The organism is Streptomyces sp. NPDC004435 (assembly GCF_042873895.1).
Lineage (GTDB): Bacteria > Actinomycetota > Actinomycetes > Streptomycetales > Streptomycetaceae > Streptomyces.
The window spans coordinates 57672-115342 of sequence record NZ_JBIAMB010000016.1 but is presented as its reverse complement, the minus strand read 5'-3'; the positions used below and the strand labels follow the sequence as shown (position 1 = coordinate 115342).

Annotated in this window: 38 protein-coding genes and 1 pseudogene (2 of these 39 cut by a window edge); 27 read left to right on the top strand and 12 right to left on the bottom strand. The window is 66.7% G+C overall.

Annotated features, from left to right (window positions below):
• The 4 genes from rhaS (ACFYT9_RS26980) to ACFYT9_RS26965 all read right to left on the bottom strand — a co-directional run.
• Nucleotides 1-395, bottom strand: partial view of a rhamnose ABC transporter substrate-binding protein gene (gene rhaS / locus ACFYT9_RS26980; RefSeq protein WP_389168148.1) — the 5' portion only. It extends 694 nt beyond the left edge of the window; only the first 395 of its 1089 coding nucleotides appear in the window; its start codon is at nt 393-395; its stop codon lies off the left edge, out of view.
• A gap of 81 nt (nt 396-476) precedes the next feature.
• Complete coding sequence (locus ACFYT9_RS26975; RefSeq protein WP_389168146.1) at nt 477-1502, bottom strand: ABC transporter permease; 1026 nt, start codon at nt 1500-1502, stop codon at nt 477-479.
• Nucleotides 1495-2550 carry an ABC transporter permease gene (locus ACFYT9_RS26970; RefSeq protein ID WP_389168143.1) on the bottom strand — a complete coding sequence of 352 codons (1056 nt, stop codon included), beginning with the start codon at nt 2548-2550 and terminating at the stop codon, nt 1495-1497. Before ACFYT9_RS26970 ends, ACFYT9_RS26975 begins: the two co-directional genes overlap by 8 nt.
• The gene (locus tag ACFYT9_RS26965) at nt 2547-4076 is read right to left on the bottom strand and encodes a sugar ABC transporter ATP-binding protein (protein WP_389168141.1); all 1530 of its coding nucleotides are present in this window, start codon (nt 4074-4076) and stop codon (nt 2547-2549) included. Before ACFYT9_RS26965 ends, ACFYT9_RS26970 begins: the two co-directional genes overlap by 4 nt.
• Before the next feature lie 349 nt (nt 4077-4425).
• Between ACFYT9_RS26965 and rhaI the strand changes: the two genes are divergently transcribed.
• The 6 genes from rhaI to ACFYT9_RS26935 all read left to right on the top strand — a co-directional run bounded on the left by rhaI (nt 4426) and on the right by ACFYT9_RS26935 (nt 12179).
• A complete protein-coding gene (gene rhaI, locus ACFYT9_RS26960; protein WP_389168139.1) occupies nt 4426-5592 on the top strand; it encodes an L-rhamnose isomerase in 1167 nt (388 codons plus the stop codon).
• Nucleotides 5593-5652: 60 nt separating this feature from the next.
• On the top strand, nt 5653-7698 hold the full coding sequence (locus ACFYT9_RS26955) for a bifunctional aldolase/short-chain dehydrogenase (RefSeq protein WP_389168136.1): 2046 nt from the start codon (nt 5653-5655) through the stop codon (nt 7696-7698).
• 170 nt (nt 7699-7868) lie between these two features.
• Entirely contained in the window at nt 7869-9365 is a 1497-nt protein-coding gene (locus tag ACFYT9_RS26950; protein ID WP_389168133.1) for a rhamnulokinase family protein, read from the top strand.
• Nucleotides 9365-10120 (top strand): (Fe-S)-binding protein, encoded by a 756-nt coding sequence (locus tag ACFYT9_RS26945; RefSeq protein ID WP_389168130.1) that lies wholly within the window; start codon nt 9365-9367, stop codon nt 10118-10120. The genes ACFYT9_RS26950 and ACFYT9_RS26945 overlap by 1 nt, the downstream gene beginning before the upstream one ends.
• Nucleotides 10117-11538, top strand: a complete 1422-nt coding sequence (locus ACFYT9_RS26940) for a LutB/LldF family L-lactate oxidation iron-sulfur protein (protein ID WP_389168128.1) — start codon at nt 10117-10119, stop codon at nt 11536-11538. Before ACFYT9_RS26945 ends, ACFYT9_RS26940 begins: the two co-directional genes overlap by 4 nt.
• Nucleotides 11535-12179, top strand: coding sequence for a lactate utilization protein C (locus ACFYT9_RS26935; protein WP_389168126.1), 645 nt, complete (start codon nt 11535-11537; stop codon nt 12177-12179). Before ACFYT9_RS26940 ends, ACFYT9_RS26935 begins: the two co-directional genes overlap by 4 nt.
• Before the next feature lie 97 nt (nt 12180-12276).
• Here the strand turns inward: ACFYT9_RS26935 and rhaS (ACFYT9_RS26930) are convergent, their stop codons facing one another.
• Nucleotides 12277-13368, bottom strand: a complete 1092-nt coding sequence (rhaS, locus tag ACFYT9_RS26930) for a rhamnose ABC transporter substrate-binding protein (protein WP_389168123.1) — start codon at nt 13366-13368, stop codon at nt 12277-12279.
• Nucleotides 13369-14285: 917 nt separating this feature from the next.
• Here rhaS (ACFYT9_RS26930) and rhaS (ACFYT9_RS26925) point away from each other — a divergent pair.
• The 7 genes from rhaS (ACFYT9_RS26925) (at nt 14286) to ACFYT9_RS26895 (ending at nt 18985) form a co-directional block, all read left to right on the top strand.
• Complete coding sequence (gene rhaS, locus ACFYT9_RS26925) at nt 14286-15335, top strand: rhamnose ABC transporter substrate-binding protein (protein ID WP_389168121.1); 1050 nt, start codon at nt 14286-14288, stop codon at nt 15333-15335.
• Nucleotides 15336-16222: 887 nt separating this feature from the next.
• The gene (locus tag ACFYT9_RS26920; protein WP_389168118.1) at nt 16223-16612 is read left to right on the top strand and encodes a hypothetical protein; all 390 of its coding nucleotides are present in this window, start codon (nt 16223-16225) and stop codon (nt 16610-16612) included.
• A gap of 18 nt (nt 16613-16630) precedes the next feature.
• A complete protein-coding gene (locus ACFYT9_RS26915; RefSeq protein WP_389168116.1) occupies nt 16631-16966 on the top strand; it encodes a DUF6879 family protein in 336 nt (111 codons plus the stop codon).
• 30 nt (nt 16967-16996) lie between these two features.
• A complete protein-coding gene (locus ACFYT9_RS26910) occupies nt 16997-17848 on the top strand; it encodes a helix-turn-helix domain-containing protein (protein WP_389168113.1) in 852 nt (283 codons plus the stop codon).
• 92 nt (nt 17849-17940) lie between these two features.
• Nucleotides 17941-18123: a hypothetical protein gene (locus ACFYT9_RS26905; protein WP_389168112.1), complete on the top strand. Its 183-nt coding sequence runs from the start codon at nt 17941-17943 to the stop codon at nt 18121-18123.
• Nucleotides 18120-18518: a restriction endonuclease gene (locus ACFYT9_RS26900; RefSeq protein WP_389168109.1), complete on the top strand. Its 399-nt coding sequence runs from the start codon at nt 18120-18122 to the stop codon at nt 18516-18518. The genes ACFYT9_RS26905 and ACFYT9_RS26900 overlap by 4 nt, the downstream gene beginning before the upstream one ends.
• 95 nt (nt 18519-18613) lie before the next feature.
• Nucleotides 18614-18985 (top strand): hypothetical protein, encoded by a 372-nt coding sequence (locus tag ACFYT9_RS26895; RefSeq protein WP_389168107.1) that lies wholly within the window; start codon nt 18614-18616, stop codon nt 18983-18985.
• 551 nt (nt 18986-19536) lie between these two features.
• On the opposite strand, the gene ACFYT9_RS26890 is transcribed toward ACFYT9_RS26895, so the two are convergent.
• Complete coding sequence (locus ACFYT9_RS26890; protein WP_389168104.1) at nt 19537-23223, bottom strand: family 78 glycoside hydrolase catalytic domain; 3687 nt, start codon at nt 23221-23223, stop codon at nt 19537-19539.
• 1343 nt (nt 23224-24566) lie between these two features.
• Here ACFYT9_RS26890 and ACFYT9_RS26885 point away from each other — a divergent pair.
• The 5 genes and pseudogenes from ACFYT9_RS26885 to ACFYT9_RS26865 all read left to right on the top strand — a co-directional run.
• Nucleotides 24567-24896: pseudogene (locus ACFYT9_RS26885) on the top strand (ATP-binding protein); the annotation flags it as partial.
• Nucleotides 24897-25054: 158 nt separating this feature from the next.
• Nucleotides 25055-27892 carry an AAA family ATPase gene (locus tag ACFYT9_RS26880; RefSeq protein WP_389168101.1) on the top strand — a complete coding sequence of 946 codons (2838 nt, stop codon included), beginning with the start codon at nt 25055-25057 and terminating at the stop codon, nt 27890-27892.
• A 174-nt stretch (nt 27893-28066) separates the two neighbouring features.
• Nucleotides 28067-29017 (top strand): ABC transporter permease, encoded by a 951-nt coding sequence (locus tag ACFYT9_RS26875; RefSeq protein WP_389168098.1) that lies wholly within the window; start codon nt 28067-28069, stop codon nt 29015-29017.
• A gap of 46 nt (nt 29018-29063) precedes the next feature.
• Entirely contained in the window at nt 29064-32213 is a 3150-nt protein-coding gene (locus tag ACFYT9_RS26870) for a dipeptide ABC transporter ATP-binding protein (protein ID WP_389168096.1), read from the top strand.
• Between the two features lie 1017 nt (nt 32214-33230).
• Nucleotides 33231-36434 carry a discoidin domain-containing protein gene (locus ACFYT9_RS26865; RefSeq protein ID WP_389168093.1) on the top strand — a complete coding sequence of 1068 codons (3204 nt, stop codon included), beginning with the start codon at nt 33231-33233 and terminating at the stop codon, nt 36432-36434.
• 179 nt (nt 36435-36613) lie between these two features.
• Here ACFYT9_RS26865 and ACFYT9_RS26860 read toward each other — a convergent pair whose 3' ends face one another.
• A complete protein-coding gene (locus tag ACFYT9_RS26860) occupies nt 36614-39526 on the bottom strand; it encodes an ATP-binding protein (RefSeq protein WP_389168090.1) in 2913 nt (970 codons plus the stop codon).
• A gap of 130 nt (nt 39527-39656) precedes the next feature.
• Here ACFYT9_RS26860 and ACFYT9_RS26855 point away from each other — a divergent pair, with 130 nt between their 5' ends.
• Nucleotides 39657-41336, top strand: a complete 1680-nt coding sequence (locus ACFYT9_RS26855) for an ABC transporter family substrate-binding protein (protein ID WP_389168087.1) — start codon at nt 39657-39659, stop codon at nt 41334-41336.
• 202 nt (nt 41337-41538) lie between these two features.
• Here the strand turns inward: ACFYT9_RS26855 and ACFYT9_RS26850 are convergent, their stop codons facing one another.
• From ACFYT9_RS26850 to ACFYT9_RS26840, 3 genes are all read right to left on the bottom strand, one after another.
• Nucleotides 41539-42564 (bottom strand): ABC transporter permease, encoded by a 1026-nt coding sequence (locus ACFYT9_RS26850; protein WP_388882157.1) that lies wholly within the window; start codon nt 42562-42564, stop codon nt 41539-41541.
• Complete coding sequence (locus ACFYT9_RS26845; RefSeq protein ID WP_389168084.1) at nt 42548-44104, bottom strand: sugar ABC transporter ATP-binding protein; 1557 nt, start codon at nt 44102-44104, stop codon at nt 42548-42550. Before ACFYT9_RS26845 ends, ACFYT9_RS26850 begins: the two co-directional genes overlap by 17 nt.
• Before the next feature lie 78 nt (nt 44105-44182).
• Nucleotides 44183-45229, bottom strand: a complete 1047-nt coding sequence (locus ACFYT9_RS26840) for a sugar ABC transporter substrate-binding protein (RefSeq protein ID WP_389168083.1) — start codon at nt 45227-45229, stop codon at nt 44183-44185.
• Nucleotides 45230-45633: 404 nt separating this feature from the next.
• On the opposite strand from ACFYT9_RS26840, the gene ACFYT9_RS26835 reads away from it, so the two are divergent.
• From ACFYT9_RS26835 to ACFYT9_RS26800, 8 genes are all read left to right on the top strand, one after another.
• The gene (locus ACFYT9_RS26835) at nt 45634-46485 is read left to right on the top strand and encodes a fumarylacetoacetate hydrolase family protein (protein WP_389168080.1); all 852 of its coding nucleotides are present in this window, start codon (nt 45634-45636) and stop codon (nt 46483-46485) included.
• Nucleotides 46482-47837: an enolase C-terminal domain-like protein gene (locus tag ACFYT9_RS26830; RefSeq protein WP_389168077.1), complete on the top strand. Its 1356-nt coding sequence runs from the start codon at nt 46482-46484 to the stop codon at nt 47835-47837. The genes ACFYT9_RS26835 and ACFYT9_RS26830 overlap by 4 nt, the downstream gene beginning before the upstream one ends.
• Nucleotides 47834-48595, top strand: a complete 762-nt coding sequence (locus ACFYT9_RS26825) for an SDR family NAD(P)-dependent oxidoreductase (RefSeq protein ID WP_389168075.1) — start codon at nt 47834-47836, stop codon at nt 48593-48595. The genes ACFYT9_RS26830 and ACFYT9_RS26825 overlap by 4 nt, the downstream gene beginning before the upstream one ends.
• Complete coding sequence (locus tag ACFYT9_RS26820) at nt 48592-49587, top strand: aldo/keto reductase (RefSeq protein ID WP_389168072.1); 996 nt, start codon at nt 48592-48594, stop codon at nt 49585-49587. The genes ACFYT9_RS26825 and ACFYT9_RS26820 overlap by 4 nt, the downstream gene beginning before the upstream one ends.
• 106 nt (nt 49588-49693) lie before the next feature.
• A complete protein-coding gene (locus tag ACFYT9_RS26815; RefSeq protein ID WP_389168069.1) occupies nt 49694-50005 on the top strand; it encodes an L-rhamnose mutarotase in 312 nt (103 codons plus the stop codon).
• 8 nt (nt 50006-50013) lie between these two features.
• Complete coding sequence (locus ACFYT9_RS26810) at nt 50014-50862, top strand: amidohydrolase family protein (protein ID WP_389168066.1); 849 nt, start codon at nt 50014-50016, stop codon at nt 50860-50862.
• 395 nt (nt 50863-51257) lie between these two features.
• On the top strand, nt 51258-51953 hold the full coding sequence (locus tag ACFYT9_RS26805) for a FadR/GntR family transcriptional regulator (RefSeq protein WP_389168064.1): 696 nt from the start codon (nt 51258-51260) through the stop codon (nt 51951-51953).
• A 174-nt stretch (nt 51954-52127) separates the two neighbouring features.
• Nucleotides 52128-52760 (top strand): hypothetical protein, encoded by a 633-nt coding sequence (locus ACFYT9_RS26800; RefSeq protein ID WP_389168061.1) that lies wholly within the window; start codon nt 52128-52130, stop codon nt 52758-52760.
• Between the two features lie 72 nt (nt 52761-52832).
• On the opposite strand, the gene ACFYT9_RS26795 is transcribed toward ACFYT9_RS26800, so the two are convergent.
• Both ACFYT9_RS26795 and ACFYT9_RS26790 read right to left on the bottom strand, forming a co-directional pair.
• Nucleotides 52833-55862 (bottom strand): hypothetical protein, encoded by a 3030-nt coding sequence (locus ACFYT9_RS26795; protein ID WP_389168059.1) that lies wholly within the window; start codon nt 55860-55862, stop codon nt 52833-52835.
• Between the two features lie 665 nt (nt 55863-56527).
• Nucleotides 56528-57671, bottom strand: partial view of an arabinogalactan endo-beta-1,4-galactanase gene (locus ACFYT9_RS26790; RefSeq protein ID WP_389168056.1) — the 3' portion only. Its footprint extends 416 nt past the window's final position; 1144 of the gene's 1560 nt are visible here — the last part of the coding sequence; its start codon lies off the right edge, out of view — the gene reads right to left on this strand; its stop codon occupies nt 56528-56530.

Below are 57671 nucleotides of genomic sequence, written 5' to 3'. Positions count from 1 at the left end.
GTGCACAGGGCGCCGGGGTCCTGGGCGGAGACGGCGATGGCGTCGGCCTGCTGCTGGGTGAGGGTGTTGACGTAGGAGACCTGGCCGGCGGTGTCGGTGCCGCTGCTGGTGCCGACTTCCTTGTAGGTGGAGCCGAGGGTTTCGACGGCCTTCTTGCCGCCGTTGTCGGCGGTGGTGAAGTAGGGGTTGTTGACCTGCTTGGGCAGGAAGGCGACGGTGAGGTCCTTCTTGGTGGGGGCGTTGGGGTCGGCCTTGGTGACGGTCGTGGTGCCGTTGCCGGTGTTCCCGGTGGCGGAGTTCTTGGTCGTTCCCCCACAGGCCGTCGCCCCCAGGGCAACAACAGTGGCAACGACAAGAGCGCTGCTGAATCGGCGGGAGACGGGTGTGTTGAACATGGGTCTTCCTTACATAGTCAACGCGAGGACGGGCTTTGAGCCGACGCCGGACTGCCGGACGAAGGATGCGGTTCTAGGCGGCTATGGAGGCGTGGGCAGGGATGCGGCGGTCGTCTTCCTGCGCGCCCGTGCCTGCGAAACCTGGCGGCCCACTCTGGGAGCCAGCACCGAGATCACGAGAAGGACACCCGTGACGACGATCTGCGACTGAGCGGTCACATTCAGCAGGCTCATCACGTTCTGCAGCGTTCCGAGCAGGAATACACCGGCGATGGCGCCGCCCAGTGTTCCCTTGCCTCCGTCGAAGTCGATTCCGCCGAGCAGCACCGCGGCGATGACGGACAGTTCCAGCCCGGTGGCGTTGTCGAAGCGGGCGCTGGCGTAGTGCAGCGTCCAGAAGACACCGGTGAGGGCGGAAATCGCGCCGGTGGACACGAACATGGCGAGCTTGAGCCGCTTGACCCGGATACCGGAGAACCGGGCCGCCTCCTCGGACGATCCGATCGCGAACAGGGACCGGCCCACCGAGGTGGCGTGCAGGACGATGACCGCGACAGCCAGCAGGAGGAGGAAGGGCACGACGGCGTACGGCAGGAAGGTGTCCCCGAAGCGGCCCGCGCCGAAGTCCAGGTACTGGGCCGGGAAGTCGGTCACCGAGTTGGACCCGAGAACGATCTGGGCGATGCCGCGGTAGGCGGCGAGCGTACCGATGGTGACGGCGAGGGACGGCAGTCCGAGGCGGGTCACCAGCAGGCCGTTGACCAGACCGCACAGCAGGCCGAGGACCAGGCAGATCGGGATGATCGCTTCGATCGACATTCCCGCGTTCCACAGGGCGCCCATGATCGCGCTCGACAGGCCGGCGGTGGACGCCACGGACAGGTCCACCTCGCCCGAGACGACGAGCATGGCCATCGGCAGGGCGATCATGGCGATCGGCAGGGTGTTGCCGATCAGGAAGGACAGGTTGAGCGCGTTGCCGAAGTTGTCGACGAAGGAGAACGAGCAGATCAGCAGAACGAGCAGCAGGATGCCGACCGTGCTGTCCCAGCGGACCAGACCGCTGAAGCGGTTGCCGGCAGGGGACTTGTGGGAGGTGTTAGCCACGGCGGTCACTCCTTGTCTGTGCGGCCTTCTTGCGCAGTGCTGCGGCCACTCGCAGGGCCAGGATCCGGTCCACGGTGATCGCCAGCAGCAGGAGGAGACCGTTGATCGCGGTGACCCAGACCGAGCTGACTCCCAGGGCGGGCAGCACGCTGTTGATGGAGGTCAGCAGAACGGCACCCAGCGCAGCTCCGTACACGGAGCCCGAGCCGCCGGTGAAGGCGACACCGCCGACGACGACGGCGCTGACGACGATGAGCTCGTACCCGTTGCCGGTGTTGGAGTCGACGTTGCCGAAGCGGGAGAGGTACAGGGCACCGGCGAGCCCGGCGAGCGCGCCGCTGACCATGTAGGCCGTCATGATGCGCTTGCGGATCGGGATGCCGGCGAGCTGGGCGGCCTCCGGGCTGGAGCCCAGCGCATACATGTCGCGTCCGCTGCGGTAGCTGCGCAGGTAGTAGGCGACGACTGCGAGGATGGCCAGGGTCAGCAGGGCGAGGTACGGAACGACGGAGATGCCGTCGTGGCCGAAGTCGACGAAGCCGTCGGGAAGGTCGCTCGCGGTGATCTGGCGGGAGCCGACCCAGATGGAGTCGATGCCGCGGATGATGTAGAGCGTGCCGAGGGTCACCACGAGTGAGGGGACCTTGCCCAGGCTCACGAGGGCGCCGTTGAGCAGGCCGAAGAGGACGCCGAGCGCGGTGGCCAGGATGACGGCGACGAGCGGGTTTCCGCCGTCCTGGAGATAGACACCGGCGGCGAATGCCGCGATGCCCAGTACCGAGCCCACGGACAGGTCCACGTTGCGGGTGATCACAACCATGGCCTGGCCGACTGCGACCAGTACCAGGATGGTCGCGTTCAGCAGGAGGTCCTTGATGCCCTGCTGGGACAGGAACTCGGGATTGGCCAGCTGTGTGGCACCGAGCATCACCACGAGCACGGCGATGACGGCAAGTTCCCGGGCCTTGAACACCTTGTCGATGAGCCGTGTGGCGGCGGCCGACTCGGGGGCGACCTTCTGCTGCACTGGTTCGACGGTCATGGTCATGCCGCCTTCCTCTCTGCGCCGGCGCGGCCGGTGGCTGCCGCCATCACGGACTCCTCAGTCGCCTGGGATCTGGAGATCTCAGCCGTGAGCCGTCCCTCGTGCATGACCAGCACTCGGTCCGCCATGCCCAGAATCTCCGGCAGGTCGGACGAGATCATGAGGACCGCCACCCCCTGCGCGGCCAGAGAAGACAGCAGCCGGTGCACCTCGGCCTTGGTTCCGACGTCGATGCCTCGGGTGGGCTCGTCCACGATCAGTACCTGCGGCGCTGTGGCCAGCCATTTCGCAAGGACGACCTTCTGCTGGTTTCCACCGGACAGAGTGCCGACGACATCGGCCAGGCGGGCGTACTTCACCTGGAGCTTGGCCGCCCAGTCCACCGCGCGGTTGCGTTCGGCCCGGCGGTTCATCAGGCCGCCCCGCGACGTCGCCGCGAAACCGGTCAGACCGATGTTCCGCTCGATCGACATGTCCATCACCAGCCCCTGGGCCCGGCGGTCCTCAGGGACGAGCGCGATACCTGCCGCCATGGCCAGACTCGGGGCACCGGGACGCAGGCCCTGGCCGAGGACCTCGATCTTCCCGCCGTCGAACCGGTCGATCCCGAACACGGCACGTGCAACCTCGCTGCGGCCGGCACCGACCAGTCCTGCGAGACCGACGATCTCACCGCGCCGCACATCGAAGGAGACATCCGTGAACACACCCTCCCGGGTCAGCCGCTGCACACTCAGTGCAACCTCGCCGATCCGGGTCTTCTGCTTCGGGTAGAGCTCGTCCAGGTCGCGGCCGACCATGCGGCGGACCAGATCGTCCTCGCCCAGGCCCTCAAGGGGCTCGCTGGCGATCCACGCCCCGTCCCGCAGGGTGGTCACGCGCTGGCAGAGCTCGAAGATCTCCTCCAGGCGGTGCGAGATGAACAGGATCGCGGAGCCCTGTTCCCGGAGGGTCTTGACGACGCCGAAGAGCCGCGCGACCTCACTTCCGGTGAGTGCCGCAGTGGGCTCGTCCATGATCAGGACCCGGGCGTCGAAGGACAGGGCCTTGGCGATCTCGACGAGCTGCTGGTCGGCGATGGACAGACCGCGGGCCAGCTGATCGGGATCCAGGTCGACACCGAGGCGGGCGAAGAGGCTCGCGGTCGCCTCCCTGACCCTGCGGTGGTCGACACGGCCCAGAGAGCTGCGCGGCTGCCGTCCGATGAAGATGTTCTCCGCGACCGACAGGTCAGGAAAGAGCGTCGGCTCCTGATAGATCACGGCGATGCCGGCATCACGAGCGTCGGCCGGACCGCTGAAGTCGACCTCCTGCCCGTCGAGCAGCACAGTGCCCGTGTCCGGACGGTGCACGCCCGCGAGCGTCTTGATCAGAGTCGACTTGCCGGCGCCGTTCTCGCCCGCCAGCGCATGTGCCTCGCCGGCGTACAGATGCAGCGAGACGCCCCGCAGGGCTCGTACGGCACCGAACGACTTGGTCACCCCCTCCAGAGCGAGCACCGGAGTGGTCTCCGGTCCGGGATGTGTCATGGGTTCTCTCCAGTACGTGTGCCGGGGAAGTCCGTGAAATGTTTCAACCGGGTTGCCGGGAAGCTAGCCCCGCCTGGCCGGTACGTCAAGAGGTCTGGGATTAAGCAAGCCCCGACAGAAAACAGGAGCGGGGTCAGGGCCGGAGGAGAGACCTCCTGGCCTGCGTAGTAGCAGAATCGAAGCTACCGGCGACAGGCTCTCGCGAGGCCTGTCGGCCCGCTCGGGCCGACAGGGCCGGTTAGCTCTTGACGACCACCTTGCCAAGGGTTAGGTTCACCGGCAACTGAATCGATTCATTCGATCGTGTAACTCTTGCCCGGAGCGGGCTGCTTGTATCCAGAGGGTGGACATGCCTGACATTTCTGTCGTGAAGAACGTACTGGCGAGTCAGCAGGTCGAGACGCCGTCTTGGGGTTACGGAAACTCCGGCACGCGCTTCAAGGTCTTCTCCCAGCCCGGCGTCCCCAGGACACCGTTCGAGAAGCTCGAGGACGCCGCGAAGGTCCACGAGTTCACCGGCATCACTCCCAAGGTCTCCCTGCACATCCCCTGGGACAGGGTCGAGGACTACACAGCCCTCGCGAAGTTCGCAGCGGAACGGGAACTGAAGCTCGGCGCGATCAACGCCAACGTCTTCCAGGACGACGACTACAAGCTCGGCAGCGTCTGCCACCCGGACCCGGCGGTCCGCCGCAAGGCACTCGCTCACCTGCTCGAGTGCGTGGACATCATGGACGCCACGGGCTCCAGCGACCTGAAGCTGTGGTTCGCCGACGGAACCAACTACCCGGGCCAGGACGACATCCGCGGCCGGCAGGACCGCCTCGCCGAAGCCCTGAACGCCGTCTACGAGCGTCTCGGCGACGACCAGCGGATCCTGCTGGAGTACAAGTTCTTCGAGCCCGCCTTCTACACCACCGATGTCCCCGACTGGGGCACCGCCTACGCCCACTGCCTCAAGCTCGGAGACAAGGCGCAGGTGGTCGTCGACACCGGCCACCACGCGCCGGGAACCAACATCGAGTTCATCGTCGCCACGCTGCTGCGCGAAGGAAAGCTCGGCGGCTTCGACTTCAACTCCCGCTTCTACGCCGACGACGACCTGATGGTGGGATCAGCCGACCCGTTCCAGCTGTTCCGGATCATGCACGAGGTCGCGAAGAACGGCGGTCTGGATCCGGCGACAGGCGTGGCCTTCATGCTGGACCAGTGCCACAACATCGAGGCCAAGATCCCCGCAGTCATCCGGTCCGTGATGAACGTGCAGGAGGCCACGGCCAAGGCGCTCCTCGTCGACAGCGAGGCACTGACCGCCGCCCAGGCCAAGGGCGACGTCCTCGAAGCGAACGCCGTCCTCATGGACGCCTACAACACGGACGTCAGGCCCCTGCTCGCCGAGGTACGCGAAGAACTCGGCCTGAACCCCGACCCGATCGCCGGATACCGCAGCTCCGGCTGGGCCGAACACATCACCGAGACCCGAGCCGACGGCCAGCAGGCCGGCTGGGGCGCCTGACCCCCCGTTCGTCCGCACGCCGAGGAACCCGCACCCCACTTCAGTCAAAGGACTTCCCTCATGGCCTCCGCAGTCCACCCCGAAGCCGCCGAGCTGCTGGCCCGCTCCCAGCGGCTGGGCGCCGACCCCCGCAACACCAACTACGCCGGCGGAAACACCTCCGCCAAGGGAACCACCACCGACCCCGTCACCGGCAGCGATGTCCGTCTCATGTGGGTCAAGGGCTCCGGCGGCGACCTGGGCACGCTCACCGACGCCGGCCTGGCCGTTTTGAGGCTGGACCGGCTGCACGCGCTGAAGGACGTCTACCCCGGCGTCGAGCGCGAAGACGAGATGGTCGCCGCGTTCGACTTCTGTCTCCACGGCAAGGGCGGCGCCGCCCCCTCCATCGACACCGCCATGCACGGCCTGGTCGACGCCGCACATGTGGATCACCTCCACCCCGACTCCGGCATCGCCCTGGCCTGCGCCGCGGACGGGGAGAAGCTGACCGCAGAGTGCTTCGGCGACACCGTGGTCTGGGTCCCCTGGCGCCGCCCCGGCTTCCAGCTCGGACTGGACATCGCCGCGATCAAGGAAGCCAACCCCCAGGCGATCGGCTGCATCCTCGGAGGCCACGGCATCACGGCCTGGGGCGCCACCTCCGAAGAATGCGAGCGCAACTCGCTGCACATCATCCGCACCGCCGAGGCGTTCCTCGCCGTCCGCGGAAGGCCCGAGCCGTTCGGACCGGTCATCGAGGGGTACGAGCCGCTGCCCGAGACCGAGCGACGCATCAGGGCCGCGGCCCTCGCCCCTCACATCCGGGCCATCGCATCCGCAGACCGCCCGCAGGTCGGCCACTTCAACGACTCCGAAGCCGTCCTCGACTTCGTCGCCCGCGCCGAGCACCCCCGCCTCGCCGCCCTCGGCACCTCCTGCCCCGACCACTTCCTGCGCACCAAGGTCCGCCCCCTGGTCCTCGACCTGCCGCCGGCCGCCCCCCTCGACGAGGCCATAGCCCGGCTGAAGGAACTCCACACCGAGTACCGAACCGACTACCGCGCGTACTACGACCGCCACGCCGAGCCCGAATCCCCCGCCCTGCGCGGAGCCGACCCCGCGATCGTCCTCATCCCCGGCGTCGGCATGTTCTCCTTCGGCAAGGACAAGCAGACCGCCCGCGTCGCCGGCGAGTTCTACATCAACGCCATCAACGTCATGCGCGGCGCCGAAGCCATCTCCACCTACGCCCCCATCGAAGAGCGCGAAAAGTTCCGCATCGAATACTGGGACCTGGAAGAGGCCAAGCTCCGGCGCATGCCGAAGCCGAAGCCGCTCGCCACCAGGGTCGCCCTGGTGACGGGAGCAGGCAGCGGCATCGGCAAGGCCATCGCGCAGCGGCTGGTCGCCGAAGGCGCCTGCGTTGTCGTAGCCGACCTCGACGGCATCAACGCCGCCTCCGTCGCCGAGGAACTCGGCGGACCGGACAAGGCCGTCGCCGTCACCGTCGACGTCACCTCCGAGGAGCAGATCGCCGCCGCGTTCCGCGAAGCCGTCCTCGCCTTCGGCGGCGTCGACCTCGTCGTCAACAACGCCGGCATCTCCATCTCCAAGCCGCTCCTGGAAACCACCGCCCGCGACTGGGACCTCCAGCACGACATCATGGCCCGCGGCTCCTTCCTCATCTCCCGCGAAGCCGCCCGCATCATGATCGAGCAGGGGATCGGCGGCGACCTCGTCTACATCGCCTCCAAGAACGCCGTCTTCGCCGGCCCGAACAACATCGCCTACTCCGCCACCAAGGCCGACCAGGCCCACCAGGTCCGCCTGCTCGCCGCCGAACTCGGCGAACACGGCATCCGCGTCAACGGCGTCAACCCCGACGGCGTCGTCCGCGGCTCCGGCATCTTCGCCGCCGGCTGGGGCGCCCAGCGCGCCGCCACCTACGGCATCGAAGAGGACAAGCTCGGCGAGTTCTACGCCCAGCGCACCCTCCTCAAGCGCGAGGTCCTCCCCGAGCACGTCGCAGGCGCCGTCTTCGCCCTCACCGGCGGCGACCTCACCCACACCACCGGCCTCCACATCCCCGTCGACGCCGGCGTCGCCGCCGCCTTCCTGCGCTGACGACACCCCACATGACCGCCCTGAGGCCGACGCATCAACGCGACAGCCCCAGGCGCGCCCCCTGTGAACCGGCCGCAGTACCGCACACTCCGGCCGGTTCACAGGGCTGCCCACCCCCCTACCCCTTCCCACGCTCCTCGTGAAGCCGCGCACCGCGGAGGTACCCCGACGTGACCACTCCACCCCCCTCCTCGGCCTTCCCGTCCACCTTCGCGGCAGTCGACCTTGGCGCCACCAGCGGGCGGGTCATCCTCGGCCGGGTCGGCCCGGACAACCTCGACCTGACCGAAGCCCATCGCTTTCCCAACACTCCGGTACGCCTGCCCGACGGCCTGCACTGGGACGTCCTCGCCCTTTTCCAAGGCATCCTCGACGGCCTGCGGGAAGCCGGCCGATCCGGAGGCGTCACCTCCATCGGAGTCGACACCTGGGCTGTCGACTACGGACTCCTCGACACCGACGACGCACTACTGGGCCACCCCTTCCACTACCGCGACGATCGCACCGACGACGCACCCCGGCGCGTATGGTCCAAGGTCGGCCCCGAGCAGCTCTACCGGATCACCGGACTGCAGCACCTCCCCTTCAACACCGTCTTCCAGCTCGCCGCAGCAGCCCAAACGGCACAACTGACGGCAGCCCGAACACTGCTGCTCATCCCTGACCTGCTGATCCACTGGCTGACCGGCTCCATCGGAGCCGAAGAGACGAACGCCTCCACCACCGGCCTCTTCGACGCCCGCACCGGAGAATGGTCGAAGCAGATCCTCGACCAGCTCTCCATCGACCAGAGTCTGCTGCCCCCACTGCGACGGCCCGGCGACCCGGCAGGCACCCTCCTGCCGCACGTCGCCGCATACACACACCTCGACCCACAGACCCCCGTCACCACCGTCGCCTCACACGACACGGCATCCGCCGTCGTCGCAGTCCCCGCGACGGAACCCAACTTCGCTTACATCTCCTGCGGCACCTGGTCCCTGGCCGGACTCGAGCTCGACGCCCCGGTCCTGACCGAAGAGTCCCGAGCCGCCAACTTCACCAACGAACGCGGCATCGACGGCACCGTCCGCTACCTGCGTAACATCATGGGCATGTGGCTACTGGAGGAATGCCGCCGAACCTGGAGCGCACAAGGCCTCCCCACACACATCCCCACCCTGCTCGCCGAAGCCGCCCGCGCCAAGCCGTTCCACGCCGTCGTCGATCCGGACAGCCCCGAGTTCCTGGCCCCCGGCGACATGCCCGAACGCATCCGCGACTACTGCCGCCGAACAGGGCAGCCCCTCCCCGGCAGCCAGGGGGCAGTGGTCCGATGCATCATCGAGAGCCTCGCCCTGGCCCACCGCCGCGTCCTGCGCCAGGCCGCCGAACTCGCCGACCGCGACATCACCCACATCCACCTCGTCGGCGGCGGCTCCCGCAACGACCTGCTCTGCCAGCTCACCGCCGACGCCACCGGCCTGCCCGTCATAGCCGGCCCCACCGAGGCGACCGCCCTCGGGAACATCCTCGTCCAAGCCCGCGCCGCCGGCCTCGTCGGTGACCTGACGGCCATGCGCCGCCTCATCACCTCCACCCAGCACCTTCGGCGCTACACCCCCCGCGGAGACGCCGCCGCCTGGGACGCGGCCGACGCCCGCCTCGACACGGCCCGGAGTGCCTGATGCGCGTCGCCCTCTTCGCCACCTGCGTCAACGACGCCGTCTACCCCGCCACCGCCATCGCCACCGTCAAGATCCTCCGCAGGCTCGGCATCGACGTGGACTTCCCCGCAGCCCAGACCTGCTGCGGGCAGCCCCAGTTCAACACCGGCTACCGACGCGAAACCGAGCCCCTGGTACACCGCATGGCCGACGCCTTCGCCGGATACGACCACGTAGTCACCCCCTCGGGATCCTGCGTCGCCATGGTGCGAGACAACTATCCGCGCATCGGAGCCAAGGCACAGCAGGAAGGACGCGGAGACGCACTGGCCAACGCGGCGACCTCGCTCGTTCCCAGGGTCATCGAACTCACCGAGTTCCTGGTGGACATCCTCGGCGTGACCGACGTCGGCGCCTACTTCCCCCACACCGTCACCTACCACCCCTCCTGCCACGGCCTGCGCATGCTGGGACTCGCAGACCGGCCCCGCAGACTCCTGGAATCGGTCAAGGGCCTGGAACTGCTCGATCTGCCAGGAGCAGAGGAGTGCTGCGGCTTCGGCGGCACCTTCGCGGTGAAGAACCCGGACGTGTCCACCGCCATGGGCGCCGACAAGGTACGCAACGCGCACAGCACCGGCGCCGAGGTGCTGTGCGGCGCAGACAACTCCTGTCTGATGCACATCGGAGGGATGCTGCGCCGCCAGGACGCACCACAACGCGCACTGCACCTCGCGGAGATCCTCGCGAGCACGGAAGAGGAGCCACTGGTATGAGCGGGACCTTCGTCGGAATGCCGTCCTTCCCCAAAGCCGCCCAGCACTCCGTCCACGACACCACCTTGCGCAAGAACCTGAGCTACGCCACCGGAACCATCCGTGACAAGCGTGCCAAGGCCGTGGCCGAACTCCAGGACTGGCAGCAGCTCCGAGAGGCGGGCAAACAGATCAAGGACCAGACCCTGCACCGCCTCGACTACTACCTCGAGCAGCTGGAGCAGGCGGTCACCACGGCCGGCGGCACCGTGCACTGGGCAGCGGACGCAGCAGAGGCGAACCGCATCGTCGCCGATCTGGTGAAAGCCACCGGACAGAGCGAGGTCGTCAAGGTGAAGTCCATGGCCACCCAGGAGATCGGCCTCAACGAAGCTCTCGAGGCCGAGGGCATCCATGCCTACGAGACAGACCTGGCCGAGCTGATCGTGCAGCTGGGCAACGACAAGCCCTCCCACATCCTTGTCCCCGCCATCCACCGCAACCGCGGCGAGATCCGTGACATCTTCCGCTCCGAAATGGGCCGCTGGGGCCGGCCGGCCCCCGAAGACCTGGCCGACTCTCCAGCCGAGCTGGCAGAGGCAGCCCGACTGCACCTGCGGGAAAAGTTCCTGCGCGCCAAGGTAGGGATCTCCGGCGCCAACTTCATGGTCGCCGAGACCGGCACCCTCGTCGTCGTCGAGTCAGAGGGCAACGGCCGCATGTGCCTCACCCTCCCCGAGACTCTCATCTCCATCGTCGGAATCGAGAAGATCGTTCCCACCTGGCGCGACCTCGAAGTCTTCCTCCAGACGCTGCCACGCTCCTCGACGGCCGAACGCATGAACCCGTACACCACCACGTGGACCGGTACCACCGACGGTGACGGCCCCAAGAACTTCCACCTCGTCCTGCTCGACAACGGGCGCACAGACACCCTCGCCGACGAAGTCGGCCGCCAGGCGCTGCGCTGCATCCGCTGCTCCGCCTGCCTCAACGTCTGCCCGGTGTACGAGCGCGCCGGCGGGCACGCCTACGGCTCCGTCTACCCCGGCCCCATCGGCGCGATCCTCACCCCCCAGCTCCGCGGCACACAGAGCGAGGTCGACGCCTCACTCCCGTACGCCTCCTCCCTCTGCGGAGCCTGCTACGAGGTGTGCCCCGTCGCGATCGACATCCCCGAGGTCCTCGTCCACCTGCGGGAGAAGGTCGCTGACCAGGGAGGCAAGGGCCATCGCCTGGAAAAGGCCGCGATCAAGGCCTCCACCTGGGTACTGAACCACCCAGCCGCACTCGCAACCGGCGAGCGGCTCGCCGCCAAGACCCGCAAGCTCCATCCGAAGAAGATGCCAGGACCGGGCGCCCGCCAGTGGACCGAGAGCCGAGACCTCCCCGAGATGCCCACAGAACCGTTCCGCGACTGGTGGGAGAAGAACAAATGACCACTCCGCAACCCTCCTCCCGTGACCGCATCCTGGCAAAGGTCCGCAAGGCCCTCGCCGGCTCTTCCCAGCAGCCTTCCGAACCGTCCCGGTCCTACCTCACCACTCACACCCCAGACGACCCTGAAGCCGTCCTGGACCTCCTGCACGAGAACCTGGCCGACTACCGCGCCATCGTTCACCGCAGTACAGAAACAGCACTGCCGGACCTGATCAGCCGGATCCTCACCGAACGGGGCGCACGCAGCGTCGCCGTTCCTGCCGGCCTCGACGACTCCTGGCTTGCCGCCAGCAACGTCGAACTACGCCCCGAAACCGCAACCTTGACGGCGGACGCACTGAACGTGACCGACGCAGTCGTCACCGGCTGCGCCGTGGCCGTCGCGGAGACTGGAACCATCGTGCTCGACGCCGGACCTGGGCAGGGCCGGCGAATCCTGACCCTCGTACCTGATCTCCACATCTGCGTGGTCCGCGGTGCTGACCAGGTGGTCGCGTCCATTCCACAGGCCATGCCCCGCCTCGACCCCGGCCGCCCGCTGACGTGGATCTCCGGGCCCTCGGCAACGAGCGACATCGAGCTGGACCGCGTGGAGGGAGTCCACGGTCCGCGGACGCTCGAAGTGATCCTGCTGGTCTGAGGCAACGCCGAAAGCGCGGGGTGGGCCACCCCGCGCTTTGGCATGAGCTCGAGGCAGCTCCCGGACCGGAAGCTGCCTCGAACGCCAGGCTGTGGGGTTAGAAGTTGTACTTGTCGATGTTGGTGTTGTTGAAGACGGTGGGGTTGCCGGGGGAGAGGGTGTTGTCCTTGCCGATGGTGTAGGTGCCGAGGGGGCCGGCGTTGAGGGTTTCGCCTTCGGTGCCGGTGATCTGGCCGGATTCGAGGGCGATGGCGGCGTGGGCGGCGAGGGCGCCGAGGGTGGCGGGGTCCCAGAGTTCGAAGGCTTCGACGGTGCCGTTCTTGATGTAGGCGCGCATGTCGTTGGGGGTGCCGAGGCCGGTGAGCTTGACGTTGCCCTTGTACTTGGATCCGGAGAGGTACTGGGCGGCTGCCTTGATGCCGACGGTGGTGGGGGAGATGATGCCCTTGAGGTTGGGGTGTTCCTGGAGGAGGCCCTGGGTCTGCTGGAAGGACTTCTGGGCGTCGTCGTCGCCGTAGGCGATCTTGACGAGCTTGATGTTCTTGTAGGCGGGCTTGGTGAGTTCGTCCTTCATGAACTCGATCCAGGTGTTCTGGTTGGTGGCGGTCTGGGCTGCGGAGAGGATGGCGATCTCGCCCTTGCCGCCGATCTGCTTGGCGAGGAGCTGGACCTGGGTGCGGCCGAGGTCTTCGGCGCTGGCGGGGGAGACGAAGAGCTGGCGGCAGTCCTTGTTGGTGTCGGAGTCGTAGGTGACGACGCTGACGCCGTTCTTCATGGCCTGCTTGAGGGCGGTGCACAGGGCGCCGGGGTCCTGGGCGGAGACGGCGATGGCGTCGGCCTGCTGCTGGGTGAGGGTGTTGACGTAGGAGACCTGGCCGGCGGTGTCGGTGCCGCTGCTGGTGCCGACTTCCTTGTAGGTGGAGCCGAGGGTTTCGACGGCCTTCTTGCCGCCGTTGTCGGCGGTGGTGAAGTAGGGGTTGTTGACCTGCTTGGGCAGGAAGGCGACGGTGAGGTCCTTCTTGGTGGGGGCGTTGGGGTCGGCCTTGGTGACGGTCGTGGTGCCGTTGCCGGTGTTCCCGGTGGCGGAGTTCTTGGTCGTTCCCCCACAGGCCGTCGCCCCCAGGGCAACAACAGTGGCAACGACAAGAACCAAGGTGGAGCGACGCGCTCCTGCAGTGGTACCGGACATCGGCGTTCCTTACCTGTGAAGGGCTCTGCGGCCTGAGGGGTGAGAAGCCACGCTGAGCTGTGGCCTTCCCTGTCGCTGCCGGGATCACGAAACGGATGCCACAGCAGTGCACTCCGTGTAGCGGCAGCCCTGAATCGCGGGAAGACCTTATGAAAGGTTTCAACCCCGTTCATCTGGACGGTAGATGCGTTCCTCGCCCAGAGTCAATGCGCTATCGACCCGTGGAAGTAACCGTTGAGTCTCGGTGGCCCGGGATGGCATGTCATTGCTCCAGGCAACCGTAAACGTTCGAAATATCTCGCTTTCTCTGACGGTAGAAGGGGGCTGGCATGCGGGGTGACTGCAAGGTAAGGTGATGCTCGTAAATCGATTGAAACGATTCAGCTAGCTGATGCTCGGTCTTGCCTCGGTTGGGATGGCTCGATCGGTCGCCATGCTCCCGTCCCGTCGCGCCCCCGCCGCGGCGAAGCTGCGTTCGTTGAGCAAGGCGGTTGCGTATGGGGCAAGTCCGAGTCGGTGGGAGGGGCTTGGTGCACCTGCGGCTAGAGGGCAAGGTGTGGCCCGGTCGAGGTTGCGGTCCGACCGGTCGGGGACTGACCTCATTCGGCAGCCGTCCTGCTCTGTCCGGAGGCGTTGCCCTCGCAGGACGCCACGACTTGCCGGCCGCGCCCTCGGTTCAAAGAGTGACTGCCGGGGGTGGGTCGACATCGCGACTGACCGGAGCCGGACCCGGGTTTGCCGCCATCGCCGTGGTCGCGGAAACTCAAAACCGATGAGAGCCAGGAGTGTTGACGCCCATGGGGGCTCACGCCTAGCCTCCCGGGCATTCGATGAAACCTTTCATTGCTTGAGCTGGCATCTCCGCAGAGCTTCGTGTGTGTGCCGGCCTCGACATCTGAGTTCGCCAACTGTGAGGGATGACCGTGTCCGGGACTAGCTTCAGAGTTCAGCGCACCGCCGTACTGGCCGCTGTTTCTGCAACCGTACTGATTGCCGGGGCCTGTGGCGGCCTGGAATCTGAAGAAACGAAGAAGCCCGACTCGCCGATAAAGAAGGGGCTCACGGTCGCCTTCTTGCCCAAGCAAGTGAACAACCCCTACTTCGCAACGGCGGACGCCGGCGGAGCAGAAGTTGTGAGAAAACTCGGATCTACCTATAAAGAGGTCGGAACCGACAGTGGAATCGACACCGTCGGTCAAATTTCCCATATCGACTCTCTGGTTGAGGAGAAAGTCGACGCGATTGTGCTCTCGGCTCAGGACCCCGAAGCCTTGTGCCCCTCGCTAAAGAAGGCGATGAATAGGGGAATCAGTGTCGTCACTTATGATTCCGACACCAGTAAGGAATGTCGAAACCTTTTCATCGCCCCTGCCGGTGCCGAAGACCTCGGCCGCACCCAGGCCGAACTGATCTCAGATCAAATAGAGAGGGAGGGGCAGGTCGCGATCCTTTCGGCCGCGATCACGGCACCCAATCAGAACTTGTGGATCGACTACATGAAGGACGAGCTGAAGCGGAATGATGACATCACGATTGTCGAAGTTGTTTACGGTGACGACAACGCCCAAAAATCCCGAGAGCTGACCCGGCAGCTACTCCAAAAGTATCCGAATTTGAAGGGCATCATCGCCCCTACCACGGTAGGCATCAAGGCTGCCGCAGGGTACCTCGCAGATTCCAAGTATCAAGGAAAAGTCAAGCTCACGGGCCTGGGTACACCTAATGATATGAGGCCCTATGTGAAGAACGGAACTGTTGATTCGTTCGTTCTCTGGGATCCGGCGAAGGTCGGGGCCCTGGCCGCCCATGCTGCGATCGACCTTCAGTCCGGAAGGACTAGTGGGAAGAAAGGCGAGCCCATAATCGCCTATCCGTTGGGTTACCTGCTGATCGATGAGAACGGTGTGGTCACGCCAGGGAAACCAACCGTGTTCGACAAGAAGAACATCGACAACTTCGATTTCTGAGTACAGGCGGCGGTCGCGTCAGCGGGTGGGTGACGAGGCGAGGCTCCTGGTCGTTGCGGTGGTGATCTCTACGCACCACGCATCGTCCGAGGAGCCGGCGGCGGCACCTCAACCGCCCTGCGCCCCCTGACCGTCCAGCTCCTGCACCACGGCGCGCACTGCGGCGACATCGAGACCCATCCACGAAGCCCCGGTAGGACTCCATGGCGAGCTGCGGCACCGCATCGCCCACAGCGACCAGCACTGCTACTAGCGACGGCCTGCCGCGTCTGACGGTGCTTCTCGAGGTCGCCCACCACACGCTGAGCCAGTTGACCCGCTACTGAGAGAAGACCCGCGAGCCCGGGGACCGGAAGGTCTCCCCGGCATTCGCCGCCCTCAACGAGCTGCTCTCAGCGGGTCGAGCGGACCGCATGCACGTCCTCTTCGGAGGTCATCTCGGTACCGCCCCGATGGGCTTCGTCGCCCGCGAGCAGTTCTCCACCGTGGCTCTGGGACGGGCCACCCCCCCGAACCTGGAGCCGCCTCGCCTCGCAGATCAACCCCGCCCCGGCCGCGTCCACGTCGTCCAGGGCACCGACGCCCACCCGACGCAGGTCCTGCTTATGACCGACACCGAGCCGCCGGCTGGGCCGCCGCCACGGCGGACGAGAAGGTCTGACCGGCGGACACCCCACGGGCCCCGGGGGATCAGCCACGACACCCCCGGGGCCCGGCTCGGGGGTCGCATCGTCTAACGACATCGCGGCCCCCGCCGTCACGCGGTAGCCGACTCCGGTACCGGGAGCCCTGCTGCACCGGGCCCCGTGAGCGCCCTTGACGCTGGCTCCAGCCCGCGGGACGGCCGTGCCGCAACTACGCTCAACCGGCTCGCTTCGGAGAGGATCATGGCGTTACTTTTCTTCGGCACGGACCCGAAGTCGGGCGGAGGGAACTGCCCTGCGGTGTGGGTGGACACCGACACCGCCCAGGGCCCGGAACTGGTTCTGCAGGGCAAGTTCGCCGACGCGATGATCCGGGCCGCGTGCAGTCAGGACAGTCCGCCCGCAGACGATGAGGGGATCGTACGGATTCCGCTCAGCATGGTGGAGCAGATCAGGAGGGCGTGCGATGCCGCAGAAGCCGTCGGCACCCAGCTTTGCGGACCTGCTCGACTCCGCCCAGGCCCACGCCTTGCACCTGGAGCCCCGCGACGTGTCCGCCATGGGGAGGAGCGCGAGGTCTACGACGCGTTCCTGCGCGACGGGAGCGTGCCTGCGGACGACTCGGAGTTCTGAGGCGGCTGCCTGCCCCTGGTGGAGCAGACCGTCGCCCGCGGGGTGAAGGTCCGCCGAGCCGTCTCGGAGCCCGTCACCGACTACATCCGCTTCGAGCACGCCATCACCGACGCCAACCTCCGCGCCGGCGAACAGGTCCGCTGGCTGCCCCGCCGCCGCGCTTCCACCCTCGCCCTGCCAGGCAACGGCTTCTGGCTCATCGACGACCGCATGGTGTGCTCGAACCTGTTCTCCGGCGGCGGCCAGGCCGGCCACGCCCTCGAGCCCGACGACCCCGCCGCGGTCAAGCTGCGCACCGAGGCGTTCCGCGCCGTGTGGGACCGGGCCACCGACCACGCCGACTACCACATCTGACCGACGCTCACTCCAAGGGCCACGCACCTCATGACGATCGCCTCCCCCTCGTCCAGCGCACAAGCAGCCCGCGAGGCGCTCGCCGTCCGGCTCTCGCACCTGCGCAAGGACGCCGGCCTCACCGGGAAGGAACTCTCCGCCCGGTGCGGCTGGCACCCCGCCAAGACCACCCGCATCCAAAAAGGCGCCATCCTCCCCTCGGACTCGGACATCCGCACCTGGTGCACGGCGTGCGGCGCCGCCGACCAGGCCGCCGACCTCATCGCCACCGCCCGCGCGGTCGACTCCATGTACATGGAGTGGCGCCGCCTGCACCAGGGCGGCATGCGCCAGGTGCAGGAGGACTGGCTCACCCTGCACGCCCGGACCCGCCACTGCCGCGTATACGTCTCCAACCTGCCCCCAGGCTTCCTCCAGACCCCTGCGTTCGCCACCGCCCTCCTGGAGCAGATCACCCGCTTCCAGGGCACCCCCGACGACGTCGCCGAAGCCGTCGCCGCTCGCGTCGCCCGCTCCCGCTTCCTCTACGAAGGCGGCCACCGCTACGTCGTCCTCATCGAGGAATCCGTCCTGCGCTACCGCACCGCCGACCCCGAAGCGATGAGCGGCCAGTTGCGCCGCCTCCTGGCCGTGATGCCACTCGCCTCCGTCTCGCTCGGGATCATCCCGTTCACCGCCCAGCGCACCGTGTGGCCGCTGGAGGCGTTCTATGTCCACGACGACACCACGGCCGTGGTGGAGACGCTGACGGCAGAGATCAAGGTGACCCAGCCGAGTGAAGTCGCCGACTACATCAAGGCGTTCGCCGGCCTCCAGGAGATGGCCGTCTACGGCGACACGGCCCGCGCCCTCATCCAAGCCGCGATCGACGCCCTGGAATGATGTTCCGCAATTCCCCGCAATCTCGTTGAGAACCACGCGGCGGCCTCCGTAGCGTCGAACGACGACACACCCACCACACGGAGGCGGTGCCCATGAGCGCACCCACACCCGCCGACCCCCAGCCGGAATACCGCAGCCCCGAGCCGCCCGCCTTCGGCCGACCCTCCCCGGCGCTCCTGGCCCGCGCCGACCGCGGCTACGCCCGCTTCCTCGCCGCCCAAGCCCCACCCGCTGACACCAGAGACCACGACCAGGACGCCGCTGGAGCCCGATGAGCAACACCCACCTGGTTCTCCACGACCCCGACGGACGCCTCGGCACCGAGCTCCCCCTCGACCGGGAGCTCCACAAGGCGCTGGTGAAGGCCGTGCTCGGCTGGACCGGCGACCCCGCCCTGCCACCTGCGGACCTCCAGCAGATCGCCCTCCTGCTCACCGGCACCGCCCGCACCGTCGCCGCCGACGTCCGCCGCGCCGCCGACCTGCTGCCCGAAGAGCACGCCGCCCGCGCCCTGTCCGACGTCGTCCTCAAGGAAACCGACCGGCGCCTGTCCAGCCCGGCCGATGGCACCAAGCGCTGCGCCCAGGACCGCGCCCGGCTCGTCCGCGCCCTGTACGAGCGCCTGGATCGCCTCGTGGCCGTCGCGCCCCAGGCCGCCATGGCCCGCTGAAGCCACCGCGCATCCAGGCGAGACCGGATCTCCCGGGTGCGCGGTGCACGGCACCGGACCTGTCCCGGCCCGGGCAAGGGAGCACACCTGACGGCATGAAGCTGAAAGACCTCAGCCCCCTGATGAAGCGCCGCCGGGCCGGCGGTCTCAGCTACGGCTACGACCGCTTCCGCATCGACCCGGCCGTGGCCCCGCTTCAGGGGCCGGACGAGTTCCTGGAGCAGTTCCATCCCGTGGAAGTCCGCGGCCGGGGCCGTCTCGAGCTGCCAGGTGATCTCGCGCAGGTCGATGCAGCCGTAGTCGGTCACGAAGTGGTCTTCGTCGCCGAGGTCGTAGAGCCGACGGGAGCCTCCGACGCCGGCTGCATCGGGGAGTTCGCCGAGAACCTGGGCTACCGGGTCGGGAGACGCGCGCCAGAGGTCGGCCTGCACTGGGAGGGCACGGGACGTGGCTGCGGCCGCTTCTGATCGACCGTTGCTTCCTGGACCGTCGAGCGGCGGCAAGCTGCAGGCCGTGGAGGGCCGAAACCGCGTCGGCGTCCTGCGCGGCCGCGTACGCGAAAGACGATACGTCGCGCCCGACCATCAGGCATGGGTCGGGCGCTGCTGAGAACCTCGCGTACTTCCGTCCAGTTCCCCGCGCAGCGCTTCCGGTCGACCGACGTGTGCCCTCCGGTACTGGCGCAGCTTCGGCAGCGGCGGCCGAGAAGCACCAGCCGGTGGGTGCTTCGGTGCCCGCGGCACGCTTCCGCGGCCGGGACGCCATCTCTGCGTGGGTCCAAGTCCTACATGACGAGTTGCGTGGTCACGTCGGCAGACAGGCCTTCGATCCGACGGATGCTGGCAATCGCTGCGAGAGATCGCGGCCACCGCCGACCGTGATCGGCCATCCGGGCTCGACATCGCACCTCCTACCGGTGCACGAGCTCGCTAGCTCCGCACCCAGCGGACGGCCCCGGTTACCAGATTCCTGGTAACCGGGGCCGCAGAGAGCAGGAGCAGGCCGCTTCGTGCTGGCTCTACTGAGCTGTGAACTGGTAGGAGCCGCTCGCGACGCGGTAGACCTTGAATCCCTGCTGGTCGGAGACGTACTGAGCTCCTGCCGGCGCAGTCACACTCTGCCCAGCCTTGACGGGCACGTGGACGAGTGCCGTCCGGCTGACCGGGACGGAGACATCCAGAGTCAGAGCGGAGCCGGATACCTTCCAGCTCGATGAGAGGCTGCCGCCCGACGTCGCCAGGGAAGAGGAGGCCCGGTCCAGTCCGGACGGGACGTGAGGCTTGATGACCGCCTCGCCCTCACTGCGCTGGAGGCCGGCGAGGTCCATGAGCATCCAGTCCTCTGCCGTGCCGAGGAACGGATGCCCCTGCGACCTCGACCACGCGCCCCATTCCTCCCACAGGGAGGTGGCGCCCAGCGACTTCCAGTAGCCCCAGCTGGGGTACGTCGTCGAGGAGGCCACGGCGTACGCGGTGTCGACATGGCCGAACTGGGTCAGCACGCGCAGCAGGTACTTCGTTCCGAGAACACCCGTGCCCAGGTGGTTGCCTCGCGACTCGACGTCGGCCTTGATCTTCTGGGCGATCGCGCTGGTGTCTGCTTCCGGCGCGAGACCGAAGACCAGCGGAAGCAGATTGTTGGTCTGCCAGAAAGGCCCGCCCGCCTTCGCCCGGTAGACACGGTTGGCTGCGTCGTAGAAGTCGCTGTTGAACGTGCTCTTCATCTGCTCGGCACGGTCGGCGAAGAGCGTGGCGTCGCTTGTCTTGCCCAGCTGCTGGGCGATGTCGGCGAACTGGTCGACGCTGCGGTATCGGTACGCCTTGCCGACGAACGTCTTGTTGTCGTCGTTGTTGCAGTTGGTGTCGGGGCAGACCCAGTCTCCCCACATCTCCTGCGTCGAGGTCCGCTGGCTCCATTCGAACTCGGCGTACTTCTTCAGTTCGTCGTAGCGGGCGGCCACGACGTCGCGCTGTCCGTGCTGAAGCAGCAGCACGGCGGTCTCCGTGCCGGCATTGGCCCACGCGCTGCTGCGAGCCGTGTCTCCGTGGATAGGGGCGAACATCGGCATGTCGCCGTTGCTCACCTGGCTGTCGACGATGTCGTTGAACCACTTGGCGTAGAAGGCGGTGGTGTCGAAGTTGCGCAGCATCGCATCTTCCATGAGCGCGCCGTCCGCCAGCCACGGCAGCTTCTCCACGTAGGACCCGTCCGTGGGGACTCCCTGCACGGCGTTGTTCAGCAGGGTGTCCCGGGTGGCCTGGTGGATCCAGTTGAGAGTGTCGTTGCCGGAGCTGAAGGTGCCGATGCTCGTCAAGTCGTTGTGCATGCGCAGAGCCTGAACCTGCGGCTGCGGCGCGCCGGCGGGCAGTCCGCTGATCTCGAGGTACTGGAAGCCCCTGTAGGTGAAGGCGGGCGTCCACGTGTGCGGGCCCTTGCCGTCGGCGGTGAACGTGTCGTCCTGGTAGCGTCCGTGGACCACGAGGACCCGGCCGTTGTCCAGCCTTTCCCCGTACCGGAGGTTGACCTTGGTGCCTGCGGGCAGGTCGAAGGTGACCTTGGTGTTGCCGGCGATGTTCTGTCCGAAGTTGTAGACGCGCACACCTGCTGCCGGGCTGGCCACCGACACCGGGTTGAGGGTGCCGCTCACGCGAGTGGGGGGCACCGGTGATGCCTGCAACTGCACGGCCTCGGGGTGGTCGATCGTCGCAGCGGGCTTCCAGCCCCCTGCGTCAAAGCCTGCGGTGCTCCATCCGTCCTGTTCCAGCCTGGCGTCGTAGCCCTCGCTGTCCGGGAGGCTGGAGGTGAAAGGCAGCGTGGGTCCCAGGTCCGTGGTCCACTGCGGACCGGTCGTCACGACCTTGCGCGTCCCGTCGGTGAAGGCGATCTCCATCACCGCGCGTGCGCGGAGGACGCCGTCCCAGGCACCGCGCCGGTCAGCGGGCACCCAGTCATGCACACCCTCGAAGTAGCCCTGTCCGAGCGCGATGCCGATCGCGTTGGCCCCCTGCTTGACGGCACTGGTCACATCGATCGTGTCGTAGTGGACCCGCTTGTCGTACCTCGACCACGGGGAGCCGAGCTGGGTGTCGCCGGCCCGCTCGTCGTTGACGTAGGCGACATAGGCGCCCAGGCCCGCGACGAACAGCCGTGCACTCTTGACGGCCTTGTCTGCCGTGAAGCCGGTGCGCAGCAGTGGCAGGGAGATGGGGCGGGGCTGCGGGGCCGGAGGCGGTGTGGTGTTGGTGTAGGACGCCAGTACGGGCTTGAAGGCTGTCAGATCGAAGCGCTTCATGAAGGAGACGGTGGCCGGTGATCCCCCCACGGTCTGAGACTTGTCGGTGCGCGGGTAGACCTTGACCTTGTTCACGGTCTTCTCTGCGCCGAGGTCGATGGTGATGGTGCCGGGCCTGGCGTCGCCGTTGGCGGTGAGTACCGGATTCGGCGAAGGTGGCCAGGTGGTGAATCCGCGGGCCTGGCTGTTGTTGGTGTTGGTGATGCCGTCGGTCAGCAGGGTGCGGCCCCAGCCCCAGTCCTCAAGACCCGGGCTCGTCGTGACGGGGAGGCCACGCGCGATGTTGTTGCCCGCCTGGTCCAGGAGCTCGACCTCCGCGAGTTGCAGCAGGAAGCCGTTCGGCGTGTCCGCATAGACGTCGCTGACCTCGGGAACCGTGAGGGTCAGCTTGCTGGTCTTGGTGGGTCGGGCCAGGTCGATGGTGTAGGGGTTTCCCTGAGTCGAGTAGGCAGGGTTGGGCACGTTGTCGTTGCTCGCGATGCCTGACCATCCCGCTGCGGAGTCGGCGGCCCGCACGGTGAGGGCTGTGGGGAAGTTGGGGCTCCTGCCGTCGGCGGTCTTCGCGTCGCTACGGGGGTAGAGGACGAGGCGGTCGATCTTCTTCACGGTGCCGAGGTCGACGGTCAGGGTGATCGGCTGGCCGGGGGAGGCGTCGGTGTGCAGCTGAGAGGAGTACCCCCGCGCGGTCGCGGTCGCGCTGTCACGGACGCCGTCCGTGAGGAAGGACTTGGACCAGCCCCAGTTGTCGATCGACTCGGAGGAGGTCACCGCAGCACCCCTGGCCACGTTGGCGCCGCCGGCACCGTTGCGGGCCTCGAGTTCGGCCAGCTGCAGATAGCGGCCCGACTCCCCGGCAATGGGGGCGCCGAGACCGTTGACCTCGAGTGTCAGGTAGCGGGTGGTCGCAGGGCCGCCGGTGAGGGGAATCGTCACAGGCTGCAGGCCGGGGTCGTTCCCCGGCCCGCCAGGGGTCTTCCAGCTGGGATGGGTGATCCACTTTGCGTCACCCCAGTCGGCCGGCGACATCATGGCCGTTCCGAAGGTGGCGGCCGGGCTCCATCCGGTGACTGCGCTGTTCTCGTCGAAGACACGCACCTGCCAGCCGTAGAGACTGCGCGCCTCGAGGGCCTCGCCGTCGTAGACCACGGAGTCGATGCCGGCAGCCGTGATCTTCCCGCTGTCCCACACGACGTTCGAAGGCGTGTCCTTCCACACGCGCACCTGAGCTGCGCTGACCGACGCGCCTCGGCTGGGGGAGGCGACGTTCCACGACAGCCTCGGCTTCGCAGTGTCGATGCCAGGAGGGTTCAACAGGCCGTTGGTGGTGAGCGCCGACAGGGTCAAAGTCTCGGCAGTATCGGCTGCAGCCACGATCGGCGCGTTGAGGCCGTAGCCCGTGAGGCTGGCTATCACGAGAGCCGCTACCGCAGTGTAACGATTCAGTCCATGGGTCCGCATCATTGCGTTTCCGCCCTTACATGAGGTCTCGCCACCGGCGTCGCGCAGGCCGAGGGGGCCTGCGTCGGTGACGAGTGACCGGAACTGTAAGGGGCGTGTTAACCCCGCGTGAAGCCGTCATGCCCCGCAGTAAAATTCGAGATCTCATCTCTTTGCATGGCGGTGGTGCGCGACTCGGCCCCGACTGGGCGGCTCGCGCCGTGCTCGCCGGAGCGGATCCCGTCTCCCGTCCGGGTTGTCGGCCCGATCAGGAGGGTCGCCGGTGGCGTGCACCGGGAGGGCCCAGGCTGATGGCGTCGGGCCCGAAGAGGAGCCAGCCAGGGGGGATCGAACTGTCGGTGAGCGTGTGTATCGGAGTGGAACCGATGCCGACTGCGCTGGGCCGGCGAGCCGGCCGCGTGACCTGCAGCGAGCGGTCGGCTGCCCCCGTACGCGACCTCCGGGGTGATGTGCTGATCGCAGGGCGCCGGCGCCCTGCGATCAGCCTCAACGGCAAGGGGTCGAGGCGCCGGTGCAAAAGCCCCGTCTGTCAGGGGTTCCAGCCCCTCCAGTAGGGCATACAGGCGGCCCTCGGGGCTTGTTCCGTCCAGAGAAGCCCCGGGGTCGCCCGCCGCGAGGAAGGCGGACGTTCGGCACCAGGAGGGCCCTGCTCGTGGCCGCGGCGGGGCGCCACCCCGTCCGGGCTCATGTGCGCCGCCGGGGCTCGAAGGTTCGAGTCGCCGCGGCGCGGCGGGCGCCCTGTGGGATCCGAGGCCCGGCGAAGATCTATCGGGCGCCTTGCCTCCTTGCATTGACCAACGGCGGGCCTGGGCGTAGCTTCACGGCATCCAGGTATTGAATCGATTCATCTCGGGGTGGGGGCATGAGGCGACAGGGCGCGGATTGCGCACGATCCGTGAACGCAGACGGGCAGTGTCAGCTGCTGACGCCGGGAGCCTCGCGAATAGGTAGTGAGTACCCATTCAACCCGCACTCTTCTACGCGGTTACGTGAGGGGCAGAAGCGGTTGACCGCTCGAGGCAGCCGGCTGATGCGAGGAGGCCATTATGTCTTTCAGCCTTGACGATGCCAGCCTGGTGCCCCCTGTTTCGTTCGCGACCGGAGCGGCACTGCAGCAGCGCACCACGCCGATGCCCGGCGCTTCGGCTGACCTCAGCCGCCCTGCGCCCGGCCGATGCGAGTGGTCAGAAGCCGGTGATGTCCGAAGCGCCGAAGACGAGGACGGCATGCGACTGCAGTTCGCCCCTCTCCCGCAGGCCGTCCCGCAAGCCCGCCATCTCGTCCAGCATGCAGTAACCAGGCGAGGCTGGGATGAGCTCATGGAGCCCGTCGCCCTGCTTTTCACGGAACTGGCCGCCAACGCGATCCAGCACAGCACCTCTGCTGGTGGCGAGACTCCCGCGCCGGTCATCGTCACCGTGCGGTTCGACCACCGCTCGATCACCGTCGAGGTTCACAACGCCGGCCCGGCGGCCGAACCGATCGCGGCACCTGCCCAGCCCCCCACTGCTGACGCCGAGAACGGCAGAGGGCTCTTCCTGGTCGAGGCCCTCGCCGCCGACTGGGGCAGCCGTACCCACGCCGATGGAACGGTCATCTGGTTCACCATCGACCGCCACTGCCAGTAGGGGACCAACGCCAAACCGGCGGATGCACACCCCCAGCATGACCGAAAGCCCTGGTCACGACCACGCCGCCGCCTCCCGTGAGCCTTCCGGCTCGCGGCCGGCAAGGCAGGCCAGGAAACCTTTCGAGGGGCGAAGAAACGTACAACACGGAGGACCCAATGTTGGCTGCGGACGCCACCCGCCGCGACCACACTGCACTCGTCGGCCGACAAACCGACCTGGCCGATCTGCTGGCCGCTCTGAAAACACTCCCAGCCGTGACAGTCATCGAGGGAGAAGCAGGAATCGGCAAGTCGCGGCTTCTGCTCGAAGCCGCCGAGGCGCTGAGAGCCGCAGGCACGCACGTCATCCTGGCGAACTGCTACCCCCTTCGCCGACCGTATCCGTTCCAGCCCGTCCTCGAGGCATTGCGCAGCCTGCACCGGACCCTGCCCGGCACCTCGACCCCAGGCTCCATGAGCCCTGCGATGGCCACACTCATGGCCACACCGCCGGCCCGGCACGCGTCACCGACCGCTCCCGCCGCCTACGACCTCGTCGACGACCTGAAAGACCTGCTGCGCCGCGCGGCGCCAGTAGTTCTGATGATCGAGGACATTCAGTGGAGTGACGAATCCAGCCGTGAACTCCTGCTTCTCCTGACGGCGACCATGCCCGACGGGGTCGGCCTGGTCCTCAGCCACCGCCATGGCGATCTCCCTCACGAACCGCTCCTAGGCGCCGCCTACCATCCGCAACCGCCCGTGCACACCATGGAGCTGCAGCTCGCCCCCCTGTCACCGGCGGACGTCCGTGACCTCGCCGCCCGCACCCTGGGCAGTCAGATATCACCAGAATCCGCCGCGACACTCCACACCCGCAGTGACGGCGTGCCCAGAACGCTCATCGAGGACCTCGCCGCACTGCAACGACACCTTGGGCGACCGCCGCATCCCCAAGAAGACCTCACGCCGATTCTCGAGGCCCTCGGCGCCCCCCGTGCCGTCCGGGAGGCAATGGCCGCCACCTTCCACAGGCTGCCACCCGAAGGCATCACCGTCGTACGCGCCGCAGCCGTCCTGGGCGGCACCTTCAGCCTCCCGCTGGCAGCCGAAGTATCAGGCCTCAGCACGGAGGAAGCCTCCACAGGCATCACAGCCGCCCTGGCCTGTGGCCTCCTGCGCGAGACAGGACCCATCTCCTACGCATTCCGCCGTTCTGCAGCCCGCATCGCGGTGTACCAGGACATCCCCGGACCGGACAGAAGACGCATGCACCGCCATGCCATCAGCACCATGTGGACCCACCCCAGCCCACCCCTTGCCCACATCGCCTGGCAAGCGCGGCAACTGGGAGACACCGCCCTGTGGATCCAGCAGGCGAACGCAGCCGCCAGCCAGGCCGCCGCAGGGGGAGACCGGGCCGGCGCGACCCGCCTTCTGCTCGAAGTCCTCCAAACACCGACGATGGACACCGACAGCCTCTCCCACGCCGCACTCATGCTGGCCAGGAACTCCTACCACCTCGCACAGCACAAGCAGACGCTCCACACCCTGCGCCGCACCCTGGCACGGCCAGACCTGCCCGCCCGCATCCGGGCGGAACTGACCCTCCACACCGAACGCCTCGCCATCGTGCACGCCGGCGACAGCACCCGCATATCCGATCTGCGTGTCGCGGCAGCCGAACTGCACGCAGACCCTGCAATGGCCGCCGAGGCAGCCAGCACGCTCGCCATGATCGAAAGCGACGAACAAGACGCCCAAACCTGGCTCGAAACCGCCCAGCACGCCGCCACGACAAGCGGAGACACACGAACAGCCGCCGTCGTGCGCACCGCCACCTCCGTCCTGGAAGCGGCACAAGGCGACGAAGAACTCTGGAAAGCCATGGAGAACACCCCCCGCCGTACACCCGACCCGAGCAACGCTCTGGAGACGAACCGAGTCCTGTGCGCACTGGGCTCCCTGGCCCTGGGTATCGGACTCGACAGCACAGCCCGCCGACTGCTCACCGACGGCCAGACCATGGCAAGCGTGCTCGGCAGCGACCTCCTGCAATGCCAGAGCACAACCGCCCTGACCCTCCTGGACTGGTGGGCCGGCGCATGGCACGGACTCCCGCACCAGCTGCAGGCGCTGCACGAGAACTATCCGGAGATGGCCATGGCAGAGGGAACCCGCTCCCTCATCCTGGCCAACCTCTGCCTGGCAGCGGGCGACCACGACCCCGCCGTCAAGCACCTCCACCATGCCACAGCCACAGGTGGCCACTACGTCTCCGCAGGAGTACGCGCATCCCTCACCCGCCTGCACCTGGACCGCGGCGAACCAGAGGAGGCATGGAGGCAGGCCGCTCAGTGCCTGAAGTACCGCAAACCCGCACTCCAGCGGCACCAGGCATCCGGCCTCGTCCCCCTGGCCGTGCAAGCCGCACTGGCCACCAGCAGAACCGGAGAGGCCCAGGCGATCGTGACGAGCGCGGAGCGCTCCACCCATGCCAGGTGCGCACCCGCACTCAAAGCCGAGATCCACCAGGCTCGGGGACACCTGATCCTGACGAACGATCCCGCGCGGGCCGTAGCCCACTACGCGCGCGCCAGAGCGCTGTGGCACGACATCGGCCGCCCCTACCAGGGCGCCCAGGCTTCGGAGCAGCAGGCAGCCGCTCTGCTCCGAGCAGGCCGGCCAGACACCGCGGTCATCGTCCTGCGGGCGGCGACGGCCGCCTACAGCGCACTCGGCGCCTCCTACGACGAAAAGCGCTGCCAGGACTCACTGCGTACAGCCCAGGAAGCCAAGCCGAAGCCGAGAGGCCGACGCAGTTACGGCCAAGACCTCTCCCCGCGGGAACTGGAAGTCGCCCGCTTGGTCGCCGACGGCGCCACCAACCGAGAGATCGCCGGCAAGCTCTTCCTGTCGCTGCGCACAGTGGAGCATCACGTCACGAAGATCCTGCGCAAGCTCGAGCTGTCCCACCGCCATGAGGTCAACTGCGCTCTGGCAACGCCCCGGTGATCGTCGACACGACCACCCCATGGGGACGGCAGGAAGGACGTTGCCGCACCTGACCCCGGCGGCGCGTCCGACGCCACCGCAACACCCGACCTGGCATACGATCCACCCACACCACGGCGTCCAGATCAACCAGAGCTGCACCAATTGACCCGATACATTCTGCGTACTGCGGCCATGTACACGATCCTCGTCCTGGCCGCCGTCACCGTGACGTACCTCCTCGCGGCGTTGAGCCTCGACCCCCGCTCCAACTACCTCCAGCGCAACCCGCGGCCCTCTGACGCCGTGATCTCGGCCACCCTCGACGCGTACAACCTGAATCCCGAAGTCCCCGTCGTGCAGCGATTCCTGCACTGGGCCGGCGACGTGGCACACGGCAACCTGGGCCGCACCGTGACGGGAGGACAAGTCAACACCGAGTTCGCCAGACGCGTCGCAGTCAGCACCCGACTCCTCCTGATCGCCACGCTCCTCGGAACCGCCTGCGGGGTACTTGTCGGCACCTGGAGCGCCGTCAGACAACATCGCCTCGTCGACCGAATGACAGCGGCCGCGTCCTTCGCCATCCTGGCCACCCCCGTCTTCGTCCTCGCCACGACCGCCCAACTCTGGGCCAGGGACCTCAACAGCCTCCTGGGGACCACCCTGATCGAGTACACCGGAGAGTACTCACCCGAAGCCCGCGGAACGCTCGAACGATTCGTCAGCCGCGCCCAGCACCTCATCCTGCCCAGTCTCGTCCTCATCGCGTTCCAAACAGCACTCTTCAGCCGCTACCAGCGCAGCACCATGCTCGACGTACTCGGAAGCGACTACCTGCGAACAGCGCGCGCCAAAGGCCTTCCGCGACGCACAGCTCTCCTGAAACACGGCCTGCGCATGGCCCTGCTCCCACTCATCCCGCTGTTCGTCTACAACACGGTGCTCCTCTTCACCGGCGCGGCATTCATCGAGAAGGCATTCGGCTGGCGGGGCATGGGGGACTGGCTCATCGACGCCATCACGACGAACGACGTCAACGCCGTGGCGAGCATCGGCCTCTTCACCGCCGCGCTGGTACTGATCTCCTCCCTGCTGTGCGAAGTAGCCCACGTCGCCCTGGACCCACGGATCGCAGTGCGATGACCACACCATCCCGATCTGCCCAGACACCCGCCCTCCAGGACCCGCCATGACCACAGGACTCCCCGGACCGGCGAACCGGCCCACTGCGGAAACCGACCCGCACAGAACCCCCAGTGGTCGCAGACGGCTCATCTGGACCCGCTTCAAACGAAACCGCGGCGCGGCGACAGGACTCGTACTGCTCGCCCTGCTCTTCGCCCTCGCCTACCTCACTCCGCTCTTGTACCCCTGGAACCACACCGAACTGGACTACACCGCATTCCAGCAACCACCCAGCTCCCGACACTGGTTCGGCACCGACTCCGCGGGCGCCGACGTCTACGCCGCCACGATGCGCGGAATGCAGCGCTCCCTGACCGTCGGCCTGCTGACCGGGGCGATCGCCACCGCGCTCGCAACACTCGTCGGCGGCTGCGCCGGCTACTTCGGCAGGGGCACCGACCGCGTTCTCATGGGGCTCGTCAGCATGATGCTGGTCCTCCCGAGCTTCCTCATCGTCGCCGTCGTGGCCGGCCGCATCGGCGGCCGAAGCTGGATGCTCTTCGTCCTGCTGCTGGCAGGCTTCAGCTGGATGCTCACCGGACGCGTGGTGCGCGACATGATCCATACACTGAGAAGCGCGGGATACGTACAGGCAGCCGAGTACGCGGGAGTCCCTGCACACTCCATTCTCACCCGACACATGCTTCCCGCTATCGCCTCGCTCCTCATCATCGACGCCACCCTCCAAGTAGGCGCAGCTGTCATCGGAGAGGCAGGCCTGTCGTACTTCGGGTTCGGCGTACAGCCCCCCGACGTCTCACTCGGAGGGGTGATCGCCGCCGGCACACCCGCAGCAGTTTCCTTCCCCTGGCTGTTCTACTTCCCAGCCGCTCTCCTCTTCCTCGTATGCCTCTCGGTCTTCCTGATCGGTGACGGGCTGCGCGATGCACTAGACCCCGGCGCACCCGCCGCCAAAAAACGGCTCACGTCCCCCAACACCAGGCACCGCAACAAGCGGATCCCTCCCAGGCCCAGGCCGCAAAAGCGGCCGAACACCCCACACCCAGGGCCGGACATCACACCGCCCGGCACCGCTCCCGCCCTTGAAGTCACCGACCTGCACGTCTCGTTTCCCAGCGAGGGCCAACCGGTGCAAGCAGTCAAAGCACTGTCCTTCGTCGTCGCGGAGGGAGAGAACCTCGGGATCATCGGCGAGTCCGGGTCAGGCAAGAGCACTGTGGCGGCCGCCCTCATGGGCCTGCTGCCCGACACCGCCACCACCCACGGTTCCGTAAAGCTGCTAGGCCGCGAAATCCACGACCTGCCGGACCGGGACCTCAGCGCCATCCGGGGCAAAGAGATCGCCCTCATCCCGCAAGACCCGCGGGCAGCCCTCACCCCCGTGTACACCCTCGGCGAGCAGATCTCCGAAGCACTACGGACACATCAAACGCTGGACAAAAAAGCCGCCCGAGCCCGAGCGATCGAGCTGCTCGACCTTGTGGGTGTGCCAGAACCAAACCGAAGAGCGGACGCCTTCCCGCACGAGTGCTCCGGCGGGATCTGCCAGCGCGCCGTCATCGCCATGGCCATCGCCAACAACCCCAAGGTGCTCATCGCCGACGAACCCACGAGCTCCCTGGACACCATCGCGCAGGCCCAGATCCTCGACGTGCTGAAGAAAGCCGCACTGACGACCGGCGCCGCACTCGTCCTCATCACCCACGACCTCGGCACACTGGCCGGGATCGCCGACCACATTCAGGTCATGTACGCCGGAAAGGCAGTGGAACGCGGCCCCGCCGAAGCTGTGTACCACCGTCCCCTCATGCCCTACACCATCGGCCTCCTGGGAGCGGTACCCCGACCGGAGCTGGCCGCAGACCGACCCCTCCAACCCATCGACGGCAGCGCACCGCCACGTGGCAGCACCTCAGCCGGATGCCCTTTCGCCGACCGGTGCCCCATCGTTCTCCCCGTCTGCCGCCAGCAAGATCCCCCCCTGACAACCAGCACCGAGACGGCACCCCACGCAGCCGCCTGCCACCGCGCCCCGGAACTCCACCTCGGACTGCTCGACAGAAGCCGCATCTACCCCACACCCCACGTGCAGATCCCCGGAACCCCCCCACCATCGCCTCGCCAGCAACGCCCCGTCGCACTCCAACTCGACGGCCTAGTGCGACACTTTCCCGTCTTGAGAGGCGCCCTGCTCAGGAAGAGGGTCGGCACCGTCCGTGCGGTCGACGGCGTTGACCTCGACATCAGAGCGGCGGAAGCCCTCGCCCTGATCGGGGAATCCGGATGCGGCAAGTCAACGATGCTCCGTACCATCGCCGACTCCCTCACCACGGACGCCGGCAGACGAACCCACGAAGACGAGCAGGGCACAGTCACACTGTTCGGACACAAGACAGCGAATCTGAACCGGAACGAGCGCGCACAACTGCGACGAGACGTGCAGATCGTCTTCCAGGACCCCAGCGCCGCACTGGATCCCCGCATGCCGGTCGTGGACCTCCTCGCAGAACCACTGCGCGCCCAGGCCTGGAGGCCGCAGCGCATCAGTGAACGGGTCGAAGAGCTGCTTGATCTCGTGGGCCTTGATGCCGAGCACGCGAGCCGGTTTCCCTCGGAACTCTCAGGCGGCCAGCGCCAGCGAGTGAACATCGGCCGGGCCCTGGCCCCATCCCCGCGGCTCCTCCTGCTGGACGAACCGGTTTCCGCCTTGGACGTCTCCGTCCAGGCATCCATGCTGAACCTGCTAGGCACACTCAGGCAGGGCCTATCACTGAGCTATCTCTTCGTGGCACACGACCTCGCAGTTGCCCGCTACGTCGCGGACCGAGTAGCGATCATGTACCTGGGGCGCATCGTAGAAATCGGCAAGGTCCAGTCCGTCTTCTCCACGCCAGCCCACCCCTACACCCACGCCCTTTGGTCGGCAGCGCCAGTGCCCGACCCCGCCACGGAGCGCAGACGCCCACGGATCCAACTGGCCAACGCCACCTTCGATGCTGCGAACATCCCGACCGGCTGCCGCTTCCGCCCTCGATGCCCCCGGTATGCGACTCTCCAGCCCGGCGAGCGGCTGCGATGCGAGCAGCAAGACCCGCATCTGCGGGACTACGCACACGACCACGCTGCAGCCTGTCACTTTGCCGGCCCCTCCCGGGACGAGGAATGGAGCTCGGGACAAGGCCCCCTTGGCTGATCATTCAGGATGAGTTCGACTCGAGGGCTGGACAGTTAAGGCACCCGGGCGGCAGAACTCCACAGGCGCTCGATCCCGTGCCGGACGGCCTGTGGACGGGTAGCTTCGCGGCTCCGCCTCGGCGCCACTGCTACCCGGGCGGCTGCCGGCCCATGCCGCAAGTGTTGCCAGGCCCCTGGCCTCGTCCCCGTCGCCGTCCAGGCAGCACTGTTCACCGACAGGACCGACGGGGCCAAGGCCGACCTGTCCGGTGCGGAGAGGCCACAGCGAGCCGCAGGACGCCCGCCCCCGCGCCGAACTGCACCAACCCCGGGGCACTGTGCCTCCAGTGCGAGCCGATCCGTGCCGCACCGCAGCTCGGACCTGCACAGCCGCATGGGAGGAGATCGGCCGCCCTATCAGACGGCAGTAGAGGCGCAGAAGGAGGCTGACGCGCTCCTGAGGGCGGGGGCCCCTGACGATGCTGCTCAACTGCGCGCGGCGACAAGCACTTTCACCGAGCTGGAAGCTGCCGGGCGGCTCTGTCCAAGCGCTTGGACCCCGCCCTCTCATGCCGTGCGGTGTCGGTTTCCATCTCGATCCTATGCGCGAAGTATTGACCCCCCTATGACCCCGTGCTCGTATGGGCCTCAAGAGAAACGCTCCAGCCCTGCGCCCGCCCTGAGGGTGACGGACTGGGACAACGGTGGACAGCGGAGCCTGAAAGTCACTCGGATCCCCGGCACTGCCGGACCTTCCGACGACGGGGTGGACGACTGTCCGGCCGAGTCGCCCGAATCATCGGTCACGCCGCGCACGACGCCGAGCCCCGCTCGTCATGCGTGGCCTTCCGGATTCGTTGGAGCTGTCAGCCTCCTGGATCCTCATCCAACGTCTCCGTCAGGACTTCCCATGTCTCAATCACGTCGCGACGTGCTGCGCAACGCGATCAGTGTCTCCCTCGCAGCGTGTGCGTCCTCTCTGGTAGTTCCCGGGATTGCCTCGACCGCCGCCGCGGCCGAATGGTCCGGTCGGTGGATGTGGGCAGGAGCCGGCGCCGCCAACCAGTGGGCCGCGTTCCGGCGCGTCGTACGACTCCCAGGCGTTCCGACGTCGGCGATCACCCGCATCGCGGTCGACTCGAAGTACTGGCTCTACGTCAACGGCAATCTGGTGATCTTCGAAGGTGGACTGAAGCGGGGCCCGAATCCCAACGACACCTACTACGACCAGGTGGACCTCGCACCCCACCTGGTCGAGGGGGACAACACCATCGCCGTGCTGGCATGGCACTTCGGCAAGCACAGCTTCTCCCACAAGAACAGTGGCAAGGCCGGACTGCTCTTCGAGTCCTCCATCGTCGCGGGCGACACGACCACCTCGGTCGTGAGCGGCACCGGCTGGAAGGCCATGGTCCATCCAGGCTACGGCGCCGACACCAGCGGCGGGCAGCCGAACTGGCGGCTTCCCGAATCCAACATCCACTACGACGCCCGCAACGCGAGCAACGTGAACGGCTGGCACACGCCCGCCTACAACGACAGTGCGTGGCCGTCCGCCACCGACCAGGGAGCGACCGGTGCCGCGCCCTGGAACGCACTGGTGAAGCGCCCCATCCCCTTCTTCCGGACCACTGGACTGCTCGCCTACACCAACCACCACTCCCTGCCCGGAACCGGACAAGGGACGACCGTCATCACCGCGAAGCTGCCCTCCAACATCCAGATCACCCCGTACCTCAAGGTCGACGCTCCGGCCGGCGCGGTGATCAACATCCAGACGGACCACTACACCGACGGCGGGGAGAACAACCTCCGCTCCACCTACATCACCACAGGCGGCGTCCAGGAATTCGAGTCCCTCGGCTGGCTGAGCGGTACCGCCGTCCACTACACCATCCCGTCGTCCGTCACCATCCTGGAGCTGAGGTACCGGGAAAGCGGCTACGACACGAGCTTCACCGGCTCCTTCACGAGCAACGACCCGTACTTTAACGCTCTGTGGGGCAAGGCCTCGCGCACGATGTACGTCAACATGCGCGACACGTACTTCGACTGTCCCACCCGCGAGCGCGCCCAGTGGTGGGGCGACGTCGTCAACCAGCTGAAGGAGGGGTTCTACACCTTCGACCCACGCAGCAACGACCTGGGCCGAAAGGCCATTTCCGAACTCGCCGCATGGCAGAAGCCCGACGGCGTTCTCTACTCCCCGGTGCCTGCCGGCAACTGGAGCGCCGAACTGCCCACCCAGATGCTGGCCTCCGTGTGGAGCCTCGAGACCTTTCACACCTACACCGGGGACACCACCACGGTCAGCTCGGTGTACCCCCAGGTGAAGAAGTACCTCAATCTCTGGACCCTCGACGCAGACGGCCTCGTCAATCACCGGGCGGGAGGCTGGGACTGGGAAGACTGGGGAAGCAACATCGACGCCCGGATCCTCGACAACGCCTGGTACTACCTCGCGTCGGGATCGGCCATCACGCTGGCCGAACTCTCCGGCAACTCCACCGATGTCGCCACCTGGCAGGGGCGTCGCAACAGCATCAAGGCGAACTTCGACCGTGTGCTGTGGGACGCTGCGAGAAAGGAGTACCGCTCTCCCGGCTACAACGGAGACACCGACGACCGGGGCAACGCGCTCGCCGTCGTGGCGGGCCTGGCCGCTCCGGCGAACCACCCGCACATCACCAAAGTGCTCACCGAGCACATGAACGCCAGCCCCTACCTGGAGTTCTATGTCCTGGAGGCCCTCTACCTCATGGGCGCGGTCTCCGTGGCGGAGTCGCGGATGCGCACCCGGTACGCGCAGCAGGTGGCCGATCCGGGCTACACCCTGTGGGAATTCTGGACCAAGGGAGGAAGCGGCACGGACAACCACGCGTGGAACGGTGGACCGTTGTACGTACTGTCCGCCTACGCCGCGGGTGTCCGGCCCACCGAGCCGGGGTGGGGGAAGTACGACGTGGTGCCCCAGACGGGAACGTTCACCCACATCAACACGGTCACCCCGACCGTCAGGGGCAACATCGGGCTGGACATCGAGCGTGCGGACGGCACGGTGACCCTCCGGCTCGAATCTCCCAGCGGCACCACGGCCCGCCTCGGCGTGCCCACGTACGGAGGTCAGCATCCGGAGATCAAGACGGGAAGCACGGTTGTGTACCGTGACGGCGCGCCCGTGGGGTCCGTGTCCGGAGTGTCATATGCCGGTAGGGACGGCTCCTACGTCTACTTCCAGATGGAGCCGGGGACGCGGACCTTCACGGCGACAGGGGTCGGGAGCCTGAGCAATCTGGCCGTCGGAAAGCCCGTCACGAGTAACAACACTCTGGAGAACGCGCATTGGGGCGTGGCCAAGCTCACGGACGGCCACGACACGAGCGTCAGCGGAGCCAAGGGCTACACCAGTAACGACTTTCCCTCCTCTGACGCCTCCGCCTCACCGGTCTGGGTCGAGATAGACCTGGGCGCCGACACCGACCTGGACGCGGTGCGACTCTTCCCGCGCACTGACACCCCGGCGTCCGGGGGTGGGACCGCCGGTTTCCCGGTGGACTTCACCGTCCAGACGCGTACCTCGGGCGGCACCACTTACAGCACCGTCCGTACCGTCACCGCCGCGGCCAACCCGAACGGCCGCCCGCAGACCTACGGCTTCAAGTCGACGCGAGCCCGGTACGTGCGGCTGCGAGCGTCCAAGCTGGGCACACCCGCCACGGACGAACCCACCCGCTACCGTCTCCAGCTCGCCGAGGCACATATCCCGGCCCGGGGCACCACCGTGACCAGCAACAGCTCCCTGGAGAACAGTGACTGGGGCAGGGACCGGCTTCTCGACGGCATCCTCACCAGCGCCGTCGGCACCAAGGGATACACCAGCCACGACTTCGCCTCGGCCGACGTTTCCGGATCCCCGGTCTGGGTCGAATTCGACCTCGGCACCGACCGGGCCTTCAGCTCCGTCATGCTCTTCCCCCGGACCGACACCGCAGCCGCCGGCGGAGGCACGGCCGGCTTCCCTGTCGACTTCACCATCCAGACCCGCACAGCCAGCGGCACGGGCTACACCACAGTGCGGTCCGTCACCGGCCAGCCCTCACCAGGAGGACAGTCACAAACCTTCAGCCTCCCGTCGGCCTCTGGCCGCTATCTGCGCCTTCACGTCACTCGTCTGGGCGCACCTGCGAGCGACGAATCCGGCCGCTTCCGCCTCCAGCTCGCACAGCTCGTCATCGAATAGCCGAGTCGGCATCCGCTGTCGCACCAGCCGCGACAGCGGATGCCGCTTCCCCCGCGCGGTGGAGCGGGGCCGGACCCGGCTGCAGGTCGAAAGCCCCAGCCCGGTTTCCTGCTGGACCCCGACGCACGACGTCATGAAGCCATGGCAAGCCACCGCACCAACGGGCCGAGGGTCACCTTCTATCCGTCGGATCGTGCCTGCAAAGCGCCACCCACCGCGCTGCGTTCCGTCACCCCAAGCTTGCTCAGGGCACGGGCTACATGGTGTTCCACGGTCCTCACCGACAGGAAGAGAACTTCTGCGATCTCCTTGTTGGAGGCGCCGGTCGCGAGGAGCTGAGCCACCTCTATCTCCCGCGGCGACAGCTGGCCACCGTAGCCCCGCCGGCCGCGCACCGATGACCGCACCGAGCCCGTCGGGCCCCCGTGCGCCGTTCGACGGCAGCGCGCGGCATCGTAGGTGGCGCCCAGCTGCACGAAGAGATCTGCCGCAGCGTTCAGCCCCTCCTTCGCCAGCTCGGGCGAGGCCTCAGCAACGGCCCTTGCGCGCGCTTCCATCACCTGCGCTCGCGGGTAGGGGCGCCCCATCTTTCTCCACACCTGCTCGGCGTCACCGAAATGCGCAGCCGAGGCCTGAGGGTCGTTGCTGGCCTGTAGATGACCGCACGCCGTGGATACTTCGGCGTCCGCAGCCGGCGCGAGAAACCCGCGGGCGGTTCGTTCGTGCTGTGCCTTGATCGCCTCATCCACCAGGCGCGCGCCATCCGCATCGTCACCGCAGGCCATGGCCGCCCGGACAGCGACCGGTAGCAGCCCGCAGCCGCGGGCCCAGGCCTCTGAGTGCCGCAGGAGTTCCAGGGCAGGCTGCACCGTAGCCCAGGCCCGGGCCGGGTCACCGCTCGCAAGCTGAACCGATGCCCGTGCCGCAGCTCCTTCCAGGTCACCTGTCACCTCGCCCTCCCGGCCCTCTACCAGCGCCTCGAACCATTCAAGGGCCTTGCTCCATTCACCTCGAGCGGCTGCTGTGGTGCCGCAGACCAGCCCCTGGATCGGAGCGATCATCGCCATGCCCGGGTACCGGAAGGCGAGTTCGCTGAAGCGGCCCTCCACGCCGGCCCAGTGACCGCCGAGCCAGTCCAGTCGTAGCAACTGTGTCCTGGCGTAGAACTCAAGAGAAGGATTGGTGCCGCCCTCGGTCAGACGCGCACATTCTTCGATGAGCCCCCGGGCCCGCTCGTCCAGGCCGGATCGGATGCCGGAAAGTCCCACGTTGTAAAGGGTGATCAGCATTTGCCGGTGCACCTCGGGGTCAGCCGATCCGCGGGGAAGCGCAGCAACGGCATCCCATGCGGCACTGTCACCCAGGCCTGCCTGCACTGACAGCCGTGCCGAAAGGACAGCCGCCTCCCCGGCAGCGAAGTCGTCACCTTCGAGCAGAGCGTCAGCTTTGTCCAGCCATCCGGTGATCTGGTCAGGCGTCTGCGTATGCTCGTCGAGCACCATGCCCACCATGCTCAGCACCGCGCAGCGTGGCCAAGGCATGAGTTCGGTGATCGCCCGCTCCATCTCCCTGTAGCCGGTGATGTCGCCAGCTTGGTTGACCATCAGCGTGGCGAGGGTGGCCCGTACGCGGCCGCGCGTCAGTTCCGGCAGCCGCGGATCCGCGAGGAGACGCCGCAAGATGGTGACGCTGCGCGTGTAGTCCGTGGCCTTGTGGGCGATCTCAGCCAAGGCGAGTGCTGCCTCCGAGCGCATCGCCGGGTCCGTACCCGACTGGTCGAGGATCTGGTGCAGCAGGCTGGAAGCGGTGGCGTCGTCGCCCAGGGCGACGGCCTGCCTGGCGGCTGCCTCGGCTGCCTTAGGCCAGTTCTTCGTGTCTCCGCGTGCCCAGATGTGATGAGCGATCTGCACAAGCGGGGGAGGGTCGCAGGCCTCGAGCGCGCGCACCGCCTCGCCGTGCAGCATGTCCCGCACCGGTCCGAGCATATTGGCGTAGACGGCCTGGCGCGCCAGCACATGGCGGAATCCATACCGTGCCGGCGAAGCCTCGCACAGAACTTTCGCCTTGAGGGCTTCGATGAGCCCGCGAGTGCCCTCAGCCGGGGACAGCCCCGCGACCTGTGTGAGAAGGGTCTGCTCCGAGGCCACTTCGACTACCGCTGCGGCCTCGACCACAGCCAGCCCGGCGGCGCTCAGCGGCTCCATGCGCTCGAAGATGGCCTCACGCAACGCTCGGGGAACCCCCTTCTCGCGCAGAGCCACCTGAACCGCCGCGCCGTCCGGCGCCTGCCCAACCACCTTTCGCCGCTCGATCAACGTGATCAGGTCTTCTTCCGCAACCAGTGGGATTCCGGCGCTGCGCTTGAACAGCTCGTGTGCGAGCGCTTCAGCCCCCCTCGGCCCTAGCTCTTGGGCCACCAGGCGGGTGATGTCGGGCTCGCTCAGGGGCCCCAGCCGGATCTCGGCACCACCGGAAGCAACAGGAAGGCGGTAGGAGCTGCTCAGCACTGGCTGGCCCGCGTTCAGGTCGTCCTCCCGGTAGGTGAGGACCAGCCCGCATTCCGCCGGGGGCTTACTCGCCAGCAGGAACAGCGCTTCCCGCGTCGGCTCGTCGGCCCAGTGCACGTCCTCGATGATCAGGATCGCTGGTTTCAGCGCCTCAAGGACGACGCGGACCGCCTCTGCCACGAGATCCCGGTGCGGCTCATCACGGTGGGGACGATGAGCGCGGTCGGCCACATGGCCATCCAGCTCAGGCAGGAACGTCGACAGGACTGCGGCCTCCGGCGGAAGCAGCGTCGTCTGGGGGAGCAATCTGGTCACGCCCCGCAGACCGCGTACCAGGGGCTCATAGGGGAGGGGTTCGCGCAGGGGAGTGCAGTGGCCAAGGAGCACCTGCACCTGCGTCGTACGGTTCAGCGCCCGCATCACCTCCTGGACCAGTCGCGTCTTGCCGGAGCCCGCTTCACCCTCGACCAGTACGACGGCCGGCGGGCGCTGCAGGGCGGCAACGGCTGTGTGCAACTCCTGCTCACGGCCGATCATGCCGAAGTGAGGGGTGCTGTCTTCTTCGCTCGGGATGTTCTCAGCCATGTCGGTTCTCAGCCCGCAGGAGTCGGCTTTCCTAGGCCGCGGCTGCCCGCGGTGTGCTGCCAGGCGATATCAGGGACGTACGCATACCATTCTAGCGAGGAAGCGACGGCAGGAACCGGAAGGCGTTACCGTGCTGGCACCGACCCGCTCCAGGCCTTTGTTGGCGGCATCGACCGTTCTCGGCGTGCTCCTATTCTCTGCCTGCTCTGCGCATGACGAGACTTCGCAGGATACCGCGACGGCGGACAGTATGAACTCCACCGAGCGGTCGGAAATCTCTGCGGGCGGAACGCTCAAATGGCCGGTCGAGGACATCACCGAGAACCTCAACAGTCATCATGTGGATGGCGGGAGCGTGGATACAGCCCGCATCGTGTCTTCGATGATGCCAGTGATCATGAAAGTCGATCCGGCAGGTAAGGTGTCACCGAATTCTGACTATCTTTCCGACGTGAAGGTCGCGCAGGATTCCGGCCGGCAGACCGTGACCTACAAGATCAACCAGAAAGCCAAGTGGACGGACGGACGGGCGGTCTCATATCGGGACTTCCAGGCGCTCTGGCGTGCAAGCAATGGAAAGAATCCTTCTTATGGGGTGGCGTCGAAGGCGGGATACGAACTCATCTCCAGCGTGTCGAGGGGTGTGGATGACAGGGAGGTGATCGTCTCCTTCGCCAGGCCTTTTGGGGAGTGGCAGTCCTTGTTCAATCCGCTTTACCCGAGTTCTGTTATCGGGACGGAGCAGGGATTCAATAAAGGCTACGTCGAGAAGATCCCTGTCACGGCTGGACCTTTCAATTTCTCTGCCTTGGACGCAACAGCCAGAACCCTGACCGTCACTCGGAATCCTGACTGGTGGGGGGAGCGGGCGATGCTCGACAGGATTATCTTCAGGGCGCTGGAGGAATCAGTTGCCGAGAGCGCCTTCGCGAACGGCGAGATTGACTTTGTGAATGTAGGGGCGAACGCCTCTGCATACTCGCATGTCAAGCAGGTCAAGACCTCCCAGGTCCGTCGAGCCGGGGCGCCGAACTTCCGGCACTTCACTTTCAACGGACAAGGGGAAATCCTCCAGGACGTGCGAGTTCGCCGAGCGCTGGCCCGTGCAATCAACCGTGAGGTGGTCGCAAAGTCGGCCCTCCAGGGCCTGGACCAGACCGCCACCACTCTGGGCAACCATTTCCTTTTCCCCGGACAGCAGGGCTACCAGGACAACGCCGGCGACATCGGAGAATTCGACCCTGAGGGGGCGAAGCGGGAGCTGGACGCGGCGGGGTGGAAGATGGACGGGAACGGACGCAAGAAGGACGGGGTCCCGCTTGAACTCAGATTTGTCATCCCTTCCGACCTTCAGGAAGCAGCCAATGAGGGTAAGCTCCTGAAGGACATGCTCGCCAGCGTCGGCATCTCACTGCGGATCCAGTCCGTGCCGGGTGCGCAGCTTTTCGACAAGTACATCATTCCTGGCGACTATGACATCACCGCCTTCAATTGGTTCGGATCCGCCTTCCCCGTGACCGCGAACCAGCCCATCTATGCAGCCCCGAAGGATGGGTCGAACCAACTCAACTTCGCCCGAGTCGGAAGCCCCAAGATTGATGCTGCACTGAACCGGGCGTCGGCGTCCCTGGACAGCGAGACGACCCTCCGGGAGATTAATACAGCCGACTCCCTGGTGTGGCAGGAAGCCGCAGTTATCCCGCTGTACCAGTCGCCTCAGATCGTCGTGAGCAAGGAATCGCTGGCAAATTTCGGGGCCAATGGGTTCGCCTCAGTCAATTATCAGGACATCGGGTTCACCAAGCCATGATTCCGGGCGGCCGCCCCGATGCCAGGAATGGAGGCACTGCCGCCTCGCGCGGCCCCTCCGGCTGAACACCTTCTTGACCGGCAAGCCAGATTGCTTCCGGGCAGGTGAGGTGCGCGCGAGCTGCTCGGTTTGATCATCATCGGCAGGTGGACATCACCCTTCCTCGCGCGATCACCCTCAGTCGTTACCGCGTACCGGCTCGTCAGTCCTGTTTTTCGCCGGAGGCGAAGCGGGAGATGATCAGAGCGACGATGATGATTGTGCCGTTGAGGAACTGGTTCCAGAGTGGGGGGACGCCGGCCAGAGTCATGACGTTGATGACCAGCTGGAGAGTCAGGACACCGGTAAGGGCGCCGAACAGGGTGCCGCGGCCCCCGTTGAGGCTGACGCCTCCGATGACAGTGGCGGCGAACACCTGGAAGATCCAGCCGTTGCCTTGATCGGCGGAGATCGAGCCGTAGTGGCCGGTGTAGAGGATGCCGGCGAAGGCAGCGAGGACGCTGCCGATGATCAGAATGGTCCAGGTGATGCGATCGACCTGGACACCTGCTGTGCGAGCCGCTTCTGCGTTGCCGCCGATGGCATAGAGAGCACGGCCGTGGCGCAGCCAGGCGAGCACACAGCCAGCTGTCACGAAGAGCCCCGAGCAGATCCAGATCGAGGCCGGGACGCCGAGCCAAGCGGAGCGGCCGAGGTAGGTGAACGAGCTGGGCAGGCTGACGATCGACTGCCCTTCGGAGATGGCGACCTGAAGGCCGCGCAGCAGGGTGAGCGCACCGAGAGTGACGATGAATCCGTTGAGGCGCAGCTTGAGGATGAGAAAGCCGTTGACCGCCCCGATCAGCGCACCTACCAGAAGGCAGAGAGGGATGGCAGCCCAGGCGGGAAACAGGCCGAGTCCGAGGAAGCGTGCACCGTGGTCCGGTAGGACCAGCCAGACAGCGACCACGGGGGCAACACCTATGGTCGATTCCAGCGAAAGATCCATTCGGGCGCAGATCAGGATCAAGGCCTCGGCGAGAACCAGCAGGCTCAGCTCGGTTGCCTGCTGGCCGACCCCGAGGAGGTTGCTCGAGGTGAGGAAGGCCGGAGAGACGGCGAACCCGATGAGGCCCAGCACCAGCAGGACCGGGACGAGCGAGAGGTCGCGATAGCGGGCCAGCTTGAATCGGTGACGGGATACCTGAACGGTCGGCGCTGGTGTGCGGAGCTCAGCGGTAGGGGGCATCGGTTTCCTTTGTGTGGTTCGGGCCGGACATGCCCTCCATGGCTGCGACAAGTTGTTCGTCGCTCCAGCCCTGGGCGAACTCGGCGACGACGCGGCCGTGGAACATGGCCAGGACGCGGTCGCAGATCCTCAGATCGTCGAGCTCGTCGGAGATGATCAGGGCGGTCTTTCCCGAGTCGGCGACCTGGCGGACGGTGCCGAGCAGAGATTCCTTGGATTTGATGTCGACGCCGTTAGTAGGCCGGATGGCGACCAGAGCGTGGGGCTCGGTGGCGAGGGCCCGTGCGATGACGACCTTCTGCTGGTTGCCGCCGGAGAGCGCGGACACCGGGGCGGAGACACCCGGGGTCTTGATGTCCAGTCCAGTGATCATCTTTTGTGCGAAGGCCCGGGTGCGGGCCGGCAGGACCGTCCCGAGAGGCCCGAGCTGGCTGGTGACAGTCAAGGTGGCGTTCTCGGCGATGCTGCGCTGCGGGATGAGTCCCTGGATATGGCGATCCTCCGGGACGAACCCGATCCCGGCGGCGAGGGCGGCAGGAACACGACCGGTACGCACAGTGCTGCCGGCGACGGTGATGGTGCCGGAGGTGGGGTGGTGCAGGCCTGCGAGCGTCTCACCGACCTGGACGTTGCCGCTGGCGGAGGCGCCGGCGAGGCCGACCACCTCACCCGCGTGAGCGGTGAGGGAAAAGTCCTGGTAGAAGTGGCGTAAGCCCAGTTCCTTGACCTCCAGCAGGGCTTTGCTGCTCTTGCTGGCTCTCGGGGCGGACATCGGATGGGGACCGGCAGTACGGACGCTGTCGCCTGTCATCGCCGCGACCAGGGCCGGCTGGTCCATTTCGGCGACCGGGGCGGTGACAATGTGCTTGGCGTCGCGGTAGACCGTGACGGTGGTGCACAGGTCATAGACCTCCCGCAGATGATGAGAGATGTAGAGGAACGCGACCCCCTGGGCCTGTAGCGAGCGCAGCTTGTCGAAGAGCTTGTCGATGCCCCGGGCGTCGAGTCTGGCGGTCGGCTCGTCCAGGATGATGAACCGGGCGCCGAACGACAGAGCACGAGCGATCTCCACGAACTGCCGCTGCTCTACGGTCAGGTCTTCGGCTCGGGCTGTCGGGTCCACGTCGACCCCGTACTCGGCGAGCAGCTCGCTCGCACGGTCGCGCAATCGCCTCCATCTGATCGGGCGCAGCACTCCGGTGCTCTGCCGGTCGAGGAAGAGGTTCTCGGCGACGGTGAGTGCGGGGATGACAGTGGAGCGCTGGTAGACGCAGGCGACCCGGGTGCGCCAGGCGTAGGTGTCACCTGATGCCGGCGCGGCCGCGCCGTTGAAGCGCAAAGAGCCGGTGTCAGGGCTCTGCAGTCCGGTGAGGATCGAGACGAGGGTCGATTTGCCCGCTCCGTTGCGGCCGACCAGGGCGTGCGACTCACCTGGTGCCACGCAGATGCGGGCGTCGCTGAGGGCCACGGTGGCGCCGAAGCGCTTGCTGATCCGGTCGGCTTCGACGACGGGGCCCTGATCGGGGCTGGGGTCCGCCATGGCGGCGTCCTTTCCGATGGCAGTCGCTGAGCGGCGGTCGGCCCTGGTGCTGCTTGACCCTCGCCCGCGGACTTCGGGCTACTGGCCGACGTTGTTGCCCCACAGAGTCGGGTCGTCAACGTTCTCTTTCGTGACCAGCGGGGCCGGGAGCTGGTCTTCAAGTCCATTGGGCAGTTGGACGATGGTGGAGCCGTGGTCGGTGGGGCCGGGCCGGAAGGTCTTGCCCTCTGCGCCGGCCTGCGCGTAGTACAGCGCGTACCTGGCGTAGAGGTCTGCCGGCTGAGCGACGGTGGCGTCGATGTCGCCGCGGCGGATCGCGTCCAGCTCCTGCGGGATGCCGTCGTTGGAGACGATGGTGATGTGGTCGCTCTGCCCGGCAGGCTTGAGCATGCCCTTCTGCTGGAGCAGGGCGAGGGTGGGCTGAAGGAAGACTCCGCCGGCCTGCATGTAGATGCCGTTCAGGTCGGGGTTCGCCGCGAGTGTGGACTGGAGCTTGGCGGAGGCGACGTCCCCCTTCCAGTCGGTGGCCAGTTCGATGACCTGGATGCCAGGGAACTTCTCCTTCATGCAGGCGGCGAACGCTTCGGAGCGGTCACGACCATTGATGGAACTCAGCGCACCCTGGAGCTCGGCCACCTTGCCCTTGCCGTTGAGCCGCTTCCCGAGGAACTCACATGCCTTGACGCCGTAGGCCCTGTTGTCCGCGCGGACGACCATGAAGACGTTGCCCTTGTCAGGCCGGGTGTCGATGCTCACCACGGGGATCTTCTCTGCCGACAGCTGCTCCAGGGTGGAGGCAATGGCACCGGTGTCCTGAGGGGCCATCACCACGGCCTTGGCTCCGGTGTTCTGGAAGACCTGCACGTTGGCCACCAGCCTGGTGACGTCGTTCTGGGAGTTGCTCAGCGGCAGGATGTTCAGGCCCTGGGCGGCAGCGCCCCGCTTGATGTACTGCGTGTAGGAGTTCCAGAAGTCGGAGTCCGCCCGAGGCAGATCGATGCCGATCGCCGGCTTTCCTGCCGATCCGTCGGCGGAGGTCGAGCCGCGATTGCAGGCCGTGGCGAACCCCGCCAGGACGATCACGCCGACGGCCGTGGCCACGACTCTGGAGGAGCGAAGCTTCATAAGTGCCGGTCTCCTTGGCTGGGATGCCGAGGCCCGATGGGGCCGGTGCACCGATCACGCGGGCTGCGCCTTCCTCCTGCCTCGCTGAGACGAGGAGGCCGGCCGGGAAGGTCGGTCCGAGGCAGAGGAAGCCACGGAGCCGACAGCCGCAGCCATGACATGACTGTGGGTAGTGAGGACCATACGAGCAGTACGGGGAACTGACAAGAGGAAACCTCGGATGAATCACCGCTCGCGGGTTCAGTAGGACAGGTCGGCCTCTCCCGAGAAGTCAAGGGTGAGCTATATAAATGGTCATACTTTGGGTGGCTCCTTGCGTCACGTGGAGCCGGATCGTATGGTCGGGGCCGACTGATTCATCCGATGAATTAGTCCCGACGTGGCAAGCCACAGACAGGTAGGGCATGAAGCTCTTGCGTATCGGCGAGGCGGGATCCGAGATCCCCGCAGTCCTCGACCAGGACGGCAGCGCCTACTCGCTCGCGAACCTGACCCCTGACATCAATGGCACCTTCCTCGCCTCCGACGGCATCCACCAAGCCCGCTCGGCACTGGCCCAAGGGGCGCTGCAGCGCATCAACATCACCGGCTTACGGGTCGGCGCACCCCTCGCCAACCCCGGCAAGATCGTGTGCATCGGCCTCAACTACCGCGACCACGCACAGGAGACCGGGGCGCCCATTCCCGAACGCCCGGTGGTCTTCATGAAAGATCCCGCCACCGTCATCGGCCCCGACGACCCGGTCCTCATCCCCCGCGGCTCGGTCAAGACGGACTGGGAAGTCGAACTCGCCATCATCATCGGCGCCACTGCCCGCTACATCCCCACCCCGGCAGAGGCAACCTCACACATCGCCGGCTACACCATCAGCAACGACATCTCCGAACGACAATTCCAGCTCGAACACTCACCCCAATGGGACCTCGGAAAGTCCTGCGAGACCTTCAACCCCATGGGCCCCTGGCTCGTCACCCCCGACGAGATCGATGACCCCCAGGCCCTCAACCTGCGTCTGTCCGTCAACGGCCAGCTCCGCCAGAACAGCAACACCAAAAACATGATTTTCAACGCCGCATACGTGATCTGGTACCTCAGCCAGTACATGGTGCTGCGCCCCGGCGACGTCATCAACACCGGCACCCCCGCCGGCGTCGCCCTCGGCCTTCCCGGCAACCCCTACCTGCGCGCAGGCGACACCCTGGCCCTGTCCATCGACGGCCTAGGCACCCAACGCCAGAGGCTCCTCAACGCGTGAAAGGCACCAAGTTGCCCGACGTCACCCCACGGATCACCGCCGTCGACACCTACGACCTCCGCTTCCCCACCTCGCGGGAACTAGACGGATCCGACGCGATGAACCCCGACCCCGACTACTCAGCGGCCTACGTCATCCTGCGCACCTCCCCAGGAGAACAGGAAGGCTACGGCTTCACCTTCACCATCGGCCGCGGCAACGACATCCAAGTCGCGGCCATCGACGCACTGCGCGACCACATCCTCGGACGCTCCGTCGCCGAACTGTGCGCCGATCCCGGATCGCTCTACAACGACCTCATAGGCGACAGCCAACTCCGCTGGCTCGGACCCGAGAAGGGCGTGACCCACATGGCGATCGGCGCCCTGATCAACGCCGTCTGGGACCTCGCCGCCCGACGTGCAGGCAAGCCGCTGTGGAAACTGCTAGCCCACGCCGATCCCGCCTGGCTGGTCAAGCAGATCGACTTCCGGTACATCGCAGACGCCCTGACCCCAGACGAAGCCCTCGGCCTCCTCACCAAGGGAAAACAGGGCGCCGAAGCGCGGGCCGCCCACCTGACCCAGCACGGCTACCCCGCTTACACGACCTCCCCAGGCTGGCTCGGCTACAGCGACGAGAAGCTCACAACCCTCGCGCAGCAGGCAGTCGCGGACGGGTTCACCCAGATCAAACTCAAGGTCGGCTCCGACCTGACGGACGACATCCGCCGCTGCCGCGCCGCACGCCAGGCCCTCGGCCCCGGCATCCGGATCGCCATCGATGCAAACCAACGATGGAACGTCCCCGAAGCGATCGAGTGGACCAACGCTCTCGCCGAATTCGACCCCTACTGGATAGAGGAGCCAACCAGCCCCGACGACATTCTCGGCCACGCCACCATCCGGCGCGCCGTCCACCCGATCAAGGTCGCCACCGGCGAGCACGTCCACAACCGGATCATCTTCAAACAACTGCTGCAGGCCGACGCTATCGACATCCTCCAACTCGACTCCACCCGAGTCGCCGGCGTCAACGAGAACCTCGCCATCCTGCTGCTCGCCGCCAAGCACGGCATCCCCGTCTGTCCCCACGCCGGCGGAGTCGGCCTGTGCGAACTCGTCCAGCACCTCTCCATGTTCGACTACGTCGCCCTCTCGGCCACGACCCAGGACCGGGCCCTGGAGTACGTCGACCACCTCCATCAACACTTCCTCCACCCGGCACGGATCACCGCCGGCCACTACCGGGCACCGACCGCCCCAGGCTTCTCCGCCCAGATACACCAAGCCACCATCGACACCTACACCTACCCCCACGGCGCCTTCTGGGCCGCCGACCTGGCCGCCCAGAACCCGGAGGACCGAACATGACCACCGACCTCTCCGGCCTCACCGCCATCATCACCGGCGGCGCCTCCGGCATCGGCCGCGCCACCGCCCAACTCCTCAGCGAACGCGGCGCAGACGTCGCCGTCCTCGACCTCCACCCCGACAACCTCCCACGACCGCTACGCGGCTTCACCGCCGACGTGGGCGACGACACCTCGGTGCGCCGAGCCGTCACCGCCGCAGCACAGGACCTCGGCGGCATCGACATCCTCGTCAACAATGCCGGGATCGGTGCCACCGGAACCATCGAGGACAACCCCGACGAGCAATGGCACGCAGTCCTGAACATCAACCTCCTCGGAACCGTACGAACCACCCGGGCCGCCCTGCCCTACCTCCGCAGCTCTGCCCACGCCTCAGTCGTCAACACCTGCTCGATCGCAGCCACCGCAGGCCTACCGCACCGGGCCCTGTACTCAGCCTCCAAAGGCGCAGTGTTCTCACTCACCCTCGCAATGGCCGCCGATCACGTCCGCGAAGGGATCCGCGTCAACTGCGTGACGCCTGGCACCGTCGACACCCCATGGGTCGCCCGACTGCTCAACGACGCCACCGACCCTGCAGCCGAACGAGCCGCCCTGAACGACCGCCAGCCCACCGGCCGACTGGTCTACGCCCCCGAGGTCGCCGCCGCCATCGCCTACCTCGCATCCCCGGCAGCCGGCTCCACCACAGGGACCACGATCGCCGTGGACGGCGGCATGGCAGGGCTGCGCCTGCGGCCACAGCCCACACGATGACTCCCCGCCTCCGCACCATCGGCCAAGCAGCCATCCCCGTCAGCAGGCTTTCCTTCGGAGCAGCAGGGATCGGAAACCTGTTCACCCCGGTCACGGACACACAAGCCGAAGAAGCGATCACCACCGCCCTGGCACACGGCTACCGCTACTTCGACACCGCACCCCACTACGGCCTCGGTCTCTCCGAGCGCAGACTCGGATCCGTCCTCCGCCGGCAACCACGCGACCAATTCACCATCTCCACCAAGGTCGGCCGCCTGCTCATACCTCAGGAAAGCCACAGTGACGACCTGGCCGACGGTTTCGCCGTCCCAGCCACCCACCGCCGCGTCTGGGACTTCTCCGCACAAGGAGTGCGCCGCTCACTGCTCTCCAGCCTCGAACGCCTCGGCCTGGACCGGGTCGACATCGTCTACCTGCACGATCCCGACGCCCACGAACAGCAGGCACTGGACGAGGCATACCCCGAACTGGAGCGACTCCGCAGCGAAGGGATCATCAAAGCGATCGGCATCGGAATGAACCAGGCCGAGCTGCCCACCAGATTCATCAGGAACACCGACATCGACGCCGTCCTCCTGGCAGGCCGCTACACCCTCCTCGACCAGCGCGGACTGCACCAACTCCTCCCGCTCGCCCACGAACGCGGAGTGGCAGTAATACTCGGCGGCATCTTCAACTCCGGCCTCCTGGCCGACCCCAAGCCCGGAGCCCCCTTCGACTACTCCGCAGCCCCCGAACAGACCCTCGCCCGCGCCGTCGCGTTGAAAGCGGTATGCGAGCGCCACCATGTTCCCCTTCGCGCCGCTGCCCTGCAGTTCCCTCTCAGCCACCCCGCAGTCGTCTCCGTACTGGTCGGCACACGCAGCGCCTCGCAGACGACAGACGCCACGCAGATGACAAACCTCAGCATCCCCACCGACCTATGGGCGGAGATGAAAGCACTCGGCCTGCTCCCCGACTCAGCCCCAACACCAGAAGAGACGGGCTGAAGCACGCCGTATTGCCCCCACCGCCCGATGACACCCGGCCCAACAGCGCCGAGCGCACCTTCCTCAAAACACCCACCATCCACCCTCACGCCGCACCCGGAGCGCCATGAGAGTCGCCCTGCACACCCGCGTCCGACCCGACCGAATCGACGACTACGAAGCCGCCCATCGCGCCGTCCCACCCGAACTCGCTGCCGCCATCCGCAAGGCAGGCGTCACCTCCTGGACAATCTGGCGCAGCGGCTGCGAGCTGTTCCACCTCATCGACTGCGCCGACTACGCCCGGCTCCTGGCCGAACTCGAGACCCTCCCCGCCAATGTCGCATGGCAGTCCAAGATGGCCGAACTGCTCGATGTCGCCCACGACTACTCGACGAGCGGAGCCAATGCCAGCCTCCCGGCAGTGTGGGACCTGTGATCCCACCAGTGGTCATCGACGCGCACCATCACGTGTGGGACCTCGCAGTACGCCCGCAACCATGGATTACGGGCGAGCGACTGCAGCCACTCGCACGCAGCTTCTCCGTCGATGATCTCACTACCGCAGCGCGAGCCGCCGGCGTCGCCGGAACAGTCGTAGTCCAGACCGTGTGTGTGCCGACGGAGACGCCTGAACTCCTGGCACTGGCAAAGGCCCACCCACTGGTGAAAGGCGTCGTCGGCTGGACCGACCTCACCGCTCCAGACATTGCCGACTCTCTCGCCGCGCTGCGCGCAGGCCCAGGAGGCGACCGCCTGGTGGGTATCCGCCACCAGATCCAGGATGAGCCCGACCCGTACTGGCTGGTCCGCAAAGACGTGCGACACGGACTGACCGCCGTCGCCGAGGCAGGGCTCGCCTACGACCTCGTCGTACGCCCGCACCAATTGCCGGCAGCAGCCGCGGCCGCAGCCGCCCTGACAGAGCTCACCTTCGTCCTCGACCATCTGGGCAAACCTTCTGTCGCCACGAAGGAGACCGAACCCTGGGCGACGTACGTACGCCACTTCGCGGCGCTACCCAACACCTTCTGCAAGCTGTCCGGGCTGATCACCGAAGCCGCACACGGCACCTGGACCACTGCAGACTTCGCGCCTTACGTGGACATCGCCCTGGACGCATTCGGACCTGACCGGCTGCTGTACGGGTCCGACTGGCCGGTGTGCACCCTCGAGGCCGGATACGACACAGTGATGAGACTCGCCGATGAACTGACTTCGGTGCTCAGCCCGGCCGAGAAGGAGGCCGTATTCCATCGCAACGCTGTGCACGTCTACCAGCTGACTCTGGCCTGAGCTGACATCAGCTCCTCCATATGGCGACGGCATGGACACAAGCGGCAGCCGGCGACCAGCACCCCTGAGCCCACTAGGCCTCCCAGTAGCCAGCCCGATGACATCTCGAACATCCGACCACTGAGCCGACGCTGTCCATCAGGCCGCACCTGTCGGACACCCGCTGGTCCCGGCGCGGTCGCGGTAACCCGAGGGCGGCTCCTACGAGCCGCCCCGATAGCGTCGCTGCTGACGTCGTCAGCGATTCCCGTGCCAATTTCTGGTTCCTCCTGGGCCCATGCCGGAGCGCAGACTCTCGCGCCTCCCGCGGTAAGGCGTGCCAGTGGTTGGTTGATGATTCAGAGGAATCCGGAGGACCTATGCTTCAGAGATCGGACCACTTGGGAGGCGGAACTGTGCCGGTCACGGATGAGGCGATCGAGAAGATCAAGGCGATGATCGTCAGCGGGGAGCTCCGGCCTGGCTCCAAGCTCCCCAAGGAGGTGGATCTCGCCGAACGGCTGGGGCTCTCCCGAAACTCCCTGCGTGAAGCAGTCAAAGCCCTGTCACTGATCAGGGTTCTCGACGTGAGGCAGGGGGACGGCACGTACGTGACGAGCCTGGAACCGCACCTCCTCCTCGACGCACTCGGCTTCGTCGTCGACTTTCACCAAGACGACACGGTGCTCGAGTTCCTCGAGGTTCGGCGGATCCTTGAGCCGGCAGCCGCAGCCCTCGCCGCTCGCATGATGTCCGACGAGGACATTGCGGCGCTCGATGAGCTGCTCTCCCGCCTCACCGGCGACGTCTCGCTCGAGGAACTGATCGACAACGACCTGGAGTTTCACCGCCGACTTGCGGCAGGCAGCGGAAACAAAGTCCTCGGCTCGCTCATCGATGGCTTGTCCGGCCCGACGGCAAGGGCGCGGATCTGGCGTGGTCTCACGGAAGAGGGTGCCGTCGAGCACACTCGGCAGCAGCACCGGGCGATCTTGGACGCGGTGGCCGCGCGCCGCCCAGATGCCGCGCAGGCATGGATGACCATCCACATCGGAGGAGTCGAGCAGTGGTTGCGAGGAACCGTCGGCGAAGCCGGCTCGGTTCTCGGCTGACTCAGGAACGTCCCGCGGTGCAGCCTCCCAGCCCCAGGACCGGTGTCTGCGCACACGTACCCCTCCAGGTGTGGACGATGGAGCCCGGGGTGACAGCCGCCAGGCTGCGGGCCTTCTTTGCGGAATCCAGGGCAGCTCGTGGCATGTGCCCGTGACAGGGATGATCACCTCGTAATGCGAGGTGACTTCGACGACGTCCCTCTGGCCGCGCTCTTTCCTTTCCTGGCGCCCGCGGATGCGGACTCCTTGAACCAGACAGCCAACACGGTCGATGCGGCTCGTGCAGGCAGAACCACGGCGGATTGGGAGTGGGTACTGGAGCCTGTTGCCTTCGCAGGCTCGCAGCCCGGGATGCCGATCGTCCTCGGGCTGGTTGTGATCGAGCACGCTGCTGGCGGCGACCAGCTGGAGTTCCTATTGCAGGTGGTGAGGACCGGCCCGGGCCAGCTTGTGCTTGAGGCGGCGGTGAATGTGGCTTGCTGGTGCGAGACCGATCACGCCGCGCATGACGTCGACAACGCCCTCAGGCTCCCGGTCGGCGAGGCGTTTTCGTGGCCCGATGCCTCCTGGGCCGGCGTTGAACGTCCGACCGGCTTGCTGACCGACCCGCAACGACGGCGGCCACTGGCGCGGCCAGGAGAGGCTTCCTCTCCGACGAATCGTGACAGCGCCGACGGGCATGTGCGACTCTACGCGGCTGCGTGCGTTCGCCTGAACGCCGACAGCCGGGGATGTGTCCTCGCCGATCCTTTCGTCCACGGTGACAGTGGCTTCCCGCACCGTCGCACGATCAGCCCCTCGCAGTGAAGCGTTGAGGGTGGGGTTGTTCCCGCTCGCGGGATCAACCCCACCCTGGGCAGCGCGCCCGGGGGAGCTGCGCTACTGGATGCGATACCCGTCTATGAGCATCCAGGTGCCGCCGGCTTTGGTGAGGGTCAGCGTGTGACGGCCAGCGGCTAGGCCTGCAGCTGTGTAGATGGGCTGCTGAGAGCGGCGAGATGCGCTGTAGGTGTTGACGGAGGGTTGGGGAACGCCGTCGAGGTTGATGGCGATGTGTCCCTGATCGCTGTTGGTCTCGGACAGGACTGTGATCGAGGTGCCGGTGAAGGTGACAGTGACCGTGTTGCCGTCTGCGGTGGTGGCGTGGACGTCGTCACTGAGGTCGCCGAAGCCGCGGTGAGAGTAGTGGACCCAGGCGGCACCGGTGTAGTCGATGGCGGGGGAGGTGTCGTTGACGACGGTATTGACCTGGAAGCCGTCGAGAACCATGAGTGTCCCGCTGCGCTTGACGACCTTGACGGTGTGGGTTCCGGGGGAGAGTGAGCCGGAGGAGTAGATCGGCACCTGTACCTGGCGGCCTTCTGAAGCTCCGCGAGATGTGTCGATGAGGCCCTTCGAGGCGCCGTCGACGAAGACCTCCACCTCGCCCTGGTCGCTGTTTCTGTCCCCGATGACGGTGACGGAGGTACCGGTAAAGGTGAGGGTGGCGCTGCCGCCGTTTTCGGTTGTCGAGTGGACGTTGTCGAGGTACTCGCCCTTGCCTCGGCCGCCGGCAGCCTGCCAGGCGCCGGCGTAGTCGATGGCAGTGTCGTCGTCGTCTATACGACCGGCGAGGGGGCGGTGGGTCGCGCTGGGGCCAGCGGCAGCGATGATTTCCTTCGCGGCAGCCGGCCAGACGCCGTTCACCGGCCTGATCGCGGGATCCATCGAGACGTTTGTACCGCGGTTGTAGTCGTAGCCGTTCAGATCGGAGTAGTTGTTGTATCCGACGATGTGGTGGATCGTCGGTGTCCACATGCCGGTCCACCACTGGCCGTTGAAACGAACGACGTTGTCGTGTGTGTTCCAGTAGGAGCTTCCCTCGTCGTGATACAGGAGGAAGTTGCTGTGGTTGCCGACCTCGATCACGTTTCCGGCTACCTCGGAGCGGACCGACCCGTCACCCTGCCCACCGTTGGTATAGATCGGGCCGCCGTCATGGAGAACCTGCATCACGTCGTGGATGTGGTTGTTCAGGACTCGGTTCCCCTGCGCGTAGATGGTTCCGCGGCTGCAGTTCGCCAGCCCTTGCGAAGCCTGTAGGTCGCAGGATGAGGCCCAGCCCCAGCCCCAGCCGATGGAAACGCCGGAGTAGGGGGTGTGGCCGATGTCGTTGTGGTCGATGGTCAGGCCACGGGTGTAGCCGGCCCACACGCCCACAGCGTCGGAGTAGTCCTGGCCCACGCGGGAGATCCAGTTCTGGCTGATGGTGTCCCCGGTCGTCATGCGCCGGGTGTCGGTGAGGTAGTAGTCGTCGACCTCGCCGACGGAAATGCCTCCGCCTGACGTGTCGTCGATGACGCTGCCGGTCACCGATGAATACTGCGTCCCGTCAGCGAGATCGATACCGGCTCCGCCGACGTGCTTGACGGTGACGCCCTTGAAGGCGATGTTCGTGCCGCGGTGGACCTGCACGGCTGCCGGGACGCGGACAGGATTGTGCTCTGGTGTGCTGTCCCACAGGACGCCGGCTTGGTTGTCGATGTACCCCTTGGTGCTTGGATCGTTCCAGGTGGTGTAGGCGAAGTGCAGACCCTGGAATGTGATGTCGCGAACTGGGGCGATGGGATCGGGAATGACGGTGAACCCGTCGACGAGCATGAACTCACCGCCCGTCTTGACCATCGTCACGGTGTGCTGTCCCTTGGGCAGGTCGGTGACCGAGGCGATCACTTGCTGGGACAGCCTGGTTGTGTTCGACGCGTCGATGCTCTGGACCCGCGTGCCGTCGATGTAGATGTCGGCGGTGCCTTCGTCGGCGTTGGTCTCCGAGATCACGTCGATCCCGGTGCCGGTGAAGGTGTAGCTGACCGAGTCGCCGTTGTTCTTCGTCGCGTGGACGGTGTCGTGGAGGTCTCCGAGTTTTCGGCCCGGTCCGTAAGCTTCCCAGCCGCTGCCGGTGTACCGGACTGCTGCGCTGGTGTCGTCGATGGGTGATAGGTGTCCGGGAGTGCCGGAGACGTTGAGAAGCGACTCGAGTGTCGGCAGCTCCACATTTGCGGTGCTCAGGTCCTCGCCCGGGCGCGGCTTGTAGTAGAGCTGGCCGGCTGCCGTATCCAGGTAGAACTCCCCGGGGCGGTCCAGCAGCTGGTAGGCGTTTTCGAGGTACGTGACGGCGCTGAGGGAGGGGAGGCCGCTGCCGTTGAACGGGAAGCCCCGTGAGATGACAGCGGTGCTGTTATTGGCGAAGCACGTCGGATCCACATTGAGGCTGGAACCGCCGCTGCTCGTTGCCGTGATGCTCGAGAGGGGGCACCGCATGTGCTTCCACGCGTTGTTGTCGATCACTTCGATCGCAGAGGGGTTCGTCCACGACAGGTAGGAGGCGTCCTCGGTGGTGAAGCCGGTCGCTGAGAGTGTGAACCCACTCGGTTCCGCAGTGCTTCGGGCGCGCTGGGCTCGGATGCCGTTGACGAACAGCTGCCGGCTCTGCGTTGCCGCCGGCACCGCAGCCCGGTAGATGCCCCGGTTCGGATCGTGGAGTGTGAACCCTGAGACCTTCTTGGCTCCGCTCAGGACAGGTGTCTCACCTGGGTGTGCAGTCCACCTGACAGTGTGCCCCCGCCGACCAGAATGCTCTAAGCCGAGGCTGAGCGGGCGATCCAGTCGGTAGGTGCCGCCCCGAAGGACGACGTTCACATCCGCGTTCATGGTCGGGGTCAGGGAGGCGACCCGAGCCTTCGCACCCTCCACGCTGCACGGTGCGTTCAGCGAACACGAGTCGCCCGAGCCGGTGGGAGAAACGTACAGGGAGGTCGTCGCTGCGGCGGCCCCGCTTGCACTCGTCGCAATGAGGCCCGAAGCCGCGACGAAGACAGCAAGCACCTGCGCGAGGAAGCTACTTCGGCGTGTGTGTCTGGGTTTCGACATGCATCTCCTCGGTGAATCCAGCGGAGGGAGGTGCGGGCTGGGGCAGGAGCTGTTTCAGCCCGCAGAACATGTGCAGCGGATTTGACCAGCACGGTGCGGCGGTAGACCTGCCAGGTAGCGGGCTGACCGCCCAGGGTTCGAGGGCCCTGAGGCGTTGGTGCGGTTCGTCTCATGCAGGGTCAGCACCCGTGGTGTGACCCGTTCGCGATGGTCACGGCCGGGCCGGCCGGCCCAGTCGACAGGCATCCGGTGTACCAGGCGTCGTCCCCTACCGCCCGCAGGTGTCCTATGTATTAAGGCGCAGTCGCCGCGTTGTGTCCAGAGAGGTGACGAAAAAGCTAGCAAATGAGACACGTCGAGGGAGGGGATCTCCTTATAGATCCGATCTATCGCGGTCTTTCGTGGACCTGCTGCCGGATCTGTGCCGGGCGACCGCTGCCGGTCAGGCAACAGCGCCGTCTGATCGTTGGCTGTCGCATCGAACCCATCACCGGCTCGATGCCCGGGGGAGAGCCAGGCACGGCAGGACTCCGTTGGCGCTTGCAGGAGCAGAAATTCGCGCCCCCAGAGCTCCGAGCGGGTGGCAGGGCCGGCTGTTCGACTGCTGCGGACGAGGCCCGGCCGCAGTGCTCGCGGGCCGGGCCTCACCGGGGCTCAGAGGGCTTTCATCGATCTCTGAACCAGGACATTGACGCCAGTGCTCTGTCGTCGTAGCCGAACAAGGCTTGGTTCTCCCACCCGTTGCCGGATGAGGGGTTGGTGGGGTCCCAGCCGTTGCCGGCCACCCCGGTCCAGGTCGCCTCCCAGTAGAAGACGCCCAGACCGCGGCCGTTCGGGACGGCCTGCACGATGTTCGCGACCGTGTTCATCCATGCTGTCTGTCCAGCCACGCTCGCAGGGTAGCCGCTAACCAGTTCGCCGGTGGTGTCGATCTGGTTGATGAGCGCGTCGTCGCTGTCCAGTCTGAACGGGTAGGCCGTCTCGGCCAGGAACACTGGCTTGCCGTAGCGGGAGGCGGCGTCGTCCAGGGTGGTCTGGAAGTCGGAGAGCGAGCCGTGCCAGTAGCCGTAGTACGAGAGGCCGATCGCGTCGAACCGCACGCCGTGGTTGACGGCGTTGTCGAACCACCAGCGCGTTCCGCCCAGCCCCCCGATGTTGGCAAGGTGCAGTGCGACGAGGGTGGACGGATTGACGGCCTTGACGGCGTCGTATCCACTGTTGAGGAGTCCGGCGAGCTGCGTCCAATTGTTCGCCGACCCCTCGCTCCACAGCATGCCCCCGTTGATCTCATTGCCCACCTGGACCATGTCTGGGGCCGTTCCCTGGGCCTTCAAGGCGGTCAGCACGTTGTAGGTGTGCTGGAACACGTCCGCCTTGAGTTGGTTGTAGGAGTGGTTCGTCCAGGCGGCGGGCTTCGTCTGGACGCCTGGGTCGGCCCAAGTGTCGGAGTAGTGGAAGACAACCAGCAGCTTCATCCCGGCTGCCTTGACGCGCTTGGCCGTCATCAGCACGTGCGCCTGGTCGTTGTAGCCGTCGGCGGGGTGCACCCAGACCTTCAGCCGGGCGTAGTTCATTCCCGCGTTCCGCAGGATGGTGACGGCATCACCGGTGACGCCGGAGGCGTTCCTGTAGATGCCGCCGCACGCCTCACTCTTGGCCAGAGAGGAGATGTCGGCGCCCTTGACGGACAGCCGGCTCGTCCCCCGGGCGAAGCTGACATCATCGACATTGATCCAGTTGCCGGCATTTGCGTCACTGGTGACGCTGATCGTGCACCGGTGTTTGGTGACTCTGACCGGAGTGACGATC

What these genes read in the sequence shown, in the direction of transcription:
- ACFYT9_RS26860 (WP_389168090.1), bottom strand. Translation starts at nt 39,526, where the DNA reads ATGGCTGAGAACATCCCGAGCGAAGAAGACAGCACCCCTCACTTCGGC.
- ACFYT9_RS26795 (WP_389168059.1), bottom strand. Translation starts at nt 55,862, where the DNA reads ATGTCGAAACCCAGACACACACGCCGAAGTAGCTTCCTCGCGCAGGTG.
- ACFYT9_RS26840 (WP_389168083.1), bottom strand. Translation starts at nt 45,229, where the DNA reads ATGAAGCTTCGCTCCTCCAGAGTCGTGGCCACGGCCGTCGGCGTGATC.
- ACFYT9_RS26880 (WP_389168101.1), top strand. Translation starts at nt 25,055, where the DNA reads ATGTTGGCTGCGGACGCCACCCGCCGCGACCACACTGCACTCGTCGGC.
- ACFYT9_RS26850 (WP_388882157.1), bottom strand. Translation starts at nt 42,564, where the DNA reads ATGCCCCCTACCGCTGAGCTCCGCACACCAGCGCCGACCGTTCAGGTA.
- ACFYT9_RS26870 (WP_389168096.1), top strand. Translation starts at nt 29,064, where the DNA reads ATGACCACAGGACTCCCCGGACCGGCGAACCGGCCCACTGCGGAAACC.
- ACFYT9_RS26815 (WP_389168069.1), top strand. Translation starts at nt 49,694, where the DNA reads ATGAGAGTCGCCCTGCACACCCGCGTCCGACCCGACCGAATCGACGAC.
- ACFYT9_RS26800 (WP_389168061.1), top strand. Translation starts at nt 52,128, where the DNA reads ATGCGAGGTGACTTCGACGACGTCCCTCTGGCCGCGCTCTTTCCTTTC.
- rhaS (WP_389168121.1), top strand. Translation starts at nt 14,286, where the DNA reads ATGACCGTGTCCGGGACTAGCTTCAGAGTTCAGCGCACCGCCGTACTG.
- ACFYT9_RS26945 (WP_389168130.1), top strand. Translation starts at nt 9,365, where the DNA reads ATGCGCGTCGCCCTCTTCGCCACCTGCGTCAACGACGCCGTCTACCCC.
- ACFYT9_RS26835 (WP_389168080.1), top strand. Translation starts at nt 45,634, where the DNA reads ATGAAGCTCTTGCGTATCGGCGAGGCGGGATCCGAGATCCCCGCAGTC.
- ACFYT9_RS26940 (WP_389168128.1), top strand. Translation starts at nt 10,117, where the DNA reads ATGAGCGGGACCTTCGTCGGAATGCCGTCCTTCCCCAAAGCCGCCCAG.
- ACFYT9_RS26895 (WP_389168107.1), top strand. Translation starts at nt 18,614, where the DNA reads ATGAAGCTGAAAGACCTCAGCCCCCTGATGAAGCGCCGCCGGGCCGGC.
- ACFYT9_RS26905 (WP_389168112.1), top strand. Translation starts at nt 17,941, where the DNA reads ATGAGCGCACCCACACCCGCCGACCCCCAGCCGGAATACCGCAGCCCC.
- rhaS (WP_389168123.1), bottom strand. Translation starts at nt 13,368, where the DNA reads ATGTCCGGTACCACTGCAGGAGCGCGTCGCTCCACCTTGGTTCTTGTC.
- ACFYT9_RS26900 (WP_389168109.1), top strand. Translation starts at nt 18,120, where the DNA reads ATGAGCAACACCCACCTGGTTCTCCACGACCCCGACGGACGCCTCGGC.
- ACFYT9_RS26865 (WP_389168093.1), top strand. Translation starts at nt 33,231, where the DNA reads ATGTGGGCAGGAGCCGGCGCCGCCAACCAGTGGGCCGCGTTCCGGCGC.
- ACFYT9_RS26965 (WP_389168141.1), bottom strand. Translation starts at nt 4,076, where the DNA reads ATGACACATCCCGGACCGGAGACCACTCCGGTGCTCGCTCTGGAGGGG.
- ACFYT9_RS26825 (WP_389168075.1), top strand. Translation starts at nt 47,834, where the DNA reads ATGACCACCGACCTCTCCGGCCTCACCGCCATCATCACCGGCGGCGCC.
- ACFYT9_RS26845 (WP_389168084.1), bottom strand. Translation starts at nt 44,104, where the DNA reads ATGGCGGACCCCAGCCCCGATCAGGGCCCCGTCGTCGAAGCCGACCGG.
- ACFYT9_RS26970 (WP_389168143.1), bottom strand. Translation starts at nt 2,550, where the DNA reads ATGACCATGACCGTCGAACCAGTGCAGCAGAAGGTCGCCCCCGAGTCG.
- ACFYT9_RS26920 (WP_389168118.1), top strand. Translation starts at nt 16,223, where the DNA reads ATGGCGTTACTTTTCTTCGGCACGGACCCGAAGTCGGGCGGAGGGAAC.
- ACFYT9_RS26955 (WP_389168136.1), top strand. Translation starts at nt 5,653, where the DNA reads ATGGCCTCCGCAGTCCACCCCGAAGCCGCCGAGCTGCTGGCCCGCTCC.
- ACFYT9_RS26820 (WP_389168072.1), top strand. Translation starts at nt 48,592, where the DNA reads ATGACTCCCCGCCTCCGCACCATCGGCCAAGCAGCCATCCCCGTCAGC.
- ACFYT9_RS26875 (WP_389168098.1), top strand. Translation starts at nt 28,067, where the DNA reads ATGTACACGATCCTCGTCCTGGCCGCCGTCACCGTGACGTACCTCCTC.
- ACFYT9_RS26910 (WP_389168113.1), top strand. Translation starts at nt 16,997, where the DNA reads ATGACGATCGCCTCCCCCTCGTCCAGCGCACAAGCAGCCCGCGAGGCG.
- ACFYT9_RS26935 (WP_389168126.1), top strand. Translation starts at nt 11,535, where the DNA reads ATGACCACTCCGCAACCCTCCTCCCGTGACCGCATCCTGGCAAAGGTC.
- rhaI (WP_389168139.1), top strand. Translation starts at nt 4,426, where the DNA reads ATGCCTGACATTTCTGTCGTGAAGAACGTACTGGCGAGTCAGCAGGTC.